Genomic DNA, 55828 nt, shown 5'->3' on the forward strand with positions numbered 1-55828 from the left:
CAACCTCACCACCCTGTACGGCAACAACGCCGCGGTCATCGGCGGCGACATCGACATGATCCTGCCCGGCCAGGTCCTCAGCATCTGACCCGACCGTCGGTAACACACGACGAAGCCTCCCTCCACGGACCCCGGTCCGTGGAGGGAGGCTTCGTCGTACCCGTGACGTGCACCCGGATGAGCGTTACCGCGGTCGCCCGCCGGGCCGGGGTCTGTGCGGCCGGGCGGGCGTCGCCAGTCCCCCAGCGCGGGCCAGCACCGCAGCTGTTGTCGGATGGTCAGGAGGAGCGGGCTTACGGCTGCTGACGGCGCACCAGGTAAGCCGCGCGAGGGTAGCGGGCGCTCGCCGCTCCTGGCCGTCGTGGTATTCCCCGGTGGCGGGGGTGGTGCTGGTGGGTGTCCACCCCCGGTGACGGTCATCATCTGGGTTGGTCGGCTTGCTGGGCAGCACGCCGTGCTCTGCCTGGCCAAGGACCGCCGCTGAGCGGCCTTCCCACGCGGACGGGCGTTTCGTCGCACAGTGGGTGTGACGAAACGGTGGGGATGGACGGGCCGGGGGTTGGGTGGACCGATCCGGATCGGTGGCCGGGTGGCGGAGGGCGGCCCGGTGGGGCTGCGGATGGGGCCGGTTTCGGTGACTGTGGGCAGCTTCCGGCCGAGGCCCACCTCGGGCTTCCGGGTTGTCCGGGGCCGGGTTGGCTTCGGGGTGCTTCCGTGAATTGACGACCGGTCAGGAACGCGCTCCCTTTTCCGCGCCGGATTCACCCCGGGATTCGCTTTCCGCGCTCGGTGTTCCGCCACGGCCTCCCGGCCCGCTCCGGTCTTCCCGGCTGGCCGCCGCTCCGGTTCTGGCGCTCTGCTCCTGGCCGTCGTCCTGGCTGCTGGGAGCAGCCGCTGCTGCGCGCCCGTTGTGGCCGCAGGTCGCCCGCGTCGGGGATCAGGAGGAGGAGTCAAGGGGTCTGGTGGTTGGTGGGTTCAGTGGTGGTGTTGGTAGGGCCATTTGCGGATGGGGCCACCTTGGCGGGTGGGCCAGGTGAGGGCAAGGACAAGGCGGTTGGTCAGAACGAAGTATCCGGGGTGGACCCAGCCGGCTCTCTTGTCGAGGGCGCCGGGGCCGCCATCGCCGTAGAGGTGGTCGCGCAGGGCGTCGTAGGCGAACCCGCCTCCTACCAGCAGCAGGGGCGCGGTGAGGGCCGCGCCGATGGTGACACTCCAACGCATGGCGGTCATCAAGCGGGGGTCGGTTTTCATGGCTTCAGCATCCCGGGGCCGTCAACACCCGCTCGGCTTGGTCGTCGTGGTGCTGCTGGGCTGGGCAGGAGCGGGTCCGTCAGGGGCTGCTGGTCGGGGGGCCGGGCGGGTCAGATCTTTGTGGGGAAGTTGAGGTCGATGCTGATGTCGGTGGTGGGTGCGTGGTGGTGGATGGCGGCGAGGAGGGCGGGGGTGTTCAGGCGCCAGCCGTTGACGGCCCTGCTGGCGGCGACCAAGGCGGCGGGCTTGCCGACGGCGGCCGCGCCGATTCGGCTGCGGCCGCCGGGCAGCGGGGGCAGGTCGGGATGGCGGTGCAGGCCGACGTACGGGAGCTTCTTCGCGGAGTACTGGATCCACAGTTCGACGCCGGCTATCTCCGACCAGGGGACCAGGACGGTGGTGGCCCGGTAGCGCAGCGGGGCGCCGCCGAGCAGGACGCCGGTGGCGTCCACCCGGAGGGCGACCTTCTTGCTGATCGCGTTGTAGGCGATGACCGTGCCGCCGCCGCCGAACAGCAGCAGGGTGAGGATCTGGAGCCAGACCGTGGTCTGGGACGGGTCGATGAGGAACGTTCCTGCGGTCATCAGCACGGCGATGGCCAGGACGGCGGCGTTGCGGGCGCTCCAGCCGTGGCGGGATTCGTAGATGGTGTCGGTCTCTTGCACGGGCAGGAGTGTGTCAGCCGGCGCGTTCGGACGACACAGCGCCCCGGCTGGGCCCGTTCCTGCCGCCAGTTGCCGCTGGCCGGGTGCTGTTGCCCGGGGCGGGGCGTGTCGCACCAGGGGTGGTGTCCCGTCGTTGACGTGCGGCCGTGACCGGTGCCCGGCCCCGCTGTGGTGCCTGCTGTGGGGCCGTCAGGCCTCGGCGCCAGCCCCGCTCGTAGGCCAGCCCCCCGTGCGGCCGCAGGCCACCCTCTAGGACCAGGAGGACCGGGTGGCGGTGCCGGTTGCGCCCCGCTCCCTCTCGGCTCCGGCCAACAGCCTCTTCCGCACCGGAGCGCTGCCTTCGGTGCTGTCCCGGCCCGTTGCTGCTGACGACCGATCAGGAGGGTGGCCTGGTACGCCACCTGCCCGGTGCCTCGAGCTCTCCGCCCGGGGGAGCGGACGCAGAGCGGATCCGGCGGTGGCCGCCTCGGCAGGCGAGGGGCTGGCCGGAACCTGGCCGGGTTCGGACTGAACGTCGACCTCGCCCCGGTGCTCGACGTGTACCGGGCGCCCGGCAACTTCATCGACCTCCGCGCCCGCTCCTACAGCCACGACGCCTCCGTGGTCACCGAGTTGGGCAGTGCCTTCACCACCGCCCGACAGCGCACCGGCGTCGCCGCCACCGCCGAGCACTTCCCCGGCCTCGGCACCGCCGGGCGCAACCAGAACACCGACACTCGCCCTGTCACCCTGCGGGTACGTCTGGCGCGGTTCCACCTTGCGCACCCCGCGTCCCGTTCTCCTCGGCCGACCCGGGCCGGGCCGTGACGGTGCGGGAGGCGGGGAGGGCGGCAGGGGCAGGACGGGGTCAGCGGCGCAGGGCGACGGGCAGTGCCTCCAAGCCGCGCAGCATCATCGTGTTGCGCCAGCGCAGGTCGTGCTCCTGGCAGGCCAGGGTCATTCCGGGGTAGTGGGCGAGGAGCGCGGCGAGCGCGATCTCGGTCTCCAGCTTGCCGAGCAGGGCCCCGAGGCAGCGGTGGATACCACCGCCGAAGGCGAGATGGCCGGCGTCCTGGCGGTCGAGGACGAGGCGGTCGGGGTCCTGGAAGCGCGCCGGGTCGCGGTTGGCCGCGCCGAGGGACAGCAGCACGAACTCGTCCTGCGGGATCTCCACCCCGCCGACGTCCACCGGCTCGGTGGTGAAGCGGGTGGTGGCCATGCAGATGGGGGAGTCGTAGCGCAGGAACTCCTCGACGGCCCCGGGCATCCGGGTGGGATCGGCGCGCAGCCAGGCGGCCTGCCCGGGATCGCGCAGCAGCGCGAGGCAGGAGGTGCCCAGCAGGTTCACGGTGGTCTCGTGTCCGCCGATCAGCAGCAGGGCGACCATGCCCACGATCTCGTCGTCCGTCAGTTCCCCGCGCTCGCGGGCCGCCAGCAGTTCGGTGAGCAGATCGGCGGGACGGTCGTTGCGGCGGATGCGCCGGTCGGCGATGGCCAGGACGTACGAGCCCATCTCCTGGACGGCTCGCCGGAACGCCGCGTGGTCGCCTTCATGGGTGACGATGGCGGTCGACCAGTTCCGGTAGAGGTCGCGGTCCTCGGGCGGGAAGCCGAGCAGTTCGCAGACGACGAGGATCGGCAGCGGGAAGGCGAAGTCACGGACCAGGTCCACCGTGGCGGTGGCGGTGGTGGTGAGGGTTGTGCGGTGCGCGGCTGCCGCGTCCAGCCCGTCGAGGAGTTCGAGGGTGATGCGCTCGACCATCGGCCGCATCGCCTCGACCCGCTTGCGGCTGAACGCCGCCTGGACCACGCGGCGGAGGCGGGTGTGGTCGGGCGGATCGCTGCTGAGCATGTGGGTGATATCGGTGCCCAGGTTGACGCCCTCGAACCGGCTGTCGGCCAGGGCCTGGGCACGCCGCGCGTCCTGCGCGAAGCGGCGGTCGGAGAGCGCGGCCCGGACGTCGTCGTAGCGCGGGATGATCCACAGCCGCAGGCCGCCGTCGCCGTGCAGCACGGAGACCGGGGCCGATTCCCGCATCCTGGCCAGGGTCGGGTACGGGTCGTTGAGGAACGTCGGCGGGTTCTGGCGCGGTTGCGTCGGCCCGGACTCGTCCGGCCGGTGCTCCTCCGTCCGGGGGCTGTCCGTCCGGGGTGTAGCTGTGGTCATGATGTTTTCCTGTCCTCACCGGCACGGCCGGCGCCGCGGCGGGGTGCCGGGCATGGCACCCCGCTACGGCGCTGCTGGGGCTCACTGCAGAGGCGACTTCTCCTCCGTGTTCTTCTCCGTGCGGGTGGTGCAGGCCCGCGCCGGGCCGTTCGGCCGGACCGGGACCGCCTTGTCCAGGGCGACCTGGTCGTGTGGCGGAATGATGATCCCGCGCTCCCGCTCGGTGGCGCTGATGGGGTCGACGCGCAGTCCGTGACGCTTCATGGGGTTGACCTTTCTTCGGTGTGGTGGACGGGGTGGTGCGAGCCGGTCCGCCCGCTGTCGCGGCGGTCGGCGGTTCTGGGGGAGGCGCGCAGCGCGTCGTCGGCGTAGCGCACCATGGCGGCCCAGGCGGCGGCGTGTCCGGCCGGGTCACGGCCCACGTCGTGTCCGCCGCCGAGCCACCGGACGCGGTGCGGGACGTCGCGGCGCCGTAGCGCGGCGAGATAGCGCTCGATCTGTTCCGGAGGGCACTTCTCGTCGTCCGCGGAGGCGGCGATGAAGAGCGTGCCGCGTACGCGGTCCACGTAGGTCATCGGGCAGGCCGCGCGATAGCGGTGCGGCACCTGCTCGGGGGTGCCGCCGAAGAGGCGGTCGTCGACCTCCCGCAGCGCCGGCGTCGTCGCCCGGTACGCCGCCGTGTAGTCGGCCACCGGGGCGACGGCCAGCCCCACGTCCCACAGCCGGGGCTGGACGCCCATCGCCAGCAGTGTCAGATAGCCGCCCCAGGAGTAGCCGCACAGGCCGGTGCGGCCCGGCTCCGAGACTCCCTCGTCGATGAGGTGGCCGCGCACCGCGGCGAGGTCTTCGAGCTGGGCGAGGCCGACCCGGTGGCCGAAGTCGTCCCGCCAGCGGGGGCCGTAGCCCGTCGAGCCGCGGTAGTTGGTGCGCACCACGGCGAATCCGGCCCGGACCAGGGCCTCGGTCCGGGCGTCGTAGGCGTCCCGGTCGTGGGTGTGGGGCCCGCCGTGGACGAGGAAGACCGTCGGCCAGGGGCGGTGGCCCGCCCTGCGGCCGGGCGGGGTGGCCACGAAGCTGTGGATCTGCCCGTACGGCCGGCGTGTCCACAGCTCGCGGCGCCCGGATCCGGTCGTTCCGCCGGGCACTGTGCCGCGTGACGCCGTCGTGGAGCGGCCGGAGTGGCCGGAGCAGTCGGGACGTTCCGAGCGCTCCGGGCTTTCCGGGTGGCAAATCAGTGGCCGGGGCGGTTCGCCGTCGCGGCTCCACAGGCAGTGGACCGTGCGGTCAGGCGCGCAGGAGAAGTCGATGATCGTGCCCTCGGGCGTGGGAAGCACCGTCGTCGTACCGCGGTCGAGGTCGGCGCGGAGCAGGCGGCTGCGTCCCGCCTGGTCCTGCTGGACCAGCGCCGTGCGGCCGGGCCCGTACCAGCAGGCGGTGATCTCGGTGTCGAAGTCGAGGGCGGAGCCGGGACCGTGCGTACGGATCCCCTCGCCCTGCCGCCAGAAGGCCAGGGTGTAGCGGCCCGCGCGTTCGAGGACGAGCAGCAGTTCCGGCGGTGCGGTGGTGAGGTCCGGGCGGAAGCCCAGCGCCCACACCGCGCCGCCGTCGCCGTCCCCGGCTGCGCCGGGGATGGTGTCCACGAGGTCGCCGGAGGCCGGTGACCACAGCCGGACCGCGGCCGGTCCGGTCGGGCACCCCGCGGTGGCCAGCAGCCGGCCGCCGGGGGCCAGGCCCACCACTGCCGCGTAGCCGGGCTCCTCGGCCACCAGGCGGGCGTGCCCGCCCGGCCGGCCGAGGTAGTGCCGCGAGCGGTCCGCGACCCCGACGCCGACGGCGGCGAGGCCGTTGCGGGGGTCGAAGGCCAGGCCGTGCATCCGCCCGGCGGGTACGCCGTCGAGCGCCGGGTGCGGGTGGCCGCCCTCGAACGGCCCGCGCAGCCAGCGGCCTTGACCGCCGGCAGTGTCGTCGAACCACCACAGGCCGTGGCCGTCCGGCTCGATGGCGGCGGTCTCCACACCCAGTGGTGCGGTGGTCGCCTGGCGGCGCTGACCCGTCGTCAGATCCCAGGCCACGATCTGCGGTAGACCGTCCACATACCGGGTCTCGACCGCTCGTCGTCCGTCGCGGGCGGCGAAGGACGGGACGTGCACCGCCGTTCCGATACCGCTGCTCATCGCCGTCCCTCCCTTCGTCGGTGTCCGCTTCCGCCGCCGGCGGCCTTGGCTCTGCTGGGCTCCGACGGCCATCACACTGCCGGACGGGCGGGCTGCGGGGCAGGGAAGAAAGCGCAGCGGCACCGGCGGTGAGCCACTGCCGGTCCTTCCCTGGCACCGGACGGTGGGCGGGCGACAGGGTGCGGGGGCGGCCGCACGGCCGGGACCCACCGAGGAGAGAGGGGCGACCCGATGACGATTGCGGCGACCCGGCCCGGCGCAGCCCCCGTCCCGCCCGGCGGAGCGCCGAACGGCACGGCGGGCGGCAGGCCGGGCCGTGCGCTGACGGCGGTCTACGTCGCGGGCGCGGTGACGGCGTTGGGCACCCAGATGACCATGCTCGCGCTGCCCTGGCTGGTGCTGGAGACCACCGGCTCGGCCACCCGGGCGGGCCTGGTCTTCGCGGCCCAGGTACTGCCCATGGCGCTGCTCGGCTTCGCGGGCGGAGAGGTCATCCAGCGCCTGGGCGCCCGCCGGACCATGGTCGTCTCCGATCTCGCCCGCGCTCCGGTGGTGGCGTCGATCCCGCTGCTGCAGACCCTGGGCGCGCTCAACCTGGCCGTCCTCGTGGCGATCGTCGCGGTGCTCGGGGTGCTGGCCGTTCCGTACCACGCGGCACAGCGGGTGCTGGCGATGGAACTGCTGAGCCCGCACGCCCGCTCCCTGGCCCGCGCCAACAGCGCGCTGGCAGGTGTGCACAACGGCTCGGCGTTCGTCGGACCGGCGCTCGCGGGCGCGCTGATCCCGCTGGTGGGGACCACCTCGGTGGTGTGGCTGGACGCCGCCACGTTCGCCTTCTCCGGGTTGTTGCTGCTGCGCCGCGTCCCGGCAGGGGCCGGCGGGGCCGGCGGGTCCGCGGCCGGGCCCCGCGGCCTGTGGGCGGGGGTGCGGCATCTGTGCGGCGACTGGTTCCTGAGGCGGGCGATGCTGTCCACCGTAGTGTTCGGGCTGATGCTGCGAACCCTGATGATCACCATGCCGGTGCTGGCGTTCGTCCGGTTCGAGGGGGACGCCAGGGTCGGCGGCCTGCTGATCGCCGTCGATGGCGCCGGTGGCCTGGTGGGCGCAGTGGCCGCCTATGTGCTGGCGACACGGGTCGCCCCCGTACGACTCGCCTGTACGGCCCTGGTCTGCGTCGCCCTGCCCCTGTGGACGCTCCTGGTGCCGGTGCCGGCCGGTGTGCTCGCCGTCGCCGTCGGCCTGTCATCGGCCGCCGCGCCCCTGGCGAACGCGCCGCTGATGGGCCTGCTCTCCGCCCGGCTGCCGGACGGCTTCGGGCCCAAGGTGCTGCAGGCCGTGGTCACGATCAGCGCCCTGTCCGGGCCGCTGGGCTTCCTGGCCGCGGGCGTCGTGCTGGACCGGGCCGGTGTCGCGGCGACCCTGTGGGGCGTCGCCGCGCTCGCGACGTTCGGCAGCGGCAATCTGATCCTGGCCCTGCGCCGCCTCCAGGCCACCAGGGTCGTCCCGGACTGACCTGGTCCTCCGGGGTGACCCCGATGGACGGGGCGCACGCGGCAGCGGAGCTCACCAGAAGTCCTCCTCGCGGTACTCCGCGTCCGAGCCCGCCGCGTCGACCTGCTCCGCATCGACGAACTCGGCCACACGGAACTCGACCGTCTCGGCGCCGAACCGCTCTCCCAGGTCCTCACCGGACGCGAGGAGAAGAACAGCGTCGCCATCGCCTCGAACGAGCCGTTCGGCGGCTGGACGAAGACCTTCACCGACCCCCGCCTCCGTGCGGCCATCGTCGACCGCCTCACCTTCAACGGCAGCGTCATCGAGACCGGCACCGACTCCTACCGACTCGCCTCGACCCGGGCGCGGGCCGAAGCACCAGCCGAGGCCTGCTGACCGCCACAGGCGCCGGGCTGACGACCTGCCAACTCCCGCCCAGGCGACGGCTCGTCGGTCCGAGATGCTCCAGTAGGCTGCGCTGGCCATGGATACGCACGCCGAACCCGAGCCGCGCCGGACCGACGCGGCCACTTCCGGTCCGCCGATCCGGCAGCTCTTCCGGGACGTGATCGCCGACCGTCTGCCGGGCCGCAGGCCACCCCAGGCAGCGATGCTGTTCGACGCCGAGATCGACCCCTCCTGGGACGACCGGAGCTTCCTCGGCGACTTCTACAACGAGATCCTCCACCAGGACACCTGCCAGCTGGCCACCGCTGACGGTGCCGTCCTGCTCGCGGCCCTCGCCGTCGACGACCGGGTTCCCGCCTGACAGCGGTTCCAAGCCGTCCATCTGCTGGTCAGGGCCGCCACCGTTGGCGAACGCCACCTTGCTGAGACCTGGCCGAACACCTCTCAACACGCCGATCCCGACAGCGAGGCCCGGGCCCGCAGCGCGGTCCAGGCCCGCACCCCGGATCTGCTGAACCGCTGGCTGGCCGAATGCCCCGCGGTCCGGCTGGCCCTCGCCGGCCTTGCCGTCGTCTTCCCCACCGACCGCACCCTGCCCGCTTTGACACCGCTCAGGAGCTCAAGGAGATCCGGGCCGCCTGTCCGCACCTCGATGCCGCTGCTGGGCACGTCCGTGATTTCGCCGCCATGCTCCACGACCGACGCGGCGACTTGCTGCCCGAGTGGATGACCCGGGGCCTGGCCGACGACCTACCCGCCCTCCACCCCCTGGTCGCCGGCCTCCGCCGCGACCAGGACGCCGTCGTCGCCGGACTGTCCAGTACCTGGAGATCGGGCCAGGTCGAAGGCCATGCCACGCGAATCAAGCTCCTCAAGCGCAAGGGCTATGGCCGCGCCAACCTCGACCTGCTCAGTCGGCGCATACTCCTCGCATTCTGACTCAGTCCGCTCCCGATCACGATCGCACCCCTCGTGCCGCGCTGTCGGACACATGGGCGAGGATCTGCGCCATGACGGTGACTGCTGTTGACTACCTGTGGTTCGAGGACAGATTCCCAGACCTGGCCGAGGCGTACTGCTTCACGCTCGTGAACGACCTCGCGCCGTCCGAGCTGCTGCAACGCCTCAACGGGGAAGAACACCCCGCGCTGACCGGAGTGACAGCAGTTGTCGAGGCCGCCTACGACCTGGACGACACACAGCAGTTGATCGCGATGATCGCCATCGGCTCATGGACCTTGGTGATCGAGCCGAACGGCTATATCGGTGTCAGCGAGGAACGGGCTTTGCCGGCCTCCGCAGGAACCACCTGGATCTCGCACTTCTGCAACATCAACGGTGTGGACTCATTCCTCTGGGCCGAGGACGCCACGATGCGCTTGGTCTTCGAGCCGATGTTCCCCGATTCCCGGTGGGGCAGCACCCCCGATGACCAACTGGAGACGATGCGCCGCGTCGGCTTCCACTTCGGCACCGAAGAGACGGAGATCGACCAGTCAGTGGCCGCAGCCTTCGCCCTCGCGAACGTGATGACCGAAGTCCGTCTGACACCAGAGATCCTTGAGACAGCCACATTCACCTGCGGGTCCGTCAAGATCCGTTGAGCGCAGCAGGACCTTGCCCATCGAGGTTCGCCGGCGACAAGGGCCCGCAACTTTAAGGAAGGGCCACGAACGCAACAGCCAGTGACGACCGGTCGCGAGTCGATGCCGAGCACGGACCCGTGGGCGGGGCGGTCTCGGCCGGGTCGGCCCTTGGGGCCAGGGCGGTGCGGTGGCCGAGCAGCCAGGCGCCGAGGCGGCGGCCAGCTCATTGCCGTTCGGTTCGGCGGCCGGGGAGGTGGTCGTGAGGTGGTGAGTGCGAGGTGGTGGTCATCGCCCAAGCGATCGGCGATTGCGGCGTCAGCCCTCCTCTGGCATATGCCAGAGGAGGGCTTTCTTTCGTTGCACTACCGTGACATAACGCTATGGAGTCATCGCTCTCGAAACGTGCTGGAGCCTGCTGCAGCGAGCCGCAAGTCGATCACTCTTGGTGGCGGCCAAGTGTCGGATTCCCGGCAGAAGCGGGACGAGGGGGGCAACTGATTTCGCTTGCCTGGATGGGAAGTATGCGAAAGGCTCAAGCGGTGCCGGGCCGCCTCAAGCGCCCGGCCTCAATCTGTGGGCTGGGGGGCCCGCGGTGCAACGCGGACCCCCCTCCTCGTCATATCGATGCGCTTTGGGAGGACATCATGACGAAGACCGCGACCCCTGTGAGCGGGGTGCGTAAGACGATGGTACGGCTCGGTATCGCAGCTGTGTTGGCGGCTGTTCCGGTCGCGACCACCATCGACGCGCAGGCCGCCCCTGCTCAGAAGGGCGACCACCAGCTGAAGCTGCCCTCGACCGGTGGAGCGGCCGCCCAGATCAACGACGGCGCTGCCACCCCCACGGGCAGCATCCAGCCCCTGGTCAGTACCCAGCTGAGCAGCGGCACCCTCTCGTTCTGGTCCGAGAACGGTGCGAAGCACGGCCAGTCCTACTACTCGGCTCTCACGGCCATCCAGTACAAGAAGAACTCGGGCGGCCAGATCATCGCCAGGTTCGCGTACGAGGAGGGTGGCAACACCCACTGGGACCAGGGTGCATTCACCCAGAACGCCGGTGAGACCAAGAGCTTCAGCTGGGGCTTCGCCCCGCTGCCGGCGAACTGCAGCGCGATCGGCAAGATGTGGGTCTCCGGGCAGCAGACCTTCCAGACCCCGCCGGACCACCCCTGCTGAACCCGACAGGTTGAACCTCCCCTGGGGAGGGCGCGAACTCAGCTCGCGCCCTCCCCAGGGCACTACCCGACCGCGTCCCGGAAGACCGATGATCGAAGCGATTTTCTCCTCAGCTCCCGCACTCGTCCCCGTCTTCGCCGTCCTCGGCCTCATCTTCGGGACGGTGGCTCTGCGCCGGGCTCGGGCCAGACAGTGGCCGCAGGCCGCCGCAGTGTTCTGGGGGCTGTCACTGGCCGGTGAGGTCGCGGCGACCCTGACACCGACCACCACCGGCTCCTCCGGGCGGACCTGCTCGATCGGCAGCGGGGTGTGGGACACCGCCACCACCCAGCAAGGGCTGATGAACATCGCCCTGTTCATACCCCTCGCCTTCTTCGCCACGGTCGTCCTGTGCAGGCCGCTGACCGTGCTCGCGGCGTGCACGGTTCTCTCCGTCGCGACCGAGCTGTGCCAGACCCTGTTGGGCACCGGCCGCTCCTGTGACGGCGCGGACTTCATCGACAACGCACTCGGCGCGCTCATCGGCACGGTTGCCGCGGTCCTCTGGTCGTGGCTCCGCTCCCGCAAGGCAGGGTTCGGGCGCCGGGACGTCCTTCACGGCCTCACCACCGTCGGCATCGGCCTCGCCGCCGCCACGACCGTCGTCTGGCTGCGGGTACCGCTTCACCGCGACGCGGCCGGCTTCGGCGCGACCTCTTCGGCCGACGAGATCGAAGTTCCCCAACGCATCGCCGACCAGCTCTTCGGCCCCGGTACCCAACTGCAGACCACCCGCCTGACCGCCACCCCCGAGAGTCCCCCACAGCAGGTCCTCGAGGCCGCCACCGATCGCGGCCAGTTCCGCATCGACTGGCCCACCGGACGTCTCCTCATCAGCGCCTCGGCCAACAGCCAGATCGACCCCGGTCCGCTCACCAAGGACCAGGTCCTCAAGGTCGGCACGGACTTCGCGGCCACCTGGTTCTCCGAACTCACCCAGGCAGCCACCCCGACCCTGACCTCAACCGACAGCGCAGGTGGCGCCTACATGCTCACCTACCGTCGGTACAACGCCGACAACGTCCTGATGCCGATGCGTCTGGACATCACCGTCTCCACCTCCGGCAGGGTCATGGCGTCATCCGCACGTTGGGAAACCGACCCCCAACTGCCACATCCCACCGTCACCGCCGACACAGCCAAGCGACAGGCCGTCTCCGCCCATCCCGGTTCCCGTGCCGATACCACGTTCCTCCTGGCCAAGAAGATCGACGGCCAGTGGCGGCTTTGCTGGGCAGTCAACATCGTCAAGCCCGGCGAAAACCAGGCCACGGGCACCGTCGAATTCATCGACGCCGTCACCGGCCAACCGGTGGCAAAACAAGGCTGACCGTCCGCAGATACGTCGGTCTCACCGGTAAGGGCGGCGACGATCGTGGCGGCCGTCGCGGCCGCCAGCACCTGCCGTCGCGGCTGGTGACGTGCTCATGCTCCCGCTCGGCGGCGGCATCGGCCTCGGTCAACGCCGGCGGCTCGCTCTCCCAGCAGGCGCGCAGCTGGTCAGCGATGGGGACGGCCGGGGCGAGGGCGGCGGTCAGGTCGGGCCCGTGGGGTGGGTGCTGACGGTGTGTCAGGTGGGTGCGCGGGCCGTGAGGGCGTCCCGCCACCGTCCCGCCGCAGGGCTTGACGGACGAGAACTGACGTCGTGCCATGAGAGGACAGACCGTGACGGGGGGATGACACGATGGCGGCAGAGGGACATGACGGACCCAGTGGCGAGCCCGAGAGCCACGATGAGGTCCCGCAGAACAGCACTCCGAAAATCCCACCCGGCAATGACTTCGCCCATGTGGCTTGGATCGTCCTGGCTCTCATCGTCTTCGGGCTGATCTTGACCGCGGCATCCGGATCCGGCGATTGCTCTGCCAACTGCGACGGCAACACGGGACCCTTGTGGCACTGATCACCGAGTGTGCCGGGGGCACTTTTCGGCCTCACGCTCACCCCACGCGGACGCGTTGCCTGCTGGCCGTTGTAGATCCCGCCGGGAGTGTGCGCTCGAACCGGTCATCTACGGAATCGCGGCAGAGCCGCAATCGCGGATCCTCATCACCCTCGAGCCCCGGACCGGGTCGGTCGGGCCTGGTGGGGGCCGTCGCGGCCGGGTCTGTTCCCGGGCTGCGGGGTGCTGCTGCGCCCGGCGGGGGTGGGCCAGGGCTGGGACGGGGGCCCAAGGGGTGTCCCGCCGTTGTCTCACCCCGCCGTTCATGTCCGTTGTGCTGGGACAGTCTCAGGCCATCCCGAGGCGGGAGCGTTTTCGGTCCAGGCCTGGGACGGGGCCGGGACGCACCTCGGGGGCGGTGACCTCTGCCAGGTGACCTTGACCGTTTGCCATGCGATCTTGACCACCGCCGAGTTCCTGCCATCTGATCTTGACCGGCGGTGGGGTTGCCGTGCGGGCGTAGATTGACCAGCGATCAGTTGGAGCTCAGTCCTTGGGGGAGGGTGCCGTGATCGGGCGCGAGGAGCGGTCGGAGTGGAGCGACATGAGCGTCGCCGAGGGCGGTCCCGACGATGTGCTGGACTTCCTGGCGATGTTCCACGACCACAGCTCATGGCTGGTCCCGGTGCAGTACGTCAACCTGCTCGAAACGCTGGAGTGGGAGGAGTCCCCGCCGATCGTCAAGCAGGTGCTGCGCCACGTCCGGGACGGACAGGTGCGGATCTGCCGGGACCTGATCAGCCGTATCACGGGCGGCTCCGTGCTGACTGACGAGGCTCCGGAGTTCGCTCCCGCGGTCGAGGAGCCCGAGCTCTACCTGCACTTCCTGGTGACCAGGGTGAGGTTCCGGCAGTTCAGCATGGCGGCCCTGGTCGCCGATGCCCGGGCCGAGGCGGCCCGCCGTGGTGCACGGCTGCTCCGGACGCACTGCTGGGCCGGTGAGGACGGCCGCGTGGTGCGCGAGTACGAGGAGTTGGGCTTCACCGCGGCCTTGGAGTTCGAGGAGCTGCGGTCGGACGGGTCGCTCTGGCCGGGCTGGGTGCTTCAGGCCCGGGTGTGAGCGGGCGGTCAGACTCACCTGTCAAGCGGTCAAGATCACCTGTCAGAGGACAGGCGGGGGCGGTGCGGTTGTCGGTTGCTGCCCTGGCACCCTGCTCGCATGGATGACTTCGTTGGTACGCAGGCCCCGATCCGCCGACTGACCGATCCTGCGGAGGCGGTCGCCGCATTGGAGAGTGCGGTTCCGGGCCTGGTGGCTCTGCGTCTGCCAGAGCCCAGGAACGTCGACTGGCGGCTCGTGGAGGCCGGCCTGGGTACTGCCCTGCCGGAGGACTTCAAGCTCCTTCGCGAGCTCTACCCGACCTTCGGCCTGGGAGACTTCCTCGGCTTCGGTGGACCGGAGCGCGGCCACGAGCAGCGCTGGGTGGAGGGTGCGCGCGGATCGCTGGAGGATCTGGAGGAGTTGTGTTCGGAGGTGGACCTCGCCGTGCCGTTCCACCCTTTCCCCGCGCCGGGCGGGTTGCTTCCCTGGGCCGGTTCGAACCAGGGCGACCTCTTCCTGTGGGCCACCGATCCTGCCGGGCCGCAGGAGTGGACGGTCACGGTCGCCTCGCGGAGGTCGGCCTGGTGGCACTACACCGGCGGAGCCGTCCAGTTCCTCGCCGACCTGGTCACGGGCGCGGTGGAGCCCTGGGCTCTGCCCAGGGTCAGCCCCGACATCGCGCGATGGTGATCGGAGCCGACCCGCCCGTACAGCGGGCAGCCGCTCTGCTGGGCGGCTGCCGCACCCACGCGGTGGCGCCGGCGGTAGCGCACCTTCAACCGGTCAAGATCACACGGCAATCGGTCACGATCACCTGTCAGAGGACACTGTCCCGTCTCATCGAAGTTTGATCACCCGCGCCGACCAGCGGAAGGCTGTCTGTCCTCGTTCGTAGGATCAGCGCCATGCCTGATGCCTTCACTGTCTTGTGGACCCATGACACGTGCCGTGCCCTGCGCAAGGAGGGCCGCGTGGGCGAGCGGCCGCCGGTCGCCTATAGCGGCGTCCATACCTCCCGGCCTGCCTGGTCAGGGGCCCGTGCGGGGGACGAGGTGTACGCGTTGCACGTCAACCGGTACGAGGTGTTCGTGGTCAGCCGGATGCGGGTGACCGACATGGAGCGGCAGGACTGCTGCGGCGCGGCTCCCGCGTCGTGGCAAGACTCGGGGTTTCCCGGGCACGGTGACTGGTCGATGCTCGGTGCCGACGACTGCGGGGCCACGGCGGTGCACGTGGACGCGACACCAGTGCGCTTCGATGTGCCTGTGCCCGGCGAACTCCTGGAGCGGCTCACCTGGCGAAACCGCCGCGGTCAGACCCGCGTCCTGAAGCACGTGGTGGACGGCCGCCTTGAACGTTCGATCAGCCTCCAGGGGTTCTACCGTCTGACCTCCGAGTCGGCCGACGAGCTGGCGGAGCTGGTCGACGGTGGTGATGCCGCCACGTGATGCCGCCCGACGAGCGGACAGCCCGGGCGGTCGAATTTCGGTGAGACGGGACAGCGGACTACCGGCTTGGGGCGGCGTTGTCGATGGCGGCGATCAGGTGGGCGTGGACGGCTTCGGCGGCGTCGCGGGTGGCCGGGTCGGGGTCGTCCAGCTGCGGGGCGATGAGGGCGGCGGCTGCGGCGAGGACCGGTACCGGCACGGTCGCCGAGCGCAGGTGCAGGAGCTGGGAGGCGGCCTGCTCGGCGGGGGTGGCGTGGGTGCGGGTGGTGGGGATCAGGGCGTTGATGCCCCGAGGCTGGGTGGTCACGTGATCATTCTCCCGGCGCTGGGCGGGTGCCGGTTGTCCGACGAGCGATGGGCACAGAAGGAAGGCGTCGGCTACTGGGACCACGGCGTCTGCACCAGGTGCCGGACTGACGCCGACCGGCAGGCCCGGGAGAGGGCCGAGCGTACGCGGGCCGCCGCCGAAGCCGCAGCGGTGGCAGAGGCAGCGGCGGTGGAGGCGGTGAAGCGGTCCAGCCTCTGGTGGCGTCGGGGCTGAACGTCGTGGTTCCGGCCGCGTGGGGGCAGGTGAGCCGACGTGCTGGGGTGGGCACAGGAGATGGGGTGACCACCTCTTCGTTCAGTACCTGGCGGGCCCGCTGCCGGCGCCCCCGCACCACCACCTCCGCGACCGGCACCCTGCCCGCCTCCGCCGCCGGAGGTGGGCGGGCACCGGCCGCACCGGGGCGGCCGTCCGGGTGCTGCCGGATCTGGTCCGGTGAGCCCCGCCTGCCGGGCAGGACGGTCGTGCGCACGGACCGGCACCACCCGGCCTGCCAGGTTGACCGGTGACCGCGCCGACCCCGATCCGGGTGTGCGCGATCCTGCTCCACGACCACCGCCTGGCCCTGATCCGGTGTGAGCGACCTGACGGTGTCCAGCACTCCCTGCCCGGCGGCCTCCTTCAGTCCGGCGAAGCCCCGGCCACCGCCCTGCACCGCGAGGTGCTGGAGGAGCTCGGCCTGGACCTGGGCGGCCTGCCCGAGCCGCCGGTGCTGCGCTTCGTCCAGGAGCAGCAGAGTCGGCGGCCCGGCGAGGCGACGCCCTTCCGGCGGCGGCACCTGGTCTTCACCGCCGCCCTGCCCAGCCAGCTCTGCCGGGCCGTGGCCGCTGTCGAGCTGGACGACCCCGGCCGGGCGCCGGTGGTGTGGGCGCAGCTGACCGTTGTGGGTCCGGCCGGGTGAAGGCAGGTGAGTCAGTGGGGGCGGGCAGCGGCCGCGTCAGGACGCTTGTCCGGGCCCGCCGCGCGGCGAGCGTCTCGTACTCCACCACGGTCTGGAGCCCGTGGTGACGGCCACCCCCGACTGACGGCTGTCGGCCCGGCGACGACGATGTCGCCGGGCCGGCAGGACGCGCTACATGGACGCTGGAAGTGCGCCCCGGACGGTGCAACGGCGCACGCCGGAACGTGGCAGAGTCATGGCCAACGCCACCGTCCGGGCGACTCGGGGCCATCGCCAGAACGCCACCCACAGTTCGTCACCGCACTTCGCGGCCCCCTGACCGAGCGGGACCAACCTCCGGTTCCTCCACCTGCTGCATCCCGGTGAGGAACCACTGAGCAGCTGCTGAGCGTTGGTGTTGTCCGCGGACAACACCAACGCTGGTACGGGGCGGTCCCGTCAGGCCGTCCTGCGAAGGGCGCAGAGCGAGGGCGGCGCCCTGGCGAGGATCGCTCTGATCTCCCGCACGGCGCCTTGCGGACGCCCAAGAAGGTGAGGAGAGCGCGTCCGGGTTGCGTCCAAGGCCTTCGCGTTGCGGAGGAGCGCGGCGAGGGCCACCTCGACCCGGTCTCGCGCGGCAGTGTTGTCGGACTGCGCGGTGATGTGCCCAGCCACGCACCGTGGAGCTCACCGACAACTTTGAGCTCTCCGGGATCAGGCTGGGCACGACCATCGTCCTGACGGGCTGTCACGTGCTGGGCGCGATGGCCCCGGTGCACATGAAGCAGCCACGCGAGACGCCGCTGCCGAGCGCGGTCACCATCGGCTACGACGACACCGGCAGCAAGCCGCACTGACCGGTCGTCACGGGCGTGGGCGTCGGTGCGGGTCCGGTCGGTGTGGGCGGGTGGGCTGGACCGGTGAGGGTCGGGGCTTTCGCGGTGGCGCGGCATCCGGTCGGGTGGTGGAGGGCTGGACGGGGGTGTGCGGGGGGATGCCGTGGTCGGCCGTGTAGGCGTTCAGGGCGTCGTTCAGGGCGTCCCATTCGGCTCTGGCGAGGGGGTCGGCCGGTGCGGGTCCGAGGGGGTCGGCGGTGGTGATGCGGTGGCGTACGCGCCAGTGGACGCAGGAGGCGATCAGCCGTGTGTGCAGTTGCCTCTCTTGGGCGTTGCCTGCTTCGGGTGCGGGGATGGTGCTTGCCCAGAGGTACGGATCGGCACGGCGTGGCTGGGAGAGGCGGTCGTTGACGGTGGCTGCGAACGCTGCCGACGGCCCGCTCCTGGCAGCGGGTGTGCGTGGTTCAGCGGCGGGGAGGTGATCGTCGATTCCGTTGACGTCCCGCCAGACCTTGAGGTGGGCAGCCGTCTGTTGCCAGAGCTGTCGCTTGCGCTCACGGGTCGGGTCGGGCGGACTGCCGAGGAACCGTGCCCACGGGGGAGGGGCTTCCGCCAGCCCGACGCCGAGGAGGTCGAGGAGCCAGCCGATCTCCGCTTGACGTTCGATCAGGTGCTCCTTCCAGTCGTCCGGGGTGAACGGGTCCGAGATCGCGTCGGTCGGGCAGAGCCAGGCGGGCGGCAGCCGGTGGTCCGTGGGAGGCGTGGTTGTGTTTCGATCGGCCCGCAGACGTACGGCCAGTGCCCAGTACCGGCGTGCGGACGCGGCCGAGTCCTCGTCGGCCGATCGGAGCGCGCGTCGGATCTGCCGCGTGGAGGGTATCGGTCCCAGCCCGGAGAGGAGGCTGCGCTGCGCGTCCTCGCGGAGGTGGTCCTGACGGTCCATCAGGGCGCGGAGCTGTTGCTCGTCCTCGAGCGACTTGAGACGTCGTCTCTCGGCAGCGCCGTTCAGGTAGGCCGAGCCGTCCTTGGTGTGCTGCCGCTGACGTCGGGTGGCGCGTCCGAGTTCGGGGGAGGAGAGGCTGCCGTGCGGGCGGTTGGACCAGGCCGGGTGGCTGCGGCCGTTGACGGTCACGGGTGTCGGAGTGGTCGCGCGCTTGCCCTGGGCTGACTCGAGGGCGGTGCGTGCCGCGATCTCCCGCGTGCGTGTCAGACCATGGAGGACAGCGTCCTGTTCCGCATTCCAGGGAGACCGGCCGGGCGAATCGGGGGCGGTCGTGGCCAGGCGGTCGATGTGGTCCGCGAGCGTCGGTGCGTCAGCGGCCGGAGTGGCGTGGTGGGCGAGTGCCATGACCTGCCATGGCAGCAGCCCTCGCCGCTCGGCGCGCCTCACGGCGCCGGCCACCAACGGATGGATGGTGATGCCAGGTCCCGGTGTGCCGAGGACGTACTGCAGCGCAGCGCCGTAGCGGGCTTCGTCGGCGCGCCGGGCCACGTCGGCGTACTCGGCGGCGAGCCGGGGGATGTCCCGGGAACGGCGCTTCTCCGCCCTGAGGGTCTCCAGGGCGCCGGGTACCTGGTCGCTGCTGGCCGCGATCCGGCGCAGGACCGAGTCCGCGGATTCACGGGCGGCGACTGCGACGTACAGCTCGTTCCCGTGACGGCCGCGCGTGGCGCCGACGTAGGCGGCCTCGCGGGAGGTCGTGGAGGTCAGCACGGTGTGGGAGACGTCGACGGTCATGCCCTGCGAGCGGTGGACGGTTGCCGCATAACCGAGTTCGACATGGTGGGCGAGGTACTTGGCCGGGAGGGTGAGGGTGCCGCGGTGGCGCGTGTGCCGGACTCGGGCGCCGCCACCGGGGGTGTAGCCCAGGATCGTCCAGGTGTCGCCGTTCTTCACGAAGTCGCGGCCGGACAGGCAGGTGAGCTGCCGCGCGTTGCGTCGTGTGACGATGGTTTCCCCGACGTGTGCGCGGGTGCCGTCGTGGAGTCGTGCATCACGCTTTCCGGGGACGAGGGTGTCTTGGGCCGAGAGGGCTTGCTGGGCACGGAGGTTGAGGGCTTTGACGAGGGACCGGGTCGGGGCCGCCAACACCACGTTGCGTCCGGCCGCCCGGTCCTTGGACCACGCGGCGAACGCCGCGTCCAGGACGGCCTCCTCGTCTCCGCTGTGAATGCGGCCGTTCTCCCGGTACCACCGGAACGCTTCCTCGGCCGAGCCGTCGCGCAGCACCAGGGAGGCCTCGGCCTCGCCCGGGGTGGTGAAGCGGTGAACCCGTGTCAGCTGCACGGCGTGGCCGTCGGCTTGGAGCAGGCGCAGCGCTCCGCCGGCCTCGACGGCGGCGAGTTGCGAGGGATCCCCCACGAGTCGGACGTGTGCGCCCACCGCCTTGGCGCGGTCCACGATGGCGGCGAGGTGGAGGGTGGATGCCATCCCGGCCTCGTCGACGACGATCAGGTCGCCTCGGCGGAGGGGCGGGGCGGGGAGGGCGAGCCACCGGTGGACGGTGTCGGCGTTCTGCCCGAGCGCTTCGCCGAGCACGCTGGCCGCGCGGGCGGACGGGGCGAGTGCGACCACCTGACGCCCTTCGGCACGGACCGCCTTGGCGGCGAGCAGGAGCGCCGAGGTCTTGCCGGCGCCCGCCGGGCCGATGGCGGCCGACAGCAGCCGGGTACTGGTGGCGAAGTCCTTGGCCATGGCGGCCTGACCGTCGTCGAGCTTGCCCCGGTGGCGGCGCCGGTGCGCGTCGAAGCGTCCGGCCGGGCACGACGGAGCGATCCGGGTACGGGCGGCCCTGAGGAGGCGCCGTTCCGCGGCGAGGACCGCCGGTGTCGAGAAGACACGGGACTCCTGGTCGCGGTAGACGCTCGAGCCGTCAGCCCGAGTGAGGGGAGGGAGGCTCCGTGCCGAGTCAGGAGCACCGAGTTCGACGCACAGCCGGTCCAGCGCGAACCTCAGGACCGGCTCCGCCCAGCGGGCCGGGTCGGCTCTACCGTGCGAGGCGCGGGTGATCTGGCGGAACACTTCGGCGCGGACGTGCCGCAGACCGAACACCGCCCGGTGGGTGGAGACGGCCTCCACCGTCGCGGCCGCCACCTTCGGTACGTTGAGCCGTGAACCCGGGTCGCCCGCTGCCCCCAGGCGGCGAGCGGCGGCCGTCACCGCCTCGACCAAGCCGTCCACCAGGGCCGGGCCGAGCGCGGCCGTCACCTCGGACCGCCAGCGGGCGCGCAACTCGGGCAGCCCGAGCGCCGTCTTCTTGGCAGGGCGGGTCTCCAGCGTCGCGCGCCGTCGGAGCCTCACCCGGGCGACCGAGGACGGCTCGTGGCCGTGCCGTGCTCGGTACATCTCCAGGAGCCGGACCAGCCGGTCCTCGATGGCCACCGAGCGCCTCGCCGTGACGGCGAGCAGCCGCGCGTCCACGCCCGCGATCTCCGTGACCGGACGCAGGCCGTCCTCCCGAGGGCGCTCGATGGCGGCGGCGTCCAGCGCCGCGCAGACGTGGTGAAGGACCTGGGCGTTGTAGTACTCGGAGGCCGCCACCATCTGACCGAGAAGGTGACGTGCGTCCAGCGTCCGCCACTTGCCGTCCGCTCGTAGAACCCGGTTGGCGATCAGCACGTGATCGTGCAGGCCAGGATCACCGGCGCGCGAATCGAAGTGACGGAACCTCACCCCGACCAGACCCGTCGTCACCCGCTCCTGGACGATCCCATTGCGTCCGCCGCGGGTGGCCAGCGCGTTCTCCTCCACCCACACCAGCGTGGCCGCCACCGCGTCGTCCTGCGCCCTTTCGATGGTGAGCCGAACCTTGTCCGAACACAGAGCCCACAGCTGGCTCACGCTCGACGGCGGCTGCAGCACGGCGTGGAACCCCGCGACGGGCTGCCTGGTGGACGTGCGCCGCGCCGAGGTCTTGCGATCCTCGCCGGAGACGTTCTGCTGTTCCGGCCGCTGGGCGCGGGAAGCGGCGGAGACGGTCGAGGCAGCGCCGGCGAGGCCGAACCTGTAGAAAGCCGTCCCCAGCTGCGCCGCGGCCAGGGCGCCCTCCGCGGTCATGCCGGACCGGATCGCCTCGTCGACGAGGGCATCCGCGCGGGGGTGCAGGCCCTCCCCGAACAGGGCACGTAGCTGAGCCTCCGTCACCTCCCCCTCGACACCGAGAAGGCCGACGGCGCTGCCGACCCAGACTCCGGCCGGCAGCCCTGACTCGAGCTGATGGACACTCAGCGAGCATCCACGGGGACGTTGCTGATCACCTGAGGCGGTCTGGGACTCGAAGTACAGGTACCCGTCTCCCGGGGTCATCGTCTGGATCTGCAGCACTGATCCACCTCCATCCTCGGGCCAGGATGGAAGAGGTGTTCGTCAGACCGGGCACTCGGTGGCGGTCACTTTCCGCACTGCGGGACAACGCCCTCGAAATCGCTGCAACTTCCCGCTCAGCGGAAAGAACACCGGCTCGTCCTCGCCCGCGATCGGCCCCAGCCGATCCACTGGCTCGCGGGACAGGGACGAGGCCGCTGAGGATGCGGCCGCCTGTGCTCGCGCAGAGATGAGGGAGAGGACACATGACGACAACGGCCAAGCCGCGTAGGACTGTCAGGATGGTCGAGGCCCGCAAGAAGGCACGGCTGTTGAGCGCCAGGATCGTCGAGCGCCAGCAGGCACTCCTCGACGCTGCGGAGGGCTTCTTCGTCGCGCGGGAAGAGATGGACGACCGGTTGGTGGCCATCGAGCGTCGCATGGCGGAGCTGGTGGCCGAGGCGGACCGGGTCCGGTCGGAAGGCGACAGGGAGCAGGCTCGGACCGTGGCTCGGATGAGCGAACTCGGTTGTGAGCGAGCCGAGATCGGTGAGCGCCTCGGGATCGGTCGGGGTGAGGTCCGACGTCTGTTGGCGGTGGCGGGACCTGGTGCGGAGGGTGAGGGTCCGGTCGGTACGGCCCCGGCCCCGACCGCTCGGTCAGGAGGCGGGCCGGTGAGGGAGCAGCCTGAGCCGACCCTGTTCGACAGTGCCGGCGGCTGATGGCGAGGCGCGGGTCGGTTCACTCTCCGGGACGAGGCTGAGGGGAGCCGGGATACCTGAACCGGAAGCCGCTGGGTGGGCTTGAGCAAACCAGCGCGTCCCTGCTCTCGTCAGCTGCCGGGGAGTTGGCCCGGAATGGTGCCCGCTCCGTGCGAGTGCCGTGGACGGGAATGCCGGGTGCACCGACGCCTTTTGGTGCGGGGCACCCGGCCTGTACCGACGTTCTCCTGGTTGTCAGGTCGCGATCTCCGAGCTCACCGGCGTCGGTGGCTGAATCTCCGTGAGTTCGGTGGCGCGGGCGGCCAGGAGCGAGGACAGCAGGGGGTAGTGGCCACGGGCCACGGCCTGGAGCATCTCGGCCGGGGTGACGAGTTCGCCGATGCGGCGGGCGGACGTGTCGAGTACATCGGCGAACTCGGACTGCACGCGCACGGCCGCGAAGGAACCGGAACGCGAGCATCACGCAGGCAATGCGCGGGGGTTCGGAGTTGGTCAGCGTCGCCGGATCATTGCGGTGAGCCGGGGCGAGTCCGGTGATGGCTGCTGGGCGTTGAACGCTTGGTAGCCCCATGCTTCGTAGACGGCCTGGACCTTGCCGTCTCCGGCGAGCGGGTTGACCATCAGGGTGACGCGGTCCTCGGTACGACCGGCCAGCAGGTCGTCGTGGATGCGGCGGGCGGTTCCGGTGCCGCGCCATGGGGTGCGGACGCCGATCTCCTTGATGACCAGTACCGGGGTGTCGGTCAAGCCGTCGGGCAGGGGCTCGGTCATGCGCTTCCAGTACCGGTCGCTTGCCTCGATGGTGTTGCCGTAGGCGTACCCGGTCGGTGTCTGGCCGTCGTAGCCGAGGACGAGTTCGAAGCCGGGCTCGGTGGCGTGCCGGTCGAGGCGTTCGGCGAACGCGTCCACGCGGTAGTTCGGCAGGTGCAGCAGGGGGGCCCGCACGTCCGCGTACACCTCCAGCAGGTCCTGCCGGGTCTCGGGCGTCAGGTCGCGGTGGTGACGGAGTTCGACGGTCACGCGGTGGTCCTCCAGGTGTTGTGCGCGTACTCGGCCCAGGTCAGGTCCGGACCGGTGCCGGCGGCCAGGCTACTGAGCTTGGCGCCGAAGGCGGCCAGCATGCCGCTGACCCGGGGGTGGGCGGAGACCTCGGCCGGTACCGACATGGCGGTGGCGACGGCGGACTCGTAGGCGCTCTGGCCGAGTTGGGCGTGGGCGAGGCGGACGGTGGTGATCGCATGGGAGCGTTGCATGGCGCCTCGGCGAAGGGCGAGGCAGCGGTGGGCGTGGGCTTCGGCGTTCTCCCAGTTTCCGGCCGCCAGGTGGGCGGCGAGGGCGAGGGAGTCGAGTTCGGCCTGGTCGTAGAACGCGGTGATCCACACGGGTCGGGACGCTGCGGCGTCGGCGCGCTCCAGGCCTTCCTGGGCGTGGCCGAGCAGGCGGTGGACGGCGTTGGTGTCGCCGGTGAGGCCGTGGATGGCGGCGTGGCGGGCGTGTCCGAGGGAGGCGAACAGCGGGTCGCGGCGGGCGATCGGCAGGCTGCGGGCGACGTCGTTGGCGGCGAGGGCGTCGCCGGGGCGGCCGAGGTGGCGGTAGAGGCTGCCGGCGTGCGACCAGATTCGGAACTGGATGGTGGAGTCGCCGGACATGGCGGCTGTGGATGCGGCCTTCTGATGGTGCTTCAGGGCTGCTTCGAAGCGGCGGCCGTCGATCGCGGCCCACATCGCGGATGACATGAAGGAGGCCGCGCAGGCGTACAGGGCGGCGCGGATGCGCTGGGATGCGGTGCCGTGCTCCTGGAGGGCGAGGGCTTCGTCGGCGAGTTGTACGGCCCTGGTCTCGATGCTGACCCGGCCACCGTGGCGGTGGTCGCTGGCGATGACCTCGGCGAAGCGCGCTTCCAGCCGCTGGATGTCGGCGGTGCCGATCCGGCGGGGCGCGGCATTGGCCGGGCCGTGGGCGAGGACGGCCGCGGCGGTCCCGCCGGCGCCCGTGATGAAGTCGCGTCGCCTCACGTCTGCCTCCGGTGTGGTGCGGGCCCGGCCTGTGGGGAGGAAGCCGAGCTGTTCGGGCGTGCAGTCGAATACTGCACTGAGCGCGACCCGGATCTTGCCCGGGGGCCATCGGGTCGCACCGGTCAGCCAGTTGTGGACCGTGCGCTCCGATACGGTGCCCGGCTTTCCCGTGAGGATCTTGATTTCGGCGTTCACTTCGCGCGCCAACTCGGCCTTCGTCATGCGGCGTTCAGCCATCCTGCTGCGCAGGGCGATATTGGCCACCATGCGGCCAACGTAGCCGTGCCATCACCTGATGTGCAGGGCTTCGGGTCATGGGACCGTCAAGTTTTCCGGTTGGTGACGGGCCTACGGGCAGTGAACTTTGCCTCACCACCGTGGAGTTGGAGGCCGTTCACTGGATGAGCACCGCCGCCGGACGTCCCCTCGGTGGCCGCTTTTCCTGCCCTCTGCTCTGGAGTCCGCCATGTCGTATTTCTCCTCCAGCTGTCCCGGACGCGCCCCGGCCGCCGAGCTGCCCCACCGGGACTGGTCGGCGTGACAGGGGAGGTGGCCGTGCTGGAGCCCAAGGCGGCGCTCGCCGAGGTGAGCGCGGAGCTGCCCTACGAGCCGGGCTCGGCGGTGCGGGCCCGGCACCTGGTCCGGGCGACGCTGACCGGTTGGGGCCTGGACAGCCTGGTCGACGATGCACTGCTGGTGATCTCGGAGTTGGTCAGCAACGCCGTGAAGACCGGCTGTCGGCTGGAGATGACGGTTCGGATCATCCGTCTGACGGCCGTCTCGGTGCGGGTCTCGGTGACGGATGGCTGCCGTGTCCTGCCGGTGCGGATCGAGGCGGACGACAGCGAGGAGTCCGGTCGTGGCGTCGACCTCGTCCACCAACTCACCGAAGGCCGGTGGGGTGCCGCTGTGGAGTCGTTCGGCAAGACCGTCCACGCCGACCTGCGAGTCGGGAGGAAGCCGTGACGGGCCGGCACCGCGGCCAGGTCCGCGACCCGATCGCCACCGTCCTGCAGGTGGTCTGGATGAGTGGCCACATCGTCGTCCTCGGCCTGCTCGGTGCCGTGGCCGACCACCAGCTCACCGGCGACCCGCTGCCCGAGATCGCGGCCTCGGCGCGCGACGCCGCATCACCGACACCGTCCCTCTGACCCTGCGAAGGAGCCCGCACGATGCAGACCCTGGCCCGCTACCGGCGCCGCATCGCCCGCCGTCCGGAGGCGTACGTCGTACAGCCGGACGGCTTCTGCAACCTCAACTGCACCTACTGCTACCTCCACAACCGCAACCGCCGCACACCGATGCCCATCGAGGTCGCCGAGGCCATCGCCCGCTCGGTCGCCGAGCTCGCCGACACCGCCTCACCGAAGCCGGTCGAGATCATCTGGCACGCCGGTGAGCCACTGGCGATCGGGCGCCGGCGCTTCGCCGAGCTGCTGGCCCCCTTCGAGCCGCTGCGGCAGGCCGGACTGGTCGAGCACTCGGTGCAGACCAACGCCGTCCTGCTCAACCCCGCCTGGTGCGAGTTCCTGACCGAGTACGGGTTCCGAGTCGGGGTGAGCATCGACGGACCGGCCTCCCTCAACCAACAGCGCGTCGACTGGGCCGGGCGGCCCGCGTTCGACCGGATCATGAAGGGGATCACCTGCCTGCGCGAGAACGACGTGCGGTTCGCGGTGATCGCGGTCGTCAGCGCGGAGAGCGTCGGCGATCCCGAGGGTCTGCTGGACTTCATGGCCGGCCTCGGCTGCCACAGCGTCGGCCTGAACATGGAGGAGACGGAGGGCGTCAACACCACCCGCCCGGTGCCCACCGTCGAACAGGCCCGCGAGTTCTGGCGCCGTACCATCGCCTGGTCCCGGCAGCACAAGGAACTGACCGTCCGGGAGGTCGACCGCCTCGGCGGCTACCTACGGGCCGCCCGCTCTGGTACCCCCGCGGCCTGGGACGAGCTGCTGATCGACCCCATACCGACCGTCTCCTCCGCCGGGGACGTCGTCCTGCTCTCGCCCGAGCTCGCCGGGATCAAGGACCCGGCCTACGAGGACTTCCGGGCCGGAAACGTCATGGAGTTGAGCATCGGCTCCATGCTGGAGCGCGCGCACGACCTGCGGTACGTGCGCGAGTTCCTGACCGGCCTGGACGAGTGCGAGGCCACCTGCGAGTTCTTCGGTTTTTGCCGAGGGGCCCAGGCCGGCAATCGCTACTTCGAGAACGGCCGCCTGGACACCACGGAGACGAACTACTGCCGCGTGTCCAGGCAGGCCCTCATCATCGCACTGTCCGATACCGTCCGAGAGGAACAAGCCGCATGACCCTGCTCGAACTGCTGGCCACCACCGACGCCCCGGTGATCGCCGACCTCACCGCCGGCACCCTGACCGGCCCCGCGGTCGCCAAGTTCGACAACCGGCCGACCTGGGACAACCCCACCCCCCAGTTCGACAACCGGCCCACCTGGGACAACAAGAAGTAGCACCACCTGAACCACCCGGGCCCGCACCCAGCGGTGCGGGCCCGGCCCCGAACCGAGAGAGCGGAGCCAAGACAGTGGACAGCACCTTCGGCCGTGTCACCGTGACCCTGCCCGACCTGAACGAGCCCGGTCTCTACCTGTCCAACGTCCAGACGCTCGACTCCGCGCGGGGCATCGTCCAGGACTTCCAGTACGGCGACGCCGACCTGCGGGACCTGGACCTCACCGACACCAGCCTCATCACCGGCCGCGTCACCGGACTGCGGGCCGACCGCGTCCAGCTCGACAAGGTCCGCCTCGACTCGATCGAGTTCGACTCCTGCGACCTCGGCGCCGCCCGCATCAGCGACACCAAGCTCTCCCGCGTCGTCTTCCGCAACTGCAGGATCATGGGAGCCCAGTTCAGCGGCGTGACCCTGGACAACGTGCTGTTCGAGAACTGCAAGCTCGACTACAGCACCTTCGAGCAGGTCCGGGCCACCGGCCCACTGGTCTTCTCCAAGTGCGTCCTGACCGAGGCGACGTTCACTGGCAGCGACCTCAGTCGGGCCGTCCTCGACGCCTGCACCCTGCGGCTGACCGACTTCGGCCGAGGCAAGTACCGGGACCTCGACCTGCGCGGAAGCGACCTGAGCACCATCCGGGGAGCCGCCCACCTCGGCAAGGTCATCATCGACCGGGCCCAGCAGGCCGAACTCGCCGACGCCCTGATCGCGGAGCTGGACGTGACCTTCGCCGACACCCTCGACGAGCGCCGGTGAGACCAACCGGGAGGAGCCCGGAATGAACCTCGCCATCGCCCACACCGACCCCGCCGCCCTCATCGAACGGTGCCAGGTCACCGGCGTCCGCATAGCCGGCGGCGAACCGGAGTACGAGGACGGGGCCGTCTTGCCGTCGGGCCTCTGGAGGCCCCTGACCGGTGAAACGGCCGCGCGCCTCAAGCCGACCACCGACACCTCCGACAGCACACTGGTGGAGCTGATCAGGCTCCCCGACGGCCCGCCTCCGACCAGCCTGGCCGGCCTCGCCGACCCGCTCGGCGATCCGGACGCCGTCCACCTGGGCCAGGCCGCCAGTCCCGCCGAGGCCCTCACCACCACCCCCAACTACCAGGACGGCCGCCGCATCGGCCTGCACATCGACAACTGGGACAAGCTCGACCACCACGCCAAGCACACCGGCCGTCGACGCCTGTGCATCAACCTCGGCCCCGGTACCCGCTACCTCCTGCTCGGCGACACCGACATCCAGACGATCTGCCGCACCATCCACCACGACCCGGCCAGCCGCTACCCGCACACCGACGACCTGCGCGCCTACATCGCCGGCGGCCACCAGTTCAGCGTCTACCGCCTCCGGCTGGAGCCCGGGGAGGGTTACGTCGCCCCGACCGAGCTCCTGCCCCATGACGGCTCCACCGAGGGCCAACTGCTGCCCTCAACGGCCACGTTCTGGCTCGGCCACTGGCCTCGGGGGGTGCTTCCCGCGCTGGTGTGACACGCGGTCAGCGCCACCCTGGCTCTGATGCGGGCTCTCCCACCGCCCGGCTACGCGGTGCTCCCATCGCAGGATTCCGCCAGGCGGGATCTTCGGTCGTCATGGCTGCCGTAGATTCCGCGCTCCGGGAAGTACAGGGGTGAAGGATCGCACTGCCGTCGCGAAGTGCTGATGCTCCCCTCCGTGATGAACCTGATCAGCACTCAGCTTCCTGCTGGACGCTCGGAGTGCTCCGGCGATCGACCTCCGCGTTCGTTCGATGACTGCTTCGCCGATGGTGTCTCCGCGGATTGCCGTCACGAATCGAGCCACGGCTCTGTCCGTCCGGTAGGGATCGCGGAAGAGAACTCGTGTCCTCAAGGAGGAAGAGGTGGAGTTCGACGGCGCTCCGGGCGGCACTCGAAGTCGTCCTTCGTGTCCCGGCCGGACGCCGCACAGGCCCGCAGCGAGCGCACGTTCTGGTGCCGGTTCCCAGTCGCATGGCTGAGCCAGCACACCGGGGACACGATCCGCACCGTCACCGCGGTCGCCGATTACGCCCGGCGCAGCGGGTCCTGCTGGGCATCCAACGCCACTCTGGCCGACGCGCTCGAGCTGCACGAGAAGACGGTGGCCGCAGCGCTGCGGGAGGTTGAGGGTGTCCTGGTGCTGGCGGACCAGCCCTCCCCGAACGGCACGCTCGGCCGGCGGGCCCGGCCGGTCGGCGAGGACGAGCTCGCGGTGACCATCTCCGCGAGCGCCCGCAACGCGCTGTCCGCGCACCGGTTCAAGGTGTACGCGGCGATCTCACTCCGCTCCGACCTGGGGCGGAGCGCCTCTGCGCCCGCGCTGGCGCGGATATGTGGGATGGGCCGGGAGACGTGCCGGACGATCGCCCAATCCCTGGTGGCGGACGGCTGGGTGTCCCGTGAGGTCAAGGTCGGGCGGTCCCCGGTTTACGTCGTGCACCCAGCCCCGGTGGCCGGCGTGGCGACGCAGCTCGTTCTGTTCCCGCAGCCCCGGCAGTCGGCTCGTCCTGCTGGCGTGCCCGCCGTCGAGGACGGCCTCCCGGGCCTGCTCGACGGGGTGCCGGAGGGGCAGCTGGTGCTGTTCGGAGAGGGCGCCGAGGAGACGGTTACCCCCCTCGTTCCGGCTCCGGCGACCCCCCTGGTCTCGCTTCCGCAGACCCCCCTCGTCCCGGCTCCCCAAACAAGCCACCTACAACAGGCTTCTCCCAACAAACCGTTGGCCGTGGATGGTTGCTTCTCCCGCGTAGCGGAACCGTTGGTGACGCGCGATGCGCCCGCGCGCGAGGGCACGCCCGTACGGCCCGGGCCGGTGGCGCCCTTCGGCGGCCCGCTTCGCGGGGACAGGCAACCATCTCCCGGCACGACGGGCACGGGGCATGGGCTCCGGCCCGGACCGCGGACCGACCAGGTCCGGCTGCTGAGCCGGGGCGTCGGCCTGGACAGCGACCTGCAGGTGGCTCTCCGGCCGGTCGAGGACCTGATGCGCCATCTGGTCGGCACTTCGACCCGGGAGTTCCTCGCAGTCCGGGTTCGCGCCGAGTTGGAGAACACAGCCCGATGGACCGGAACCGGCCACGCCCCCGCCGCCCTGGCCGAGCGCTTGGCCTGGCGGCTCAAGCGTCAGGGCGGCAGCGCTCTGGTAGGTGATCCGGTCGGCTGGATGCTGCGCCGTGGCCTGCCGCAGGCCCGGTGCTGCGGCCACGAGGCGTGCGACGACGGGATCCGCCTGGACTCCGGCCTGGACTGCGTGACCTGCGAGTTGCGGGTGGGGGACCGCCGGTCGACCCGGGCCGCCGTGGTTGGCCAGGTTCTGGCCGAGATGCCCGACGCCACCGATCGCGAGCGCCAGGCCGAGCACGAGCGGCGCCTGCACGACCTTGCGATGCGCCGGGCCGAGGCTTTGGCCGCCGCCGAGCGCGAGGCCGAGCAACGACGTCTACGCCATGAAGCCGAGCGTCACGCGTGTGAGGCCCGGGCCGCGGCGGCCGAGGCGGTTCGCCTCGCCGTGCCGTGCGAGGACTGCCGGGCCCCGCAGTCAGCCGGGCTGTGCCTGCGCTGCACCAGCCGCCGGGGCACCCGCGCCGCCATGGCCGAGACGGTCCGCCTCCACCTCGCCACCGCCATCCTGACCAGCTGGGACGACGTACGCACCATTGCGGCCCGGGTCAACGCCGACCTGGTGCAGCAGCTGATCGAAGCCCGGCCCCCGGAAACGGAGAGCGAGACGCTGGCCGCCGTCGACCGGCTCAACGCCGAGACCATCCGCGACCAGGCCCACCAGCTGGCCCTGAAGCACTGGGCCCGCTCCGCTGGAGCCCGCGAGGAGGCCGAGCTGGCGAGCGCGGCCGAGCTGCGCCGCGCCCACCGGTACGAGAGCCGCTCGGCCGCCGAGCAGGCCGCGTTCGAAGCCGGAGAGCACGCACGCCTGGCCGCAGCCCGTGAGCTGCTGGACCGTCAGCTGCGCTACGTCGCTTCCCTGCGCCGCCCTCGGCCGGCCCCGCCTCGGCCCCAACTCCAGGAACGCTCATGGGCGGCGACCGCACAGCCCCGGCTCGCCGCCCCCGATGTGTCGGCCGGGAATCCGCAGCCCGCCGATTGAAGCCGAAGGGCGCGCGGAGGGTCAGCGCGGGAGCGCTCGGTCATCGGCGAGGAGGAGCCGTGGCGGTGTTGCCGAGCCGTCGCTGGTGGCCTTCGACCGGCTTGGCCTTCCCACAGGTGGTTCGGTCCCGTCCACTGCGGGGCGACGAGGTCAGAAGTCCGACCGGAATGGCGGCCGAGGGGGCTGTCTCTCCCACGGGACGTACGGCCGGGGCCTTCCGGCGGACTGGGCGGCGGCCGGCAGGTCGGTCCGGATGTGCTCGCGGTGGATGAAGGGGTCGAAGGGCTCCCACTGCGGCAGTGCGATCTCGGCGGCGGAGCCGGTGCTGTGCGCTTCGCAGCGTTGGCCGCGCCAGCGGAGCTGCGTGGGGAGGGGGAGATGGCTGAGCTGGTAGACCGTCATCTCGGTGGGTGCCAGGTGCGCCGCGAGGTGAGGGGTGGGAGCGGCGGCGTTGAAGTCGACGGGCAAGTGGACCCATTGGCCTTCGGTGCCGTCGGCGACGCGGTTCGAACAGCGTTGGAGGCGCACGGTCATCGAGACGCACCGGATCGTGGGGAGCGGGCCCGGGGCGAGGTAGTGCGTGTGGAGCATGTGGACGACCGGGCGGTGGCGAGGAGGGGTTGTCGGAGGGTCAGGTGGCGGCGGCGCAGTGTCAGTGGGCAGCGGTCGTGGGATGAAGCCTAGGTCGATGAGGCGCCGGCTGCGGACGGCGAGTGCGCGCCGGAGTCTGGTCAGGTCCTCGTGGTCGTCCTCGGCCGGTGTGCCGGTGGCGGGGCAGAGGGCGGGGTGCGCGATGTGGCACCAGGGTGATCCGCCCGTGGTCGGTTGGGCGATGCCCGAGTGGAGGTGCCAGCGCTGGTGGGGCGGGACGATGCGGGCATCGAGCTCGGTCGGGTGGAGGGGGAGTGGCCGCTGGTCGTCGCGCTGGCACCACTCGACGGTGTTGCCGCAGTAGGCGCAGGTGCCGGTGCGGGCGGAGCGGATCAGGCGGGAGGGGCTCTGGGGGTCAATGCGCAGGGCCCGGGTGGTCTTGGGTCCCTTGCGGCTGCCGTCCCAGTTGTATCCCGGCATGCAGGAGGTCATGTGGGGACGCTCGCAGCGGTCGCTGCCGGCGGTTCGGGACGGCTGCGGGGGAGTAGCTCGATCGTGGGACGACGGTCGCGAAGGCGTCCGACCGGTGGAACTGGTGATCGGACCGGTTGCTCGGTCGAGTGAATTCCGGCACCCGGTCGACCTGGCGGGGTCTCAGGCGCCGGGTGGAGCGTGCCCTTCGCACAGTTTGTCGGCCAGGGCGCCGACGGAGACGTCGAAGGCGTGCGCCAGTGCGTGCCAGGTTGCGAGGGTTCCGATGGTGCGACCCTGCTCGATTTCGATGACGGTGCGCCGTGAGAGGCCGCTGCGCTCGGCGAGTTGGTCGTAGGTCCAGCCGCGGTCGGCTCGCAGGCGAGCGAGCTCGGTGCGGAGCGCCATGAGGTTGGGCTCGGGCGGCGGCGGGATGATCACTGTGCTATCGCACGGTCTGCACCCCAGCTCTGTCAGTGCAGAGGTCTGCCCTACTTTCTCCCGATTCGCAGATTCGAAGGACAGTGCAGGCATCTGCACTACCGTGTGCGCCGCTCCACCCGGCCAACCGACCGGAGGAAGCGAGCCCGCACGAGGAGACACAACTGAACGACACCGAGGCGATGCGGCGGCACCCCGGCCTGCTGACAGCCACGGGTACCTGGACCGTCGCGCTCGACGGGGCAAAGCGGGAACTGTCCTGCACATCCAGGGACTGCCCCTACCGATCCGCACACCTGACGAACCCTCAGGCCGTCCGCGAAACGGCCATGGCCCACCTCGCCCGCCACGCCCGCAGGGAACAACTCCCTCCGCACCTCCGCTTCTGCCGCTGCGCCACCGGCGGCTGCTCCTGGCACGTGGGCACCCGACGGTGTGGCGGGCAGATCGTCCTGGTTGTCTTCTCGGACTGGGACGGCAGCTCCTGGCGTCTGGCGGACGTCTGCGAGCAGTGCGCCCGCTCCATCCCCCGAACCGTCCGTCTCCCCGCACCGCGGCTGACACCACCCCCGCCAGACCGGCCTCCGGTCCCCTCCGCCGCCCGCACCCACCAGTTGGGTCACCTCGCCACCAGAGCCGCCCTCGCCTACACCGCCGCCTCCCTGCCGCCCACCCTCGGCGCCGAGGCCCGACTGCTCGCCGTCGTCTGCGCACTGCGCACCGGCACCTCCGGCATCGCACGGCTTCCGCCGGGTCTCCACCGAGCCCTGCGCATCACCGCGCCCGCCCGCGCACTGACAGACCTTCAAGAAGCCGGTTGGCTCCACTACCTGAGCCGCCCACGAGGAGGCCCCGCCGTACTGGTCCCCGAACTGGCCGGCACCCCCTGTCGCAGGCCGGACAGCCACTGGGCCATCCGCCTCCTCACACACCCCCGGGTCGCCATCGCCCCGGCCCGTGACCGGCTCACCGTGCTGGCCGTCAGCTCATGGCTCGAACACCCGGGCACCCCGTACCTGGTGGACCCCGCAGCGGTCACCCGGGCCTGCGGCACCGAAACGGCACACCTCCACACCGTCCTCGACGACCTGAAAGCGGACGGCACCCTCACCCGGTGGCAACCGCTCCCCAACGGACTCCTCCGATGCCACCCCAGCGGCCAACCACCCGCACCCCGGAGGCAGCGATGACGACCACACACCCCCAGTCACCCGCCCAGGCACGCAGCCGCCTGGAATCACTGACCGGCACTGTCGAACGACTCCTCTACATCGGCGCCAACGGCTTCACCGCGGCACGCATGGGCCTGTCCGACGGCCACAGCCTCACCGCCAAAGGCCAAGCCCTCCACGGCGTCCAACCCGGCGAGACCCCCCAGCTACGCGGCCACCACGTCAACCACCCCACCTACGGCAGCGAGTTCCGCGCCGTCGACTGCCACCACGTCGAACCGGCCACCCCCCACGCCCTCCGCACTTACCTCTCCTCCGGCCTCGTCCGCGGCATCGGCCCCCGGCTCGCCGAAGCGATCGTCGAGCACTTCGGGCTCGACACCCTCGCCGTCATCGACACCACTCCCGAGCGCCTGCTCGACGTCCCCCAGATCGGCCCCGGTCGGCACCGGGAGATCGTCACCGCCTGGCAAACCCACCAGGAGGTCCGCCAGTTGATGATCCTCCTGCAGAGTGCCGGGATCTCCAGCACTCACGCGCCCCGCATCGTGCGCCACTTCCACACCGAACCCCACGACGCCCACGACGTCACCGGCGTCCTGGAGATCATCCGCACCACCCCGTACCGCCTCACCGAGGTCTACGGCATCGGCTTCACCACCGCCGACCGACTCGCCCTATGGCTCGGCGCCCCGGAACGCAGCCCCCAGCGCCTGCAGGCAGCGCTACTCCACACCCTCGAGGCCGCCGCAGGCGTCGGCGGACACAGCTTCCTGTGGGAACGTCAGCTCTATGCCCGGACCGCCAAGAACCTCCAGGACCCCACCCTCGGCCAACTCCTGCCCGCCGAACTCGCCACTCTGGTCGCCGGCCGACGCGTCGTCATGCAGGATCTGCCACGCGACGGCCAAACCTGCCCGGCCGTCTTCACCCCGTAGCTGCACACGGCCGAGACCAACACGGCCACCAGGATCGCGGGGTTGCGCACCGCAGCCACTCGTCTGACCGCTCTCGGCACCTGGAGGGAGGGACCGTTGCCCGCCTCCGACAGGGCCGTGGGCCTCGCCCCGGCCCAGGAGGCCGCCGTACGGATGGCCCTCACCGAACCGGTGTCGATCCTCTCCGGCGGCCCCGGCTGCGGCAAGTCCTTCACCGTGCGCACGATCGTCGACGTCGTCGAGAAGGCAGGTGGCACCGTCAGTTTAGCTGCTCCGACCGGCCGCGCGGCCAAACGCCTCGCCGAGCTCACCGGCCGCACGGCCTCCACCGTCCACCACCTCATCGGCAGCCGCCCCGACGACACCGAGTCGGCCCGTCTCCTCGACATCCCTGACCCGCTGGATGCCGACCTCATCGTGATCGACGAGGCCTCAATGCTCGACCTCCCCCTGCTGAGCCGGCTTCTGACCCGTCTCGACCCCGGCGTGCACCCGCTGCTCGTCGGAGACGTCCACCAACTCCCCAGCGTCGGCCCCGGCCAGGTGCTGCGCGACTTGCTCGCGGTGCGGGAGCTACCGCGCACCGAACTCACCGACATCTTCCGCCAGAGCAGTGGCAGCGCCATCGTCACCAACGCCAAGCAGATCAGACACGGCCAACCCGTTGGCAACGGCGACGACTTCTGGTTCGTCAACCTCCGTAGCCCGAACGGCACCCTTCCCGAACCGGCGGAAATCCAGTCCACCGTCGTCGACATCGTCACTCGCCGCCTGCCCGCCCACTACGGCATCCGTCCGGCCGACATCCAGATCCTCACCCCCGACACCAAGGGACCCCTCGGCACGCACGAACTCGGCCTCGCGATCCAGGCCACCGTCAACCCGCACCAGAGCGGCACCCCGCAGCACTGGGGACACGGCCGCCCGTTCCGCCTGGACGACCGCGTCATCGCGATCCGCAATGACCACCGCAAGGGCGTGGTCAACGGCTCCATCGGTACCGTCACCACGATCGACGCGGCCGAACGCCGACTCGAGATGACCACCGACGACGACCGGACCGTGGTGACCTACGCCTTCGACGAACTCGACGAACTGCTCCACGCCTACGCGATCACCATCTACCGCGCCCGGGGCAGCGAGTACCCCATGGTGGTCGTGCCGCTCACCAAGACCGGACCCTCGTACCTCCTGCTGCGCCGCAACCTGCTCTGCACCGCCGTCACCCGAGCCAAGCAGATGCTCGTCCTGGTCGGTGACCCTGAGGCGCTCGAAACCGCCATCACCCGCCCCGCTGACCCCGCAACACCTCGCTCGCGCCGCGCCTGTACGGAGCGCTCACGGGCACGGCGATCCTTCCCCGCCCTCGGAAGGGGATTGATGGCCAGCCAGGTCTCTGCTGACAGGGCGGGCAGACCGGAGCGGGGCCGACGACCAGGACCGTGTGGCGTGCGAGCGCAACACCTCTGGCATCATTCGGGTGCCCCGTCGATGTGTTCGAAGCGGCTTGGTGCCTCGTCAGCGATTGTGGTCGCAGGACGGAGGCAGACGGTCGACTCCCAAGCCAGTTGCGGGCCAAGGTCCGTACAACGCACCGGAAGTACCAGTGCAGGTCAGTGCCCGTCCCTTGCTCCGGGAGGGTGTGGCGCGAGATCGTCTGATCGATAACATCGCGTCGCGACTTGCAGTGGTCGGTGGCCTGACGAGGTGGGGAAGCCATGAGCGATGACGTCCTGTCGATCATTCCGAGTGATCCGCAGTGGCAACCGGATCGCGATGTGGTTGATCGCGTCGTCGCGCTCGTCGAGGACCTGGTTCCCGGTCTTGCCGACGGTGTGGAGGTCGACGTGACGTGGTACGACGTGGTGACCGTCGTCGACTGCGGGGAGAACCTGGAGAGAATCGGCTGCCCCTTGTGCCAGGCGGCCATCGACACGGAGTGGTGGGGCGATCTCCTTGAGGCTCACTGCGACGACGGGTTCACCACGCTCGCGGTCGAGGTCCCGTGCTGCGGAGGATCCACTACTCTGGACAGGCTGGATTACGACTGGCCCTGCGGTTTTGCCCGTTTCGAGATCGCGATCTGGAACCCCGAACGCTCCTGGTTCAGCGAGGACGAGCTGACGGCCCTGGCGGATCAACTGGGCCATCCGGTGAAGCAGATCCGGGCCCACATCTGAACCTCCGTAGCTCAGACGGCCGTCTGCTGCTGTTCGGCGTGGGCTCGGGTGCCGGCGAGGCGGTAGGAGTCGGTGCCGGTCTCGACGATGGTGCCGTTGAAGGCGAGGCGATCGACGGTGTTCGGTCAGCCGCACCCGGTAGAGCAGGGCGATGAGGTCGCAGACGACCGCGCGGGTCCACAACTGTCCCGGCCCGCCCGAAGTGCAGCAACCGCCCGCATCCGCAGAGCTTCCTGAGCCTTCGGCGACAGCCGCCGAGCGTCCCCCACCAGATCCATCACGCCCGGATCAACGAGCGCCGAACCTTACCGTTTCGGGTCAATAGGTCCGCCTGACGCCTCTCGTTCACGCCGCGCCTAACCTCCGCTGACCCGTGCACCAACAGGGAGTTGACCGTGCTGAACGTCCGGCCGCCCGCCCATACCCCGGTCGTCGGGACGGAGAACTGCCGGAGCTCGATCCCGGCCCGGCCAAACAGCTCCGGCTCGACGTATCGGGCCCCGCCAGTTCCGCACAGGTACGAGGTAGCGCCCACAGCCCGGCACAGGTCCACCAGTCGGCGAGTGCGCCCCGGCCCGGCGGCAAGGTCACTGCTGCGCACCACGCGTCCCGGCCAGCCCATCAGGTCAAGCAGCACCAGCGTGGAAGCCTCGGTGACCTCTGCCGTCCGGTCGGTCCTCTCGACCAGGTCCAGCACCGGCTGCAGCAGCTTCGCGAGCACCGGCCAGCCCGTACTGGACCGGTACTCCTCCCGCAGGATGCCCTCGATCCGGCGGCGGGCGATCGGCCCGTCCACCACCCGTGCATTCCGGATGAGCGTTGCCCGGCCCTGCGGCAGGTGTGTAGGGAGAGTCAGCCATCGCGGCGACCCGCCGGCGGAGAGGCTCCCGAGACGGGCGCGGTGCTGGTAGTCCCGGCGGGCGAACTGGACGTCATCGAGGACTACCCACACATCGGCCGCGAAGAGCTTAGCGAGGGTGGACAGGCGGGGCAGCAGATTGGGCTGGTGGATCGCGCACACCAGCCCGCCCGGTGCCGTGTCAGGTGAGAAGTCGGCTGGTGAACCCTTCGGCGATGAGCCGCTGGTAGGCATCGAGAACCCTCTCCGGTACTTCCTGGGCAACGGCGAAGCCGAGCTTCGGGTACTCGATGACCCGCTGGAGGTCGCCCACCAGGCTGTCGATCACGAGCGCATCGTCGCCGATCGTCTTCACGTAGTCGTGCAGGTCCATCGGTGTGGAGGCGCACACCGCCTCCACCTCGGGCCACACTTGGCGGCACGTTGCGAACGCCCTGCGCTCCATGTACGGCATCGACACCAGCAGCACTGAGGACACCTCCACCTCGGCCTCAGTGAGGACTTGGCGGCTGAAGTCGATGTTCTGTCCGGTGTTGCGGGCCCTCGGCTCGATCAGTACCGCGCTCTCCGGCACCCCCAGGGAGACGGCGTGCTCGGCGAAGTGCACGGCCTCACCGCGGGGGAAGTGGTCCGGCCTCGACGGGTTCGGGCCGCCGGTGAACACGATCCGCTTCGCCAGGCCACGCAGGAACAGGTCGGCGGTCTCTGCCGCCACCCCGAGGTCGTGCGAGCCCAGCCCGATCGCGACGTCGCACGGTCGCAGCTCGTGGCCCATCTGCTGGTAGTCCCACACCAGTGCGGTGTCCGCCCACTGCCGGTCGGTGATCACGGGGAACTTGGTGCTCGTCACATGTGCTCCTGATCAGGCGCGCTGGAGAGCTCTGGCGGGCTGCTCGAAGCCCCGTCGGATGCCCTCGATGCTGCGGAGTTGGTGGCTCATACCGTAGTGCGCCGCCGTGTCCGCAGCTCGTCCCAGCACGGCGATTCCCTCGCCCGCAGTCTCCGGGTCCGACAGCAGGATGTGGCCTTCGGCGGTGGCCAGGCGCACCTGCTGCATCGGAGAGGCCGTCGTGCTGGTGCGCCGTGCTACCTCGATCAGCTGGCACGCCTGCGCGAGATTGCCCGCCCCGCGGTGGGCGAGGGCGAGCTTCTGGTGGCCTACCGACCAGTCCTCCGGTTCTCCGAGCGCGTCGAACTCCCGGATCGCGGCCGTCATGAACGTGGCGGCCGTGGCGTGATCGCCGGTCTTGTCCAGAGCCGTGCCAACCCAGAGCTGGGCCCGCGCCCGGTCCCGGGAGCTGAGCCGCACGTCAGTCGCCAACTGCCGGTAGCGGGTGGCCGCGTCAGTGAGCTTGCCGGACATCTCACTGACCACGGCCAGCGACAGATCCAGCTGGGCGACGCGGCGCGGAACGGCCAGCTGCTCGAACACCGATCGGGCTTCCAGATACGAGCGGGCGGCGGACAGGGGCCCCAGTACGGAGCCCTGGTCCCGCTGAAGATCTCCCAGCAGCACGGTGGTTCGGGCGAAGAGGTACAGGCCCCGGTCATCCAGCTCCTTCGCCGGCCACCGGGATCGCCACCGATCGAGCAAGTCGGAGGCGAACATGAAGTCCTGGCGGCCGAGCGCGGCGACGGCCCGTTCGAGGTCGTCGACCCAGGTCTCGTACTCCCACAGCCGCAGACTCGACCTCAGCGGCAGAGGCAACCCAGGCCGCCCGGCGCTCTCCGTCAGCAGGGTCTCGAACCGCAGTACCGTCTGCGGGTCGCACCTGGCCAGAGTGGTGTCGAGGATGGCCTGCGTATCCGGCCGAGGCCGATACGCGGCGCCCCTGGCTTCCCAGTTCGAGACGGTGCGCACCCCCACACCCAGCTCCTGCGCGAACGCTCTCACACTTCTTCGCCGGGCCATCCGGAGCGCACGCGCTTCAACGCCGCTCCACTCGATCACCGCCAACGCCGCCACCTCCAGCCAGAGCAGCCATCGAAGCACTTCAGCGCCTCTCGATGCGGCGGAACTGCCACAGGAGTGCCACACGGTGGCATTTCGGAGCGATCGCTCCGACGGCACGCTGAGAGCGTCCAAGTCAGCCAGGGGGCAGGGGAGTCGAATGGACCTGACGGAGCAGCATCTGGTGCCGGTGCCATCGGTGGTGGGGCTCCTGCGTGCTGCGGTGCTGACCGAGGCCAAGCGCGGCGTACTCGCCGACGTGCTGACGGACTACTGCGAGAGCCGCGAGCTGGCGTTGACCACGGTCGTCATAGAGCAGGCGAACGACGACCCCCGCAAGACCGTCACGCGGATAATCGACGCGCACCCCGGCCTGTACGGGATCGTGCTGCCGTCGATCGCTCACCTGGGGGCTGCGGCAGTGGCTCGGGCCCGGCGGCGACAGCTGGAAGCGAACGGAACGCGACTGCTCATCGTGCGGGCTGCCGGCCGGGTCACCCGGTCGCGAGCCTCGCCCGACGAGCTGGTCTTGTAGAGCACCGCCGAGTCGCCAACTCCTCAGCGGGTGCTACAGGATGTTCCACCGACGGCCGTGGTGATTCCGGCGGAGGCCGTCGATGCGCGATACGACCTCGGCCAGCGTGCTGGTACCGGCCGCGGCACGCTTGGCGTTCGTGGTGATCATCCGGAGTTCGCGGAGGTCACGCAGCACCTCGTAGCCGGACCAGGCGGTCACGTCGAAGCCGTAGAGGTCGGCGAACCGCTCGTAGTGGTCCTGGCCGTAGCCGAACCGGCGGCAGTGGATCTCCACCGTGACGCAGTCCAACTCGGGCGGCCCGAAGCAGGCGGTGTCCCAGTCGCACAGCACCGCGGATTCGCCGTGGTGGAGCGCATTCCGGTGCTGCGGATCTCCCTGGAGCAGGCCCGGGCGCAGCGCGTAGCGGACTTCGGCCAGATCCGATTCGAGGCGCACCAGGCGCTGCTTCAGGAAGGACAGGTCCGCCGGCGGCAGAACGGTGATCGCCGCGAGCGAGCGGCGGATCGCGCCGACCGTGTCGAGCGGACGGACATCGAACGGAGGAGGTGAGAGTCGATGCAGGGTACGAAGCGGTCCGGCGAGGAGCGCGGCCGGCACGGGGAGGTCGGGCTGCGGGAGGTACCGCCAGAAGGTGACGGCGTGCTCGCCGATGAGCACCGGCTGCTCCACCGGGAGCAGTTCGACCGTGGGGAAGTCCTGGCTGCTGAGCCACCGAACCAGCCGCACCGTGCGCTGGACGTCGGCCACCGGCGTGCCAGCCCGCGCGATCTTGGCCACTACTCCGGCCCCCGAGAGCCGGAACACCGCGTTGGTGTGGCCGCGCAGCATCTCGGCGCCAACCGGGTCGACCCCGATGCGGCGGCACGCCTCCTCCAGGACGGAGCGGACCTCGGACTCGGCGAAGCCGCCGATGACAACCGGAACAGTCATGTTCGTAAGGCTGACGGGAAGAGGCCGGTCCTGTCACATCCTGCTGGTGGGGAGGGCCAGAAGCTCGCCAAGGTCCCGGACAGCCCGGGACGAGCGCACCTGTGCGGGCAGTATGGCGATCACCTCCTGGGCACGCACCCCCAGGATCTCGGTGCGGTACGCCTCGGGGACCGCCAGGAACGTGTGGGCGGCCAGCTCGCACGCCTCGGTGACGCTCCGCTCCTGGACCAGGCACATCGCCTCTTCGAGAGCGAGCAGAGCCGGGTCGATGCCGCTGTGGTCGGTGTACAGCGACAGTGCTTCCTGCTGAACGCGCCGGGCTTCCCGCAGCTCACCGAGAGCGGTGTGCACGCCGGAGAGGTAGAAGAGCAGACGCCGGCGGGGGAACGCCCAGGCATCGGTCTCGTCCGAGGGCGGGCACCGCTCGAACAGCTCGCGCGCCTGGACGATGGCCTCCCGGGCACCTTCGGCATCTCCGTGGCGGGCGCGGGCGCGGGCCTCGGCGGCTGCGGCGAACGCCCCGGTGACGGTGGCTCGGCCGCGGTTGAGCAGGCGGGCCTCCCGGGTCAGCGCAACGGCTCGCTCCAGCGGGCCGTAGTAGTAGGGCAGCATCGCGGCCTGCACACGGACACGGGCTCGGAGGTCACCGCTGCCGCTGTCGTCGGCGGCCGACCGGGCCGTGCCGTACCACAGCCGGGACTGGTCGAGCCTTCCCAGCTTCATCAGGGCGTCCGCGACGAGAGTCGCCAGCACGGCGATCATCTCCGACAGGCGGCTCTGGACGAGGGCCGGTTGGCGGTCGGCGGCCAGCAACCGGACTTCTTCGAGGAGCCGGACGAGCCGCCCCAGCATCTCGGTCGGGGGCGAGACGATGTAGGCACGGCGAAGATCCATGACCTGCTCGTCCAAGACCTCCAGCTGGGTGGCGCTCGCCGTCGTGCTGGCCAGCGTCCCTTCGACCGAGCGCCGGAACGAGTCGACCAGATCCCCGAACGGATCAGGGGTGGCGACAGGAACGGCTTGCAGGGGCACGCTCAGAGCGCCAGCCCCCGGACGTGCCGCGCCGACGGCTGGCCGGTCGGCCTCCGACCGGTAGTCGCCGACGAGCCCAAGTCCCTGGGCATCGGTCTCGTACAACCGGCACAGCAGGTCGACAGTGCCGAACCTCGGCCTCCGGCCCTTCTCCCATGCCGCCAGCTGGTCTTCGTCCACACCCGGGAGCGGAAGCCCCAGCCGCTCGCACAACTGCACCAGCTCGGCGACGGCCTGACGCAGCGTCCAACCTCGGGCCAGCCGGTGTGCCCGAAGGAAGCTCACGCCGCAGCATGCTGCGATCTCCGCCACCGTGTCCGCGACGGCCCACCCGCTGGCCGCAGCACGCTCCCGGATGCTCACCGCACACGACGGCTTGTGCGCCACAGCCCACCTCCTCGGTAGCCGAACTAGGGGTGATCGTAGCCAGCGAGTCACTGACCGGGAGCGGAAAACCGCAACTAGTCACTGCTCTACGGCCCTTGAAGTCGGAAACCCGTGACTTCGGCCTTCAACCAGCAAGAAGTTCAGATTGCCGCCGATGGGGCGTTCGGAGAACCTCTCTGAACGCGCCGACCGCGTTGCCCTCAACGGCCCGGGAACACCTGTAGACCAGCACTACCCGGAGGATCGCCATGCCCGCCATCACGCTCAGAGCGCCCGTCAAGCTCGACTCTGTCGGTCAGCTCCGCAAGGAGCTTCCCGCCGCACTCGTCCCCCTCCAGGTAGAGCTGACGGACGATGAGATCTTCGCCGCCAAGGTCTGCTTGACGGAGCTGGTCGCCAACACGATCACCCATGGCTTCCAGGGGGAGGCGGGCAACGAGTCCGCCGAGCTGACCGTTTCGGTGGCCGTGGACCGTGAGTCCGGCAGGCTTCGGCTGACCGCGTTCGACCCCGGCCGGGGCCTGCCGGTCGAGCGAATCAGCGGGCTCGACGAGGTGAGCGGACGAGGTCTGGTACTGATCCGCACCTACGCGGCGGACTTCGGCTGGGGCCCGGCACCCGACCAGGCGGGGCAGCAGGTCTGGTGCGAGCTGGTGATCGAGTCGCTCAACGGCCAGGCCACCGCGACCAGCGCGGAAGAGCAGCCGGAGCAACGGCAGGACATCGGGCTCCAGATCGCCGTGCTGGGGGCCGCGTCGGCCGCCCGATCCTCCCGGCCCCAGATCAGGGTCTGCAGTGTTCGAGGCCGCCCCCGCGCCGTCACCGGCACCGACACCGCTGCCTGAACGCCCGCCAGGCCACGGCCCCGGCACGGCCGGGGCTCTCTTCAGCACGCCCGCGCACCGAAGGAGGTACACCCATGCTCGCCGCACCCACGCTCCCCAGCTTCCAGCGCGCCTACGGCCAGGCCCTCGAACACCTGGTCACAACGCCGCAGTTCACCAACCAGCCCCGCGGCAACCACAGCCAGGAGGCCCTGGGGCTGAGCTTCACGATCACCGACCCTCGGGCCCGCACCCTGTTCCTGGAGTCCCGGCCGGTGAACCCGATCTACCACCACGCTGAGGCGCTGTGGTACCTCGGAGGCCGGAACGACCTCGACATGATCGGCTACTACGCCCCCCGCCGCCGCCTCGACTCCGCCGACGGCACCACCATCGACGGCTCCGCGTACGGCAAGCGGATGTTCAACGGGCCGTTCGACCAGGTCCTCGCGCTACTGCGCTCCGAGGCCGACTCCAAGCGCGCGTTCCTCCCGGTGTTCTGGCCGGGCGCGCTGGATGACCCGGCCAGCCCGGACGTGCCGTGCCTGGTCGGCCTGCAACTCCTTGCCCGCGAGGGAAAGTTGCACATGGTGGCGTTCATGCGGGCGAACGACGCCAACCGCGGTCTGATCGCCGACGTGTTCTCCTTCACCTTCATCCAGGAGTTCACCGCGCGCCTGCTCGGGCTGGAGCTGGGCACCTACACTCACCACGTCGGCTCGATGCACCTCGCCGTCGCCGAACTGCCGCGTCTGACGGACGCGCTCACCGAGGCGGCGCACAGCGTCGGCCTGCCGCCGCGCTTCACCCCCACGTCCATGCCGGCGGACTCCGGATGGGGGACCATCCGGCAAATCCTGGTGCACGAGCAGGTGTTGCGCACCAATCAGATGCAGTACACCGCGAAGGACATCGCGGCCCTGGGCCTGCCGTCGTACTGGCAGGAGACCGTCCGCCTCTTCGAGGTGCAGCGGCAGTTGGTCCACTGCGCGGCCGACCCGGTGGACGCTGAGCTGCTGGCCGCCCTCACCCCCGCCCACCGCTGGCAGGTCGCCCGCCGCTGGCCACGGCGGATGCCCGCCGAGGTGACGGGGTGACCGCCCGCCCCGCCGCGGCTGGCGCGGTGGTGGACGGAGTCGACTGGGAACGGTTCAGCGTGGTGCTGCTGAAGCCCGACTGCGTCCGCAGGGACATGGCCGACATCGTCCTCGCCGCCCTGGCCGAGCGCGGCGACGTCGAGGTGGTCCACTCCCGGCCGGTGAGCGTCGCGCCGTGGCAGATCCACGTCCACTACTGGGACATGCTGGTCGACGCCGACTGGTGGCTGCCGCTGAGCATCCCCTACTGCCTGGAGCAGACCTACGTCGGCCAGAGTGTCGTCGTGGCGCTGGTGCGCGGTGCCGCCGGGACGCCGGCGCGGCTTCGCGGCCTGCTGGGGCACTTTGACCCCGACCAGGCCGGGCCCGGCACGATCCGGGGCGACTTCGGCGCCGACAGCCTCGCCGACGCCCGCGATGCCGGGCGGCTGGTGGAGAACCTGATCCACACCAGTGACGACACGGCCGCCGTCGCCCGGGACTTCGGTACCTGGTTCGGCGCGAACCGCCGCGACCTGCTGACCTCCGTCCCGTCCCGCACCTGACCGTTCTGTACCGCCTTCCCGCATCAACTTCCGCTAGGAGGAACCACCATGACCGCCCCCGCCCGAGTCCGCCGGCCCCTCCCGCTGCTCACGCCCACGCAGATCGAAGGGCTCAAGCCGGAGCTGGCCGACCCGATCGAGTACCGCAAGTCCGGCCTGTCGCTGAACCACGTCATCGGCTGTCCGCTCGACTGCGGCTACTGCGTGCGGCACATGTTCGACAACTTCGAGCTCAAGACGCCCCGGGCCCTGATGAGCGACGAGAAGGCCGTCGAACTCCTCACTGGCCACCACTACTTCCGGCCGCACGTCACCCCGATCCAGATCTTCAACCGCGCCACCGACCCGATGCTGCCCGTCGTCAAGCCCCACACCTTCACCGTGCTGCGGCTCCTGGACGAGATGGGCCTGCGCAACCACGTCCTGGTGATCACTCGCTGGCGGGTCACCGACGAGGACTGCGCGGTCCTCAACTCCTTCCAGAACATCAAGCTCACCGTCCTCGTCACCCACTCCGGGATCGACCACCCCGGCATCGAGCCCGTGGACTCCGCCATCGCGGCGGCCAGCCTCAAGACCCTGTTCGCGAACGCCGAGCGGTACCGCACCATCCTGTACTGGCGGCCGATCGTCCCCGGCCTCAACGACAGCGACGAGCACATCCAACGTGCCCTGGAGCTGTCGCACTTCGCCCACGCGACCGTCTTCACCGGCCTGTTCTTCCGCGACCAGATCGCCGCCTACTACCAGGAGCACGGCCTGCCCGAGCCCTACGAGGACACCGCCCGCCGCAAGATCATGCCGGAGGAGTCCGAGCAGCGAATCCTCCAGGCGTTCCACCGCGACGCAAGCCCCGACGCCCCGTTCGGGCCGCTGTTCCGCAAGACGTCCTGCGCCGTTGCCTACGCCCACGGCGAGGCCGACTACAACGGGCACTACGGCATCCGCGAGCTCTGTGACATCTGCCCCGTCGCGCAGCTCAACCTGTGCCACAAGGCGTGGAAGGCACCCGAGTTGGCCGTCGCGGAGGCCGCCGCCCGGGCCCTCGGCGCGGTGGGCGAGGTGGAGGTCACCGAGCGGGCCATCATCGTGGAGGGCCTGGACGAGCCGCTGCGGTACTCCCTCCAGCACGGCTTCGGTTACCAGGTCCACGACCGGACCAAGCCGCACCACCCGCGCCGGCACGGGCGAGCCGACATCGGCTGGCCCGCCCCGGCCGCCTAGGAGAGCCCATGAGCACCAGCACCTGGCCCCGTCTGCTCGTCGTCGACGTTGAAGGAAGCGGCCAGCAGCCGCCGGACCTGGTCGAGCTGGCCGTCGTGCCCGTCGAGGGCGGCAGGGTCCGGCCCGAGCAGGCCCGCAGCACCCTGATCCGGCCGCCGCAGCCGATCACCCGCTTCGCCACCGGCGTCCACGGCCTCACCAACCAGGACGTCGAGGCCGCCCCAGCGTGGGAGATGATCGCAAGCCAGGTGCTGGCTGACCTCCAAGGGGCGTGGATCGTCGCCCACCACGCCTCCACCGAGTACACCGTCCTGACCCGCCACCTGCCGACCTGGCAGCCCGCCGGAGTCCTCGACACCCTGCGCCTGGCCCGACACCTCGCACCCGACGCGCCCGGGCACGGCCTCGACAAGATCATCCCGTACCTGGGGATCGACCTGTCCGCCGTGCCCGGCCAGCGCCACCGCGCGGCCTTCGACGCGCACGCCACCGCCCTGCTGCTGCTCGCCCTCGCCGAGCACCTGACCTTCGACGAACTGCGGGCAGCGGCGGTGCCCCCGAACATGCCCGGTGCCCTGTCCGCACTCGATCCCGAACCCGACCATGAGGAGCAGACCCTGTGGTGACCACCACCCCCGTGACGGTCGGCCTTGCCGGAACCCACCACACCGGCAAGACCACCCTAGCCCGCCGCATCGAGATGGAGCTGCGCGGGCTCGGCTACACCGTGACCCGCACCTCCGGCCTCGCCCGCCGCGCCGCCGACCTGGGCTTCCCGAAGATGCTCAACCACACCGTGGCCTCCACCGAGTGGATCATGGCCGCCGGGGCCGCCGACGCCCTGGCGGCCGGCATCGGCGCCGATGTGGTCCTGATGGACCGAACCCCGCACGACGCCCTCGCCTACCTCCTCGCCGCCCGCGACTTGCGCAGCGAGCTGACCGACGGAGCCGAGCTGGAGGTCCTCGGCCTGCTCGCCGACATCCACACCCGCCACCACACCCTGCTGATCGCCACCGTCCTCGACCCGGCCCTGCCGCTCGGCGAGCACCCCCGCAAGGACCCCGCCTACCTCGACCAGACCTTCCGCGCCGCGGTCGACGAGCACCTGCACCACCTGGTCGCCGACGGCGAGGTGAAGGACCGGCTGCTGCCCGCCCCGTCCGACTCCGCCGACCTCGTCGTCGCCTCCGCCGTCGCCACCATCACCTCCACCCTGGAGGCCGCCAAGTGATCACCGACCTGCCCGGAGGCACCCTGAACATCGCCGGAGTCACCGTCTCCCGCCTCGGCCTGGGCACGATGCGCCTCACCGGCCCCGGCACCTGGGGCAACCCCGACGACACGGCCGCCGCCGTCCGCCTGATCCGACGCGCCGTCACCTCCGGCATCAGCCACATCGACACCGCCGACGCCTACGGCCCCCACACCGTCGAAGACCTGATCCGCTGGGCCCTCCACCCCTACACCGACGACGTGCTCGTGGCCACTAAGGTCGGCATGATCCGCCCCGCCCCCAACGTCTGGAAGCCGCTCGGCCGCCCCGACTACCTGCGCGCCGCCGTCGAAGCCTCGCTGCGCCGCCTCGCCACCGACCGCCTCGGCCTGTGCTACCTCCACCGCATCGACCCCGCCGTGCCGTTGGCCGACCAGGTCGGCGTCCTGGTCGAACTCCAAGTCGAGGGCAAGATCCGGGGCATCGGCCTGTCCAAGGTCACCACCGCGCAGATCGACCAGGCCCTCGCCATCGCCCCGATCGCCGCCGTGCAGAACGTCCTCAACCTCGACGAGCCCCACGACCCCGCCGTGGAGCACTGCGCGAAGCTCGGCATCCCCTACGTGCCGTACCGGCCGCTGAACGCCGGACAGCACACCGGCCCCGTCGGCACCGCCAAGGCCCTGCGCCACCTCCTCGGCCTCGGCCCGCACGTCGCCCCGATCCCCGGCACCAGCAACCCCGACCACCTGGACCAGCTGATCGCTGCCGTCACCGAGGAGTCTCAATGATGAGGTCAAGCGGCCTGCGCGACCGGTGGGGCGGAGGTGAAGATCCGGTTGTCGCGCAGGAGTGCCCACAGGACATCGGTCCGTCGGCGGGCCAGGGCGATGACGGCCTGGACGTGTTTGCAGCCCTCAGCGCGCTTCTTGAGGTAGAAGTCCCGGTTCGGTCCCTCCCGGATGATGCTGGTCTGCGCGGACAGGTAGAACACCCGACGCAGGCGGCGGCTGTAGTGCTTAGGGCGGTGCAGGTTGCCGGTGCGGCGGCCGGAGTCGCGCGGGACGGGGACGAGCCCTGCGGCGGAGGCGAGGTGGCCGGCGTCCGCGTAGGCCGCCAGATCGCCTGCGGCGACGACGAACTCGGCGCCCAGGATGGACCCGATGCCGGGCAGGGACTCGATGATCTGAGCCTGCGGGTGGGTGTGGAAGGTGTCGCGGATCTGCTGGTCGAGGTGCTTGAGCCGGTCGTCCAGGGCCAGGATCTGGGTGGCCAGGTCGGCGATGATCCGGCCGGCGGTGTCCTGGCCGGGCAGCACGGTGTGCTGGGCCTCGGCCGCCTCCAGGGCGGTGGCGGCCACCGCGTCGGCGCCGCGAACACCGCGATTGGCCAGCCAGGCCGTCAGACGGGACCGGCCCCGGCGGCGGATCGCGGCGGGCGCCTGGTAGCCGGTCAGCAGGACCAGCGCGCCCCGGTGGGCCGAGTAGTCGAAGACCCGCTCCAGCGCGGGGAAGACGCCGGTCAGCACGTCGCGGAGCCGGTTGATCATCCTCACCCGGTCGGCGACAAGGTCGGTGCGGTGGGCGGTCAGCAGCGCGAGGTCCGCGGCCAGCTGGGCGGGCACGTCGATGGTGGAGAAGTCCCGGCGGTGCCGGGCGGTCTCGGCGATCACGTAGGCGTCACGCTCATCCGTCTTGGCCTCGCCCCGGTAGGCGCCGGACATGCGGTTGACGGTCCGGCCGGGCACGTAGACAGCCCCCTGGCCGTGCGCCCCCAGCAGAGCCAACAGCAGGGCGGAGGTCGTGCCGGAGATGTCGACGGCCCAGTGGACCTCGTCGGCCAGGGCCAGGATCTCGCCGATCGCGGCCAGGATCGCCACCTCGTCGTTGTCGACCTTCCTCGACCACAGCGTCGCCCTGGCCTCGTCGACCGCAGCCGCCCAGTGGTGGCCCTTGCCCGCGTCGATGCCTACCCAGACCTGGGCCCGTGGTCGCTCACTCATCGGCCTCTCCTCGCCTCCGACAGCATGCCGCCGGCCCGAGGAACACCCCGCTGTCATCTCCGTAATCAGCGACCGAAGCGCACATCTCAATCAGCAGCCAGGGCACCCCGGAGAACCGGATGGCCACTCCTCAGAAGCCACGAACGGCAAGACCTGATCAGCCACATCCGGCCCTCCCGGGCCACCTACCAAGTTACGGAGACCTGATGCGCCTCGGCTACAGCCACTGGGGCTTCCTCGGCGACGGCATCACCGACACCCCCGACGGCGGCCGGTCCTGGCGGACCACCATGCTCACCGCCCTCGCCGCCGACCACACCCTCACCCTCCTCCAGCCCAACCGCGACCTGCTCGAAGCCAGCCATGACGTCCCCGGCCCCTACACCTGGGACAGCCAACTGCCCGACCTCGACGCCCTGTTCATCGAGTGGCGATGGCCCCTGCCCGGCCGCAACGACACCCCCTGCGGCACCGACGGCCACACCTGCGACCTCCACCGCCAACAGGAACTCATCGACCACTACACCCTGAGCCTCGGCGTCCCCACCCTGATCTGGGACCTCGACAAGACCCTCGCCGACGACGACCCGCTCCGCGCCCATCCCGCGGTGCGCGTCCTCGACCCCGCCACCGTGCCCGCGCGCGGGGCGTACACGATGCGCGTCCCGGTCGCCGACGACCTGCTCGACCGCGCCGACCCCGAGCAGTTGGTGACCGGCTCCCGGCTCTGGTCGCTGTGCTACGTCGGCAACCAGTACGGCCGCGACGACCACTTCGACCGCTACTGCGCCCCGCCCGCCCGCCGCCACCCCCACCAGGTCATCGGCAAGTGGACCGACACCGCCCGCTGGCCCCACGTCCACTTCGCCGGCCGTCAGGGCTTCGCCGCCTCCCAGCGCCTCCACACCCGCTCCGTCACCACTGTGCTGCTCGCCCCGCCCCGCTATGCGGCCACCGGCGCGATGTCCCAGCGCCTCCCCGAAGCCGTTCTCGCCGGCTGCCTCCCGCTCGGCCCCGCCGACATCTTCGGCATCACGGACTTCCTCCCGCCTGAGCTGGTGGTCCGCGATGGCCACGCCGCCGACCAGACCATCGGTCTGTTGGACGCGGCTCCCCTCGGCCACCGCGCGGAGCTGCTGGCCGGGTGCCTGGAGCGGCTCGCACCGTTTCGCGCCTCCCACCAACTCGCCACCGTCCGCAGCGCCCTTGCCGACATCGCGCGCGGACGGGAGGGCGGTGCGCCATGACGCGCATCCTTTCGGCGTCCTCGGGGTCCGTCCTCGTGACGGCCCCTGACCGGCGGGTCCTCCTGGTTCACCACGCCCGGTCCGACACATGGTTGCTGCCCGGCGGCAAAGGGGAGACCGAGTCCCCGAGGGCGTGCGCCGAGCGCGAGGGCCACGAGGAGCTGGGCGTCCCAGTTGCGGTCGGCCGCCTGCTGGCCGTCCACTACCTCTCCGGCGCCAAGCCGTTGTTCCCGGCAGCTGCCCGCATCCCCGGCGCGTACCCCTGCACCATGTTCACCTTCACCGGCGAGATCCACCCCGACGACTGGACCCGGATCGCCATCCCCGCAGGTGAGTTGCACGGCTGGACCACGTACGAACCCGAGGACGCCGCCCAACGCACCGGCCTCATGGAGCCCGCCAACGCCGCGCACCTGCTCGCCTGCGTCGAGCCGCCCGCACCGGTGCCACCGCCTACCTCGAAGACGGACGCCAGCTGTAGAAGCGCCCTGCGCCGAGAGCCGCCTGAACCAATAACTACCAACAACACGAACGGACTCCATCCGCATGTCCCGCCAGCCGCAGCTCATCCTCAGCCCGCTCATAAACGGCCGACCCGTACCCCAGTGCGACCCGGCCACCTACACACCCGCGGCAGGCCACTCCTACCTGGTCGTACCCCTCACGGCCCTCAACACGGCACCCCCCGGCCGCACTACCGCGCCGCCAGCGCCAGCCGCTCCACCACGGCCCCGTCCCGACTGGCGGCCCAGTGTTCTCAGAAGCGATTCCCAAACCGAAGGTAGGGTCACGTTTTCGCAGGTGAGGTGTGTGGCCGCCGCTTGGTAGGCATCCTCGGACCGTCGTATTGGTGCGGGGCGTGGTCGGAGGTGGCGGATGCCGTCGGTGCTGGGGGTGCTGGGGGTGCTGGAGCGGCGTGAGCGGGTGGCGCTGGCCCGGGCGGAGGAACTGCGCGCCGAGTTGGAGCGGGTCCAGGCCGCCGTGGCGGAGGCGGATGAGGCCGCGCGGCGCTCGGTGATCGCCCGGGAGGAAACGGTGGTGGCCCTGGCCGAGTTGGCCGGTGAGTCCGGGGCGTCGGCCGGTGGACCGGTGGTGGAGCCGGTCGCGGGTGTGGCCGGGGCGCGGGTCGAAGTCCCTTTGTGGCGTGAAGGGTTGGGGGTGGAAGTGTTGCCGCCTGAGTGCGCGCGGGTCGTTGCTCTGGTCGAGCGCGACGCGGCCAGCGGCGGGGAGGGGGTGCGTGCGCGGGCGATGCGCGAGCATCTGGGCTGGCCGACGAGTGATGCGAAGGAGCAGGCGGCCAGGTTCAGGGCGAAGCGGCTGGTGGAGCGGGGCTGGTTGAGCTGCCCCGAGTTTCGTGGAGTCCGTGATCGTGTGTTCAGGCGGACTGCGGGACGGCTTCCTGGCTTTGCCAGTAGTCGTCTTCGAACTCGGTCGGCGGAACGTAGTCGAGGGCGGAGTGAAGCCGCTCCTCGTTGTACCATGTGACCCATTGGAAGACCGCCCGCTCGACCTGTTCGAACCCGGTCCACGGGCCCTGCATCTCGATCAGCTCGGCCTTGAACGTGCCGTTCGGCGCCTCGGCCATCGCATTGTCGTACGAGTCTGCCACGGACCCGACCGATGCGGCGGCACCGATCTCCGACAGCCACTCGGTGTAGCGAATGGACACGTACTGCGACCCCCTGTCGCTGTGGTGAATCAGCCCGGAGTCCTTCTTGATCCTCCGGCGCCGCCACAGCGCCATCTCCAGTGCGTCCAGCGGGAGTTCAGTCCGCATGTTCCTGGCGATCTGCCAGCCGACGATCGTTCGCGAGAAGACGTCCAGGACGAACGCGACGTAGACCCAGCCGGACCACGTCCGCACATAGGTCATGTCCGCGACCCACAGCTGGTCGGGCCGTTCGGCGGTGAAGTCGCGGTTGGCCAGCCCCGTGCTTGCGGGAGAACGTCCACGGTGGTGTGTGCCTCCGCAGGGAGTGACAGCTGACCCTCGCCCACGAGGAGGGACGGCACCGTGAGAGATCGCGCGGGGCAGCTCTGGGTCTCGTGGTGATCAGCTATCGGTGCCTTCCAGCGGTGGCGTGCAGGTGGTGTGCGCGCGGCCGACCGGACCGGGCCACGGTTCCGTCTCCGGCACCATCAGCCACGGCGTGGCCTTCACGTGGTGGAGTGAGCGGTGGTCCGGGTGTTCGGTGATGTGCTCGGTGGCCCAGGCCCGGATCGTGGGGAAGTCCGTAGCAGCCGGTGACTGGGCGCCGCACATCGTGCCGTCCTCCTCTTCGCTGCTGCACAGGAACAGGTGCTCGGGCATCGGGGCGTCGGGTTCGAGGTCCAGTAGGGCGGACCAGAGGGTGAACCGTGCGTAGAAGCGCTGGGTCACGCGACGTCCTCCGCTCTGCGGGCGATGGCGAGGTAGGTGTGCCGGTGGGCACGCGCGCTGTCGGGTGTGTAGAACGCCGCGGTCTCGTTGTCGCCGCAGGTCGCCAGGGCGCCGGTGATCCGGTCCCGCAGGCCCCAGCGCGGCCGGCCGTTCTCGTCGGGGTCCAGCGGCACCACGGCGAAGCGGGAGTCCGGGCGGCCGGTCACCGGTCGCTCCCGGCCCGCAGGCACCGGGTGCACAGCGCGCTCGCCTTGGCCTGAACAGTGTTGCCCAGGCTGATGGTCACGGTCGGGCCGGGGCTGAGCGGGCCGTCGCTCGCGTGGCAGTGCAGGCAGGCGTCGCCGTCTGCCTGGGCCTGGGTGGCCAGGGTCTGGCGCTGGTAGCCGGTTGGTGTGCTGACGGTGATCCACGCGGCGGAGTCGATGCGCCGCAGCAGCGTGACCAGGACCGTGGGGTCGGTCAGCTCGTCGGGTCGGTCCGGGTTCGGCGGAACCGCCCAGTGCACCCCGTGCGGCTCGATCACCCCGTTGCCGGGCACGACCACGTACGACCCGGTGCTGAGCAGCCGGGCCGGGGTGCCGTGCAGGTCGATCCCGGACCGCGCGGTGGTCAGGATGTAGAGCTGCGGGTGCCGCAGGGAACTGCCGGTGCTCCAGATGACCGGGCCGGTGGGCGTGCCGGGCATTGCGTGGAGCATCGCCAGCACGGCGAGGCCGGCGGTCTGCGGTATGGCCGCCGCGTCCCAGTGCTCGCCGGCGGCGATGGTGGAGAGGGTGCCGGTCGGGGGCAGCCAGGAGGGCAGGAGCACGTGCTGGGCATGGGTCATGGGTGGCGGTCCCTTGGTCAGGTGAGGGCCTACATGACCAGCATCGGCTCCTGACGGTGCCTCAAGTCCCACAAGCCTGTGGGACTCCTACAGGCCGAGCCATGCCGCGTACCGGGTGACCTCAGCCGGCATGGTCCGGCGGGACCGGGCGACGCCGGACAGCACTTCGCGGACCCCGGGGCTGAACCGTGTGGGCTGCGGGGCGAGGCGTCGGGCTTCGACAAGGCGGCGGAAGGCCTCGTCCGGGTGGCCGGTGAACAGGGCGGCCCGGGCGACATCGGTGTAGTGCCGGGCTGTCCGGGACACGGGCCAGCCCGGCGGGACCACCATGGTGCGTGCGACGTCCAGCGCCTCGCGGTAGAGGTGTTGGTCGACCAGCGTCGACACCTCGTGTACTGCTGCGTTGGTGGCGCCGAAGACGAGCGCCTGCTGGCTGTAGGTGGAGATCCCGGCGGCGATCCGCCGGGCTTCGGCGAGGTGCTCGGCGGCGGCGTCCGGCCGCTGCTGGCGGGCGCTGAGGAGTGCGGCGCTGAGGTGGATCTGGCCGGTGACGGCGGTCCGGGTGTCGCCCGGGTCGGTCAGCGCGGCCGTCCGCAGGCCGGCGTCGGCGACGCGCAGGCCGGTGCGGTAGCTGCCCGCGCGGAGATGGATCATGGTGCGGAGGTAGTGCTGGACGCCCGCCGCTGCCGGGTCGGATCCGCGCTCGGCGGCCCAGGCCATGCGGTCCAGGGCCGTTGCCGCGAGGTCGTGGTAGCTCAGCTTTGCCGCGACGTCGTAGGCCGAGCGGTAGGCCGTCGACAGGGCGATGAACAGCCGCGGTGCTCCGGTGAGGTGCACCGCGGTGGTCAGTTCCTCCAGCAGTCCCGGCAGCTGCCCGGCGACTGTGCGGAGGTGGCCGTCCCGGATCGAGCGGCACAGCTGCTCAGCGTGCTGCACCAACCCGGTCGCTGACCGGGGTTGGATCTCAGGGTCGGCGCCGAGGTCGTGCAGATCGAGCGCGGCCCGGATCGGCCGGATCAGGCCCTCGACCTGGTCGCGATCAAGGTCTTCACCGCCCGGCCCGACGGCCAAGTCTGCTGCCGGGACGCGGAGGACGCGGGCCAGCGCGGCCAGTACGGAGTCGCTCGGTAGCCGGGTGCCCTGCTCGATCTGGCGGACCATGCTGATCGATACGAGGGCCTGGTCGGCGAGCTCGCGCTGGGTGAGGCCTCGTAGGAGGCGCCGGGTCTTGACGCGTGCCGCCACACTGTCGGGGTCGACGGCCACCTGAACTCCCCGCGCTGGTAGGTGTTCTGACGATACCGACCCCAGGGGGACACGCGGGGCCGATCTGCGAGGATGGCGGCATGTCGAGAGTGCTGTACCTGCTGGGCACCGCCGCGCCGCCGGTCATGGAGTTCCCCACCGTGGTGGCCAACGCACAGAGTCGCGGCTGGGAGGTCTGCGTCGGCCTCACCCCGACAGCCGCTCGCTGGCTGGGCACAAGCGTCGAGGAACTCGCGGAGCTCACCGGGTACCCGGTCAAGAGCGAGTACCGGCTCCCCGGGGACAGTGACGGCTGGCCGCGCGCCACCGCGGCGATCCTGGCCCCGGCCACCCTGAACTCCGTCAACGCCGTGGCGCTGGGCCTCACCCCGTCGTGGCCCATCGGGTACGCGGTCGAAGCCATCGGCCGCAGGGCCCGGCTGGTCGTGATGCCGTGCGTGAAAGACACCATGGCCGCGCACCCCCAGTTCCCGAAGAGCGTGGAAACACTCCGTGCCGCCGGCGTGCAGGTGCTGCTCGGACCAGGAGGGTTCGTTCCGCACGCCTCAGGACAGGCTCAGCCATACCCGTGGGGCGCAGCACTCTGCGCGGCCGAGGAGACCTGACTCTGACACCAGCTGACACCCGCTCGCGCGGGGAGGACCCGGGGTGATCCCAGGGCCCGGGCAGGCACTCCG

The 55828-nt window shown here is 70.9% G+C and carries 58 protein-coding genes and 2 pseudogenes; 36 read left to right on the top strand and 24 right to left on the bottom strand.

Going from position 1 to position 55828, the window contains the following annotated elements; genetic code table 11:
• Positions 1–975: 975 nt before the first annotated feature.
• Both ACIA8O_RS36735 and ACIA8O_RS36740 read right to left on the bottom strand, forming a co-directional pair.
• Positions 976–1251: a hypothetical protein gene (locus ACIA8O_RS36735; protein WP_396298408.1), complete on the bottom strand. Its 276-nt coding sequence runs from the start codon at positions 1249–1251 to the stop codon at positions 976–978.
• 110 nt (positions 1252–1361) lie between these two features.
• A complete protein-coding gene (locus tag ACIA8O_RS36740) occupies positions 1362–1916 on the bottom strand; it encodes a hypothetical protein (RefSeq protein WP_396298409.1) in 555 nt (184 codons plus the stop codon).
• 528 nt (positions 1917–2444) lie between these two features.
• Here ACIA8O_RS36740 and ACIA8O_RS36745 point away from each other — a divergent pair.
• On the top strand, positions 2445–2723 hold the full coding sequence (locus ACIA8O_RS36745) for a glycoside hydrolase family 3 N-terminal domain-containing protein (protein WP_396298410.1): 279 nt from the start codon (positions 2445–2447) through the stop codon (positions 2721–2723).
• Between the two features lie 40 nt (positions 2724–2763).
• Here the strand turns inward: ACIA8O_RS36745 and ACIA8O_RS36750 are convergent, their stop codons facing one another.
• The 3 genes from ACIA8O_RS36750 to ACIA8O_RS36760 all read right to left on the bottom strand — a co-directional run bounded on the left by ACIA8O_RS36750 (position 2764) and on the right by ACIA8O_RS36760 (position 6236).
• The gene (locus ACIA8O_RS36750) at positions 2764–4062 is read right to left on the bottom strand and encodes a cytochrome P450 (protein WP_396298411.1); all 1299 of its coding nucleotides are present in this window, start codon (positions 4060–4062) and stop codon (positions 2764–2766) included.
• Positions 4063–4143: 81 nt separating this feature from the next.
• On the bottom strand, positions 4144–4326 hold the full coding sequence (locus ACIA8O_RS36755) for a hypothetical protein (RefSeq protein ID WP_396298412.1): 183 nt from the start codon (positions 4324–4326) through the stop codon (positions 4144–4146).
• On the bottom strand, positions 4323–6236 hold the full coding sequence (locus tag ACIA8O_RS36760) for a prolyl oligopeptidase family serine peptidase (RefSeq protein ID WP_396298413.1): 1914 nt from the start codon (positions 6234–6236) through the stop codon (positions 4323–4325). The genes ACIA8O_RS36755 and ACIA8O_RS36760 overlap by 4 nt, the downstream gene beginning before the upstream one ends.
• Positions 6237–6467: 231 nt before the next feature.
• Here ACIA8O_RS36760 and ACIA8O_RS36765 point away from each other — a divergent pair, with 231 nt between their 5' ends.
• From ACIA8O_RS36765 to ACIA8O_RS36810, 10 genes and pseudogenes are all read left to right on the top strand, one after another.
• Complete coding sequence (locus tag ACIA8O_RS36765) at positions 6468–7748, top strand: MFS transporter (RefSeq protein WP_396298414.1); 1281 nt, start codon at positions 6468–6470, stop codon at positions 7746–7748.
• A gap of 84 nt (positions 7749–7832) precedes the next feature.
• Positions 7833–8126: pseudogene (locus ACIA8O_RS36770) on the top strand (ATP-binding protein); the annotation flags it as partial.
• Between the two features lie 88 nt (positions 8127–8214).
• Entirely contained in the window at positions 8215–8499 is a 285-nt protein-coding gene (locus ACIA8O_RS36775; RefSeq protein WP_396298415.1) for a hypothetical protein, read from the top strand.
• 326 nt (positions 8500–8825) lie between these two features.
• Positions 8826–9077 carry a transposase gene (locus ACIA8O_RS36780; protein ID WP_396298416.1) on the top strand — a complete coding sequence of 84 codons (252 nt, stop codon included), beginning with the start codon at positions 8826–8828 and terminating at the stop codon, positions 9075–9077.
• Between the two features lie 71 nt (positions 9078–9148).
• Positions 9149–9742: a DUF6461 domain-containing protein gene (locus tag ACIA8O_RS36785; protein ID WP_396298417.1), complete on the top strand. Its 594-nt coding sequence runs from the start codon at positions 9149–9151 to the stop codon at positions 9740–9742.
• A gap of 695 nt (positions 9743–10437) precedes the next feature.
• On the top strand, positions 10438–10899 hold the full coding sequence (locus ACIA8O_RS36790; RefSeq protein ID WP_396298418.1) for a hypothetical protein: 462 nt from the start codon (positions 10438–10440) through the stop codon (positions 10897–10899).
• A gap of 88 nt (positions 10900–10987) precedes the next feature.
• On the top strand, positions 10988–12268 hold the full coding sequence (locus ACIA8O_RS36795) for a VanZ family protein (RefSeq protein ID WP_396298419.1): 1281 nt from the start codon (positions 10988–10990) through the stop codon (positions 12266–12268).
• Positions 12269–13388: 1120 nt separating this feature from the next.
• Entirely contained in the window at positions 13389–13940 is a 552-nt protein-coding gene (locus tag ACIA8O_RS36800) for a GNAT family N-acetyltransferase (protein WP_396298420.1), read from the top strand.
• Between the two features lie 99 nt (positions 13941–14039).
• Positions 14040–14612, top strand: coding sequence for an SMI1/KNR4 family protein (locus tag ACIA8O_RS36805; RefSeq protein ID WP_396298421.1), 573 nt, complete (start codon positions 14040–14042; stop codon positions 14610–14612).
• A gap of 215 nt (positions 14613–14827) precedes the next feature.
• A complete protein-coding gene (locus tag ACIA8O_RS36810) occupies positions 14828–15370 on the top strand; it encodes a hypothetical protein (RefSeq protein WP_396298422.1) in 543 nt (180 codons plus the stop codon).
• A gap of 58 nt (positions 15371–15428) precedes the next feature.
• Here the strand turns inward: ACIA8O_RS36810 and ACIA8O_RS36815 are convergent, their stop codons facing one another.
• Positions 15429–15677 (bottom strand): hypothetical protein, encoded by a 249-nt coding sequence (locus ACIA8O_RS36815; protein ID WP_396298423.1) that lies wholly within the window; start codon positions 15675–15677, stop codon positions 15429–15431.
• Between the two features lie 523 nt (positions 15678–16200).
• Between ACIA8O_RS36815 and ACIA8O_RS36820 the strand changes: the two genes are divergently transcribed.
• Together ACIA8O_RS36820 and ACIA8O_RS36825 are read left to right on the top strand one after the other, a co-directional pair.
• A complete protein-coding gene (locus ACIA8O_RS36820; protein WP_396298424.1) occupies positions 16201–16596 on the top strand; it encodes an NUDIX domain-containing protein in 396 nt (131 codons plus the stop codon).
• Positions 16597–17255: 659 nt separating this feature from the next.
• Positions 17256–17432 carry a hypothetical protein gene (locus ACIA8O_RS36825; RefSeq protein ID WP_396298425.1) on the top strand — a complete coding sequence of 59 codons (177 nt, stop codon included), beginning with the start codon at positions 17256–17258 and terminating at the stop codon, positions 17430–17432.
• A 7-nt stretch (positions 17433–17439) separates the two neighbouring features.
• Here ACIA8O_RS36825 and mobF read toward each other — a convergent pair whose 3' ends face one another.
• Positions 17440–21735, bottom strand: a complete 4296-nt coding sequence (gene mobF / locus ACIA8O_RS36830; protein ID WP_396298426.1) for a MobF family relaxase — start codon at positions 21733–21735, stop codon at positions 17440–17442.
• Positions 21736–22016: 281 nt separating this feature from the next.
• Here mobF and ACIA8O_RS36835 point away from each other — a divergent pair, with 281 nt between their 5' ends.
• Complete coding sequence (locus tag ACIA8O_RS36835; protein WP_396298427.1) at positions 22017–22436, top strand: hypothetical protein; 420 nt, start codon at positions 22017–22019, stop codon at positions 22434–22436.
• A 234-nt stretch (positions 22437–22670) separates the two neighbouring features.
• Here the strand turns inward: ACIA8O_RS36835 and ACIA8O_RS36840 are convergent, their stop codons facing one another.
• The 3 genes from ACIA8O_RS36840 to ACIA8O_RS36850 are packed head-to-tail and all read right to left on the bottom strand — an operon-like array spanning position 22671 to position 24451.
• On the bottom strand, positions 22671–22868 hold the full coding sequence (locus ACIA8O_RS36840) for a hypothetical protein (protein ID WP_396298428.1): 198 nt from the start codon (positions 22866–22868) through the stop codon (positions 22671–22673).
• Positions 22869–22928: 60 nt separating this feature from the next.
• Positions 22929–23456, bottom strand: a complete 528-nt coding sequence (locus ACIA8O_RS36845; RefSeq protein WP_396298429.1) for a GNAT family N-acetyltransferase — start codon at positions 23454–23456, stop codon at positions 22929–22931.
• Complete coding sequence (locus tag ACIA8O_RS36850; RefSeq protein WP_396298430.1) at positions 23453–24451, bottom strand: hypothetical protein; 999 nt, start codon at positions 24449–24451, stop codon at positions 23453–23455. Before ACIA8O_RS36850 ends, ACIA8O_RS36845 begins: the two co-directional genes overlap by 4 nt.
• A gap of 537 nt (positions 24452–24988) precedes the next feature.
• On the opposite strand from ACIA8O_RS36850, the gene ACIA8O_RS36855 reads away from it, so the two are divergent.
• The 7 genes from ACIA8O_RS36855 (at position 24989) to ACIA8O_RS36885 (ending at position 31034) form a co-directional block, all read left to right on the top strand.
• The gene (locus ACIA8O_RS36855) at positions 24989–25417 is read left to right on the top strand and encodes an ATP-binding protein (protein ID WP_396298431.1); all 429 of its coding nucleotides are present in this window, start codon (positions 24989–24991) and stop codon (positions 25415–25417) included.
• Entirely contained in the window at positions 25414–25602 is a 189-nt protein-coding gene (locus ACIA8O_RS36860) for a hypothetical protein (protein ID WP_396298432.1), read from the top strand. The genes ACIA8O_RS36855 and ACIA8O_RS36860 overlap by 4 nt, the downstream gene beginning before the upstream one ends.
• 21 nt (positions 25603–25623) lie before the next feature.
• Positions 25624–26766 carry a cyclophane-forming radical SAM peptide maturase AmcB gene (amcB, locus tag ACIA8O_RS36865; RefSeq protein WP_396298433.1) on the top strand — a complete coding sequence of 381 codons (1143 nt, stop codon included), beginning with the start codon at positions 25624–25626 and terminating at the stop codon, positions 26764–26766.
• Complete coding sequence (gene amcA, locus ACIA8O_RS36870) at positions 26763–26927, top strand: multiple cyclophane-containing RiPP AmcA (RefSeq protein WP_396298434.1); 165 nt, start codon at positions 26763–26765, stop codon at positions 26925–26927. Before amcB ends, amcA begins: the two co-directional genes overlap by 4 nt.
• Positions 26928–27001: 74 nt before the next feature.
• The gene (locus ACIA8O_RS36875) at positions 27002–27688 is read left to right on the top strand and encodes a pentapeptide repeat-containing protein (protein ID WP_396298435.1); all 687 of its coding nucleotides are present in this window, start codon (positions 27002–27004) and stop codon (positions 27686–27688) included.
• 22 nt (positions 27689–27710) lie between these two features.
• Positions 27711–28427, top strand: coding sequence for a hypothetical protein (locus ACIA8O_RS36880; RefSeq protein ID WP_396298436.1), 717 nt, complete (start codon positions 27711–27713; stop codon positions 28425–28427).
• A gap of 414 nt (positions 28428–28841) precedes the next feature.
• A complete protein-coding gene (locus ACIA8O_RS36885) occupies positions 28842–31034 on the top strand; it encodes a hypothetical protein (protein ID WP_396298437.1) in 2193 nt (730 codons plus the stop codon).
• 150 nt (positions 31035–31184) lie between these two features.
• Here ACIA8O_RS36885 and ACIA8O_RS36890 read toward each other — a convergent pair whose 3' ends face one another.
• Positions 31185–32117: a DUF6083 domain-containing protein gene (locus tag ACIA8O_RS36890; protein WP_396298438.1), complete on the bottom strand. Its 933-nt coding sequence runs from the start codon at positions 32115–32117 to the stop codon at positions 31185–31187.
• A gap of 162 nt (positions 32118–32279) precedes the next feature.
• Positions 32280–32504: a helix-turn-helix transcriptional regulator gene (locus ACIA8O_RS36895; RefSeq protein ID WP_396298533.1), complete on the bottom strand. Its 225-nt coding sequence runs from the start codon at positions 32502–32504 to the stop codon at positions 32280–32282.
• Between the two features lie 362 nt (positions 32505–32866).
• Between ACIA8O_RS36895 and ACIA8O_RS36900 the strand changes: the two genes are divergently transcribed.
• The 4 genes from ACIA8O_RS36900 to ACIA8O_RS36915 all read left to right on the top strand — a co-directional run bounded on the left by ACIA8O_RS36900 (position 32867) and on the right by ACIA8O_RS36915 (position 36827).
• Complete coding sequence (locus tag ACIA8O_RS36900) at positions 32867–33727, top strand: hypothetical protein (RefSeq protein WP_396298439.1); 861 nt, start codon at positions 32867–32869, stop codon at positions 33725–33727.
• Positions 33724–34647, top strand: coding sequence for a helix-hairpin-helix domain-containing protein (locus ACIA8O_RS36905; RefSeq protein WP_396298440.1), 924 nt, complete (start codon positions 33724–33726; stop codon positions 34645–34647). Before ACIA8O_RS36900 ends, ACIA8O_RS36905 begins: the two co-directional genes overlap by 4 nt.
• A gap of 117 nt (positions 34648–34764) precedes the next feature.
• On the top strand, positions 34765–36315 hold the full coding sequence (locus ACIA8O_RS36910; protein ID WP_396298534.1) for an ATP-dependent RecD-like DNA helicase: 1551 nt from the start codon (positions 34765–34767) through the stop codon (positions 36313–36315).
• A gap of 50 nt (positions 36316–36365) precedes the next feature.
• Positions 36366–36827, top strand: a complete 462-nt coding sequence (locus tag ACIA8O_RS36915) for a hypothetical protein (RefSeq protein WP_396298441.1) — start codon at positions 36366–36368, stop codon at positions 36825–36827.
• 11 nt (positions 36828–36838) lie between these two features.
• Here ACIA8O_RS36915 and ACIA8O_RS36920 read toward each other — a convergent pair.
• The 4 genes and pseudogenes from ACIA8O_RS36920 to ACIA8O_RS36935 all read right to left on the bottom strand — a co-directional run.
• Positions 36839–36943 (bottom strand): annotated as a pseudogene (locus ACIA8O_RS36920) (AAA family ATPase); the annotation flags it as partial.
• Between the two features lie 161 nt (positions 36944–37104).
• Positions 37105–37920 (bottom strand): WbqC family protein, encoded by an 816-nt coding sequence (locus ACIA8O_RS36925; protein ID WP_396298442.1) that lies wholly within the window; start codon positions 37918–37920, stop codon positions 37105–37107.
• A complete protein-coding gene (locus tag ACIA8O_RS36930; RefSeq protein WP_396298535.1) occupies positions 37868–38461 on the bottom strand; it encodes a YdcF family protein in 594 nt (197 codons plus the stop codon). Before ACIA8O_RS36930 ends, ACIA8O_RS36925 begins: the two co-directional genes overlap by 53 nt.
• An 87-nt stretch (positions 38462–38548) precedes the next feature.
• Positions 38549–39598, bottom strand: a complete 1050-nt coding sequence (locus tag ACIA8O_RS36935; RefSeq protein WP_396298536.1) for a hypothetical protein — start codon at positions 39596–39598, stop codon at positions 38549–38551.
• Between the two features lie 199 nt (positions 39599–39797).
• On the opposite strand from ACIA8O_RS36935, the gene ACIA8O_RS36940 reads away from it, so the two are divergent.
• Positions 39798–40172, top strand: coding sequence for a hypothetical protein (locus ACIA8O_RS36940; RefSeq protein ID WP_396298443.1), 375 nt, complete (start codon positions 39798–39800; stop codon positions 40170–40172).
• 33 nt (positions 40173–40205) lie between these two features.
• Here ACIA8O_RS36940 and ACIA8O_RS36945 read toward each other — a convergent pair whose 3' ends face one another.
• Together ACIA8O_RS36945 and ACIA8O_RS36950 are read right to left on the bottom strand one after the other, a co-directional pair.
• Positions 40206–41105 (bottom strand): phosphotransferase family protein, encoded by a 900-nt coding sequence (locus ACIA8O_RS36945; RefSeq protein WP_396298444.1) that lies wholly within the window; start codon positions 41103–41105, stop codon positions 40206–40208.
• Between the two features lie 33 nt (positions 41106–41138).
• Positions 41139–42524, bottom strand: coding sequence for a helix-turn-helix domain-containing protein (locus ACIA8O_RS36950; RefSeq protein WP_396298445.1), 1386 nt, complete (start codon positions 42522–42524; stop codon positions 41139–41141).
• 248 nt (positions 42525–42772) lie between these two features.
• On the opposite strand from ACIA8O_RS36950, the gene ACIA8O_RS36955 reads away from it, so the two are divergent.
• The 7 genes from ACIA8O_RS36955 to ACIA8O_RS36985 all read left to right on the top strand — a co-directional run bounded on the left by ACIA8O_RS36955 (position 42773) and on the right by ACIA8O_RS36985 (position 48221).
• A complete protein-coding gene (locus tag ACIA8O_RS36955; protein WP_396298446.1) occupies positions 42773–43369 on the top strand; it encodes an ATP-binding protein in 597 nt (198 codons plus the stop codon).
• Positions 43370–43443: 74 nt separating this feature from the next.
• Positions 43444–44445, top strand: coding sequence for a thymidylate synthase (locus ACIA8O_RS36960; protein WP_396298447.1), 1002 nt, complete (start codon positions 43444–43446; stop codon positions 44443–44445).
• Entirely contained in the window at positions 44442–44990 is a 549-nt protein-coding gene (locus tag ACIA8O_RS36965) for a nucleoside-diphosphate kinase (RefSeq protein WP_396298448.1), read from the top strand. Before ACIA8O_RS36960 ends, ACIA8O_RS36965 begins: the two co-directional genes overlap by 4 nt.
• Positions 44991–45038: 48 nt before the next feature.
• Positions 45039–46214 carry a radical SAM protein gene (locus ACIA8O_RS36970; RefSeq protein WP_396298449.1) on the top strand — a complete coding sequence of 392 codons (1176 nt, stop codon included), beginning with the start codon at positions 45039–45041 and terminating at the stop codon, positions 46212–46214.
• Positions 46215–46222: 8 nt separating this feature from the next.
• Complete coding sequence (locus ACIA8O_RS36975; RefSeq protein WP_396298450.1) at positions 46223–46840, top strand: exonuclease domain-containing protein; 618 nt, start codon at positions 46223–46225, stop codon at positions 46838–46840.
• Positions 46837–47448, top strand: a complete 612-nt coding sequence (locus ACIA8O_RS36980; RefSeq protein WP_396298451.1) for a hypothetical protein — start codon at positions 46837–46839, stop codon at positions 47446–47448. The genes ACIA8O_RS36975 and ACIA8O_RS36980 overlap by 4 nt, the downstream gene beginning before the upstream one ends.
• Positions 47445–48221, top strand: coding sequence for an aldo/keto reductase (locus tag ACIA8O_RS36985; RefSeq protein ID WP_396298452.1), 777 nt, complete (start codon positions 47445–47447; stop codon positions 48219–48221). Before ACIA8O_RS36980 ends, ACIA8O_RS36985 begins: the two co-directional genes overlap by 4 nt.
• Positions 48222–48226: 5 nt before the next feature.
• Here ACIA8O_RS36985 and ACIA8O_RS36990 read toward each other — a convergent pair whose 3' ends face one another.
• Positions 48227–49432 (bottom strand): IS110 family transposase, encoded by a 1206-nt coding sequence (locus ACIA8O_RS36990; RefSeq protein ID WP_396298453.1) that lies wholly within the window; start codon positions 49430–49432, stop codon positions 48227–48229.
• Between the two features lie 206 nt (positions 49433–49638).
• Between ACIA8O_RS36990 and ACIA8O_RS36995 the strand changes: the two genes are divergently transcribed.
• Both ACIA8O_RS36995 and ACIA8O_RS37000 read left to right on the top strand, forming a co-directional pair.
• Entirely contained in the window at positions 49639–50679 is a 1041-nt protein-coding gene (locus ACIA8O_RS36995) for a hypothetical protein (RefSeq protein WP_396298454.1), read from the top strand.
• Positions 50676–51464, top strand: coding sequence for an NUDIX domain-containing protein (locus ACIA8O_RS37000; RefSeq protein ID WP_396298455.1), 789 nt, complete (start codon positions 50676–50678; stop codon positions 51462–51464). The genes ACIA8O_RS36995 and ACIA8O_RS37000 overlap by 4 nt, the downstream gene beginning before the upstream one ends.
• A 590-nt stretch (positions 51465–52054) precedes the next feature.
• Here ACIA8O_RS37000 and ACIA8O_RS37005 read toward each other — a convergent pair.
• The 5 genes from ACIA8O_RS37005 to ACIA8O_RS37025 all read right to left on the bottom strand — a co-directional run bounded on the left by ACIA8O_RS37005 (position 52055) and on the right by ACIA8O_RS37025 (position 55151).
• Entirely contained in the window at positions 52055–52714 is a 660-nt protein-coding gene (locus ACIA8O_RS37005) for an IS3 family transposase (protein WP_396298537.1), read from the bottom strand.
• Positions 52715–52732: 18 nt separating this feature from the next.
• Entirely contained in the window at positions 52733–53059 is a 327-nt protein-coding gene (locus ACIA8O_RS37010; protein WP_396298456.1) for a hypothetical protein, read from the bottom strand.
• A complete protein-coding gene (locus ACIA8O_RS37015; protein WP_396298457.1) occupies positions 53056–53265 on the bottom strand; it encodes a hypothetical protein in 210 nt (69 codons plus the stop codon). Before ACIA8O_RS37015 ends, ACIA8O_RS37010 begins: the two co-directional genes overlap by 4 nt.
• Complete coding sequence (locus tag ACIA8O_RS37020; RefSeq protein ID WP_396298458.1) at positions 53262–53885, bottom strand: hypothetical protein; 624 nt, start codon at positions 53883–53885, stop codon at positions 53262–53264. The genes ACIA8O_RS37015 and ACIA8O_RS37020 overlap by 4 nt, the downstream gene beginning before the upstream one ends.
• Before the next feature lie 87 nt (positions 53886–53972).
• On the bottom strand, positions 53973–55151 hold the full coding sequence (locus ACIA8O_RS37025; RefSeq protein ID WP_396298459.1) for a helix-turn-helix domain-containing protein: 1179 nt from the start codon (positions 55149–55151) through the stop codon (positions 53973–53975).
• Positions 55152–55231: 80 nt separating this feature from the next.
• Here ACIA8O_RS37025 and ACIA8O_RS37030 point away from each other — a divergent pair, with 80 nt between their 5' ends.
• Positions 55232–55756, top strand: coding sequence for a flavoprotein (locus tag ACIA8O_RS37030; RefSeq protein WP_396298460.1), 525 nt, complete (start codon positions 55232–55234; stop codon positions 55754–55756).
• Positions 55757–55828: the final 72 nt, after the last annotated feature.

This window comes from Kitasatospora sp. NPDC051853 (assembly GCF_044452665.1).
Classification (GTDB): Bacteria; Actinomycetota; Actinomycetes; order Streptomycetales; family Streptomycetaceae; genus Kitasatospora.

Bases quoted from the DNA above. Each gene is read 5' to 3' on its own strand.
- ACIA8O_RS37020 (WP_396298458.1), bottom strand. From the start codon at position 53,885: ATGACCCATGCCCAGCACGTGCTCCTGCCCTCCTGGCTGCCCCCGACC.
- ACIA8O_RS36955 (WP_396298446.1), top strand. From the start codon at position 42,773: ATGCCCGCCATCACGCTCAGAGCGCCCGTCAAGCTCGACTCTGTCGGT.
- ACIA8O_RS36750 (WP_396298411.1), bottom strand. From the start codon at position 4,062: ATGACCACAGCTACACCCCGGACGGACAGCCCCCGGACGGAGGAGCAC.
- ACIA8O_RS36995 (WP_396298454.1), top strand. From the start codon at position 49,639: ATGCGCCTCGGCTACAGCCACTGGGGCTTCCTCGGCGACGGCATCACC.
- ACIA8O_RS36900 (WP_396298439.1), top strand. From the start codon at position 32,867: ATGGCCCACCTCGCCCGCCACGCCCGCAGGGAACAACTCCCTCCGCAC.
- ACIA8O_RS36760 (WP_396298413.1), bottom strand. From the start codon at position 6,236: ATGAGCAGCGGTATCGGAACGGCGGTGCACGTCCCGTCCTTCGCCGCC.
- amcB (WP_396298433.1), top strand. From the start codon at position 25,624: ATGCAGACCCTGGCCCGCTACCGGCGCCGCATCGCCCGCCGTCCGGAG.
- ACIA8O_RS36990 (WP_396298453.1), bottom strand. From the start codon at position 49,432: ATGAGTGAGCGACCACGGGCCCAGGTCTGGGTAGGCATCGACGCGGGC.
- ACIA8O_RS36765 (WP_396298414.1), top strand. From the start codon at position 6,468: ATGACGATTGCGGCGACCCGGCCCGGCGCAGCCCCCGTCCCGCCCGGC.
- ACIA8O_RS36925 (WP_396298442.1), bottom strand. From the start codon at position 37,920: ATGCCTACCAGCGGCTCATCGCCGAAGGGTTCACCAGCCGACTTCTCA.
- ACIA8O_RS36960 (WP_396298447.1), top strand. From the start codon at position 43,444: ATGCTCGCCGCACCCACGCTCCCCAGCTTCCAGCGCGCCTACGGCCAG.
- ACIA8O_RS36940 (WP_396298443.1), top strand. From the start codon at position 39,798: ATGGACCTGACGGAGCAGCATCTGGTGCCGGTGCCATCGGTGGTGGGG.
- ACIA8O_RS36810 (WP_396298422.1), top strand. From the start codon at position 14,828: ATGCCTGATGCCTTCACTGTCTTGTGGACCCATGACACGTGCCGTGCC.
- ACIA8O_RS36975 (WP_396298450.1), top strand. From the start codon at position 46,223: ATGAGCACCAGCACCTGGCCCCGTCTGCTCGTCGTCGACGTTGAAGGA.
- ACIA8O_RS36905 (WP_396298440.1), top strand. From the start codon at position 33,724: ATGACGACCACACACCCCCAGTCACCCGCCCAGGCACGCAGCCGCCTG.
- ACIA8O_RS36755 (WP_396298412.1), bottom strand. From the start codon at position 4,326: ATGAAGCGTCACGGACTGCGCGTCGACCCCATCAGCGCCACCGAGCGG.
- ACIA8O_RS36935 (WP_396298536.1), bottom strand. From the start codon at position 39,598: ATGGCCCGGCGAAGAAGTGTGAGAGCGTTCGCGCAGGAGCTGGGTGTG.
- ACIA8O_RS36895 (WP_396298533.1), bottom strand. From the start codon at position 32,504: ATGGCGCTCCGCACCGAGCTCGCTCGCCTGCGAGCCGACCGCGGCTGG.
- ACIA8O_RS36805 (WP_396298421.1), top strand. From the start codon at position 14,040: ATGGATGACTTCGTTGGTACGCAGGCCCCGATCCGCCGACTGACCGAT.
- ACIA8O_RS36930 (WP_396298535.1), bottom strand. From the start codon at position 38,461: ATGGGCCACGAGCTGCGACCGTGCGACGTCGCGATCGGGCTGGGCTCG.
- ACIA8O_RS36915 (WP_396298441.1), top strand. From the start codon at position 36,366: ATGAGCGATGACGTCCTGTCGATCATTCCGAGTGATCCGCAGTGGCAA.
- ACIA8O_RS37030 (WP_396298460.1), top strand. From the start codon at position 55,232: ATGTCGAGAGTGCTGTACCTGCTGGGCACCGCCGCGCCGCCGGTCATG.
- ACIA8O_RS36880 (WP_396298436.1), top strand. From the start codon at position 27,711: ATGAACCTCGCCATCGCCCACACCGACCCCGCCGCCCTCATCGAACGG.
- amcA (WP_396298434.1), top strand. From the start codon at position 26,763: ATGACCCTGCTCGAACTGCTGGCCACCACCGACGCCCCGGTGATCGCC.
- ACIA8O_RS36795 (WP_396298419.1), top strand. From the start codon at position 10,988: ATGATCGAAGCGATTTTCTCCTCAGCTCCCGCACTCGTCCCCGTCTTC.
- ACIA8O_RS36775 (WP_396298415.1), top strand. From the start codon at position 8,215: ATGGATACGCACGCCGAACCCGAGCCGCGCCGGACCGACGCGGCCACT.
- ACIA8O_RS37000 (WP_396298455.1), top strand. From the start codon at position 50,676: ATGACGCGCATCCTTTCGGCGTCCTCGGGGTCCGTCCTCGTGACGGCC.
- ACIA8O_RS36735 (WP_396298408.1), bottom strand. From the start codon at position 1,251: ATGAAAACCGACCCCCGCTTGATGACCGCCATGCGTTGGAGTGTCACC.
- ACIA8O_RS36835 (WP_396298427.1), top strand. From the start codon at position 22,017: ATGGTCGAGGCCCGCAAGAAGGCACGGCTGTTGAGCGCCAGGATCGTC.
- ACIA8O_RS36785 (WP_396298417.1), top strand. From the start codon at position 9,149: ATGACGGTGACTGCTGTTGACTACCTGTGGTTCGAGGACAGATTCCCA.
- ACIA8O_RS36780 (WP_396298416.1), top strand. From the start codon at position 8,826: ATGCTCCACGACCGACGCGGCGACTTGCTGCCCGAGTGGATGACCCGG.
- ACIA8O_RS36945 (WP_396298444.1), bottom strand. From the start codon at position 41,105: ATGACTGTTCCGGTTGTCATCGGCGGCTTCGCCGAGTCCGAGGTCCGC.
- ACIA8O_RS36890 (WP_396298438.1), bottom strand. From the start codon at position 32,117: ATGACCTCCTGCATGCCGGGATACAACTGGGACGGCAGCCGCAAGGGA.
- ACIA8O_RS36970 (WP_396298449.1), top strand. From the start codon at position 45,039: ATGACCGCCCCCGCCCGAGTCCGCCGGCCCCTCCCGCTGCTCACGCCC.